50 protein-coding genes and 1 tRNA gene (2 of these 51 running past the window's edge) are annotated in these 56817 nt (G+C 63.1%); 40 read left to right on the top strand and 11 right to left on the bottom strand.

The genetic code is table 11. From position 1 onward, the window contains the following. The 14 genes from M2395_RS28370 to M2395_RS28305 form a co-directional block, all read left to right on the top strand. Positions 1 to 230, top strand: partial view of a MarR family winged helix-turn-helix transcriptional regulator gene (locus tag M2395_RS28370; protein ID WP_011058536.1) — the 3' portion only. The gene continues 199 nt to the left of window position 1, outside the view; the window shows 230 of its 429 coding nt (coding positions 200–429); its start codon lies beyond the left edge, outside the window; its stop codon occupies positions 228 to 230. Beyond that, the gene (locus tag M2395_RS28365; protein ID WP_041751900.1) at positions 227 to 2314 is read left to right on the top strand and encodes an FUSC family protein; all 2088 of its coding nucleotides are present in this window, start codon (positions 227 to 229) and stop codon (positions 2312 to 2314) included. The genes M2395_RS28370 and M2395_RS28365 overlap by 4 nt, the downstream gene beginning before the upstream one ends. After that, on the top strand, positions 2311 to 2520 hold the full coding sequence (locus M2395_RS28360; RefSeq protein ID WP_011058538.1) for a DUF1656 domain-containing protein: 210 nt from the start codon (positions 2311 to 2313) through the stop codon (positions 2518 to 2520). Before M2395_RS28365 ends, M2395_RS28360 begins: the two co-directional genes overlap by 4 nt. Further along, positions 2517 to 3407: an HlyD family secretion protein gene (locus tag M2395_RS28355; protein ID WP_011058539.1), complete on the top strand. Its 891-nt coding sequence runs from the start codon at positions 2517 to 2519 to the stop codon at positions 3405 to 3407. The genes M2395_RS28360 and M2395_RS28355 overlap by 4 nt, the downstream gene beginning before the upstream one ends. Further along, positions 3404 to 4852, top strand: coding sequence for an efflux transporter outer membrane subunit (locus tag M2395_RS28350; RefSeq protein WP_011058540.1), 1449 nt, complete (start codon positions 3404 to 3406; stop codon positions 4850 to 4852). Before M2395_RS28355 ends, M2395_RS28350 begins: the two co-directional genes overlap by 4 nt. Positions 4853 to 4945: 93 nt before the next feature. Then, positions 4946 to 5581: a hypothetical protein gene (locus tag M2395_RS28345; protein ID WP_015633693.1), complete on the top strand. Its 636-nt coding sequence runs from the start codon at positions 4946 to 4948 to the stop codon at positions 5579 to 5581. A 223-nt stretch (positions 5582 to 5804) separates the two neighbouring features. Then, positions 5805 to 7307: a YdgA family protein gene (locus tag M2395_RS28340; protein ID WP_077933172.1), complete on the top strand. Its 1503-nt coding sequence runs from the start codon at positions 5805 to 5807 to the stop codon at positions 7305 to 7307. Positions 7308 to 7582: 275 nt separating this feature from the next. Continuing rightward, positions 7583 to 10069, top strand: a complete 2487-nt coding sequence (gene pgaA / locus M2395_RS28335; protein WP_123431262.1) for a poly-beta-1,6 N-acetyl-D-glucosamine export porin PgaA — start codon at positions 7583 to 7585, stop codon at positions 10067 to 10069. Positions 10070 to 10083: 14 nt separating this feature from the next. Next, entirely contained in the window at positions 10084 to 12081 is a 1998-nt protein-coding gene (pgaB, locus tag M2395_RS28330) for a poly-beta-1,6-N-acetyl-D-glucosamine N-deacetylase PgaB (protein ID WP_053148390.1), read from the top strand. Positions 12082 to 12084: 3 nt separating this feature from the next. Continuing rightward, on the top strand, positions 12085 to 13434 hold the full coding sequence (gene pgaC, locus M2395_RS28325; RefSeq protein ID WP_019093523.1) for a poly-beta-1,6-N-acetyl-D-glucosamine synthase: 1350 nt from the start codon (positions 12085 to 12087) through the stop codon (positions 13432 to 13434). Next, a complete protein-coding gene (gene pgaD, locus M2395_RS28320) occupies positions 13434 to 13958 on the top strand; it encodes a poly-beta-1,6-N-acetyl-D-glucosamine biosynthesis protein PgaD (protein ID WP_011058546.1) in 525 nt (174 codons plus the stop codon). The genes pgaC and pgaD overlap by 1 nt, the downstream gene beginning before the upstream one ends. A 488-nt stretch (positions 13959 to 14446) precedes the next feature. Continuing rightward, positions 14447 to 23533: a hemagglutinin repeat-containing protein gene (locus tag M2395_RS28315; protein WP_233447090.1), complete on the top strand. Its 9087-nt coding sequence runs from the start codon at positions 14447 to 14449 to the stop codon at positions 23531 to 23533. Further along, positions 23506 to 23892: an SCO4402 family protein gene (locus M2395_RS28310; protein ID WP_072443720.1), complete on the top strand. Its 387-nt coding sequence runs from the start codon at positions 23506 to 23508 to the stop codon at positions 23890 to 23892. The genes M2395_RS28315 and M2395_RS28310 overlap by 28 nt, the downstream gene beginning before the upstream one ends. Before the next feature lie 1156 nt (positions 23893 to 25048). Next, positions 25049 to 25687, top strand: coding sequence for a hypothetical protein (locus M2395_RS28305; protein ID WP_148071264.1), 639 nt, complete (start codon positions 25049 to 25051; stop codon positions 25685 to 25687). Between the two features lie 77 nt (positions 25688 to 25764). Here the strand turns inward: M2395_RS28305 and M2395_RS28300 are convergent, their stop codons facing one another. Next, positions 25765 to 26031 (bottom strand): hypothetical protein, encoded by a 267-nt coding sequence (locus M2395_RS28300; protein WP_011058550.1) that lies wholly within the window; start codon positions 26029 to 26031, stop codon positions 25765 to 25767. A gap of 260 nt (positions 26032 to 26291) precedes the next feature. Here M2395_RS28300 and M2395_RS28295 point away from each other — a divergent pair, with 260 nt between their 5' ends. From M2395_RS28295 to M2395_RS28265, 7 genes are all read left to right on the top strand, one after another. After that, positions 26292 to 26570 (top strand): BrnT family toxin, encoded by a 279-nt coding sequence (locus tag M2395_RS28295; RefSeq protein ID WP_011058551.1) that lies wholly within the window; start codon positions 26292 to 26294, stop codon positions 26568 to 26570. After that, positions 26548 to 26796, top strand: coding sequence for a BrnA antitoxin family protein (locus M2395_RS28290; RefSeq protein WP_011058552.1), 249 nt, complete (start codon positions 26548 to 26550; stop codon positions 26794 to 26796). Before M2395_RS28295 ends, M2395_RS28290 begins: the two co-directional genes overlap by 23 nt. Before the next feature lie 223 nt (positions 26797 to 27019). Beyond that, on the top strand, positions 27020 to 27580 hold the full coding sequence (locus tag M2395_RS28285; RefSeq protein WP_011058553.1) for a YbhB/YbcL family Raf kinase inhibitor-like protein: 561 nt from the start codon (positions 27020 to 27022) through the stop codon (positions 27578 to 27580). A gap of 88 nt (positions 27581 to 27668) precedes the next feature. After that, the gene (locus M2395_RS28280; RefSeq protein WP_123431261.1) at positions 27669 to 29402 is read left to right on the top strand and encodes a VWA domain-containing protein; all 1734 of its coding nucleotides are present in this window, start codon (positions 27669 to 27671) and stop codon (positions 29400 to 29402) included. Between the two features lie 37 nt (positions 29403 to 29439). Next, on the top strand, positions 29440 to 30021 hold the full coding sequence (locus M2395_RS28275; RefSeq protein WP_011058554.1) for an RNA polymerase sigma factor: 582 nt from the start codon (positions 29440 to 29442) through the stop codon (positions 30019 to 30021). Continuing rightward, positions 30018 to 30701 (top strand): hypothetical protein, encoded by a 684-nt coding sequence (locus M2395_RS28270; protein ID WP_077933180.1) that lies wholly within the window; start codon positions 30018 to 30020, stop codon positions 30699 to 30701. Before M2395_RS28275 ends, M2395_RS28270 begins: the two co-directional genes overlap by 4 nt. Positions 30702 to 30773: 72 nt before the next feature. After that, positions 30774 to 30959 (top strand): hypothetical protein, encoded by a 186-nt coding sequence (locus tag M2395_RS28265; protein WP_011058556.1) that lies wholly within the window; start codon positions 30774 to 30776, stop codon positions 30957 to 30959. A gap of 17 nt (positions 30960 to 30976) precedes the next feature. Here M2395_RS28265 and M2395_RS28260 read toward each other — a convergent pair whose 3' ends face one another. The 3 genes from M2395_RS28260 to M2395_RS28250 form a co-directional block, all read right to left on the bottom strand. Next, positions 30977 to 31441 (bottom strand): hypothetical protein, encoded by a 465-nt coding sequence (locus M2395_RS28260; RefSeq protein ID WP_011058557.1) that lies wholly within the window; start codon positions 31439 to 31441, stop codon positions 30977 to 30979. After that, entirely contained in the window at positions 31425 to 32276 is an 852-nt protein-coding gene (locus M2395_RS28255) for a hypothetical protein (protein ID WP_015633705.1), read from the bottom strand. Before M2395_RS28255 ends, M2395_RS28260 begins: the two co-directional genes overlap by 17 nt. A 163-nt stretch (positions 32277 to 32439) precedes the next feature. After that, a tRNA-Arg gene (locus M2395_RS28250) sits at positions 32440 to 32516 on the bottom strand. 188 nt (positions 32517 to 32704) lie between these two features. On the opposite strand from M2395_RS28250, the gene M2395_RS28245 reads away from it, so the two are divergent. The 9 genes from M2395_RS28245 (at position 32705) to M2395_RS28205 (ending at position 40414) form a co-directional block, all read left to right on the top strand. Further along, a complete protein-coding gene (locus M2395_RS28245) occupies positions 32705 to 33247 on the top strand; it encodes an RNA polymerase sigma factor (RefSeq protein ID WP_072443737.1) in 543 nt (180 codons plus the stop codon). A gap of 119 nt (positions 33248 to 33366) precedes the next feature. After that, a complete protein-coding gene (locus tag M2395_RS28240; protein WP_011058560.1) occupies positions 33367 to 33594 on the top strand; it encodes a RebB family R body protein in 228 nt (75 codons plus the stop codon). Positions 33595 to 33618: 24 nt separating this feature from the next. Then, positions 33619 to 34287 (top strand): hypothetical protein, encoded by a 669-nt coding sequence (locus M2395_RS28235; RefSeq protein WP_123431260.1) that lies wholly within the window; start codon positions 33619 to 33621, stop codon positions 34285 to 34287. A 141-nt stretch (positions 34288 to 34428) separates the two neighbouring features. Continuing rightward, positions 34429 to 34986 (top strand): hypothetical protein, encoded by a 558-nt coding sequence (locus tag M2395_RS28230; RefSeq protein WP_041115110.1) that lies wholly within the window; start codon positions 34429 to 34431, stop codon positions 34984 to 34986. Positions 34987 to 35099: 113 nt separating this feature from the next. Continuing rightward, on the top strand, positions 35100 to 35414 hold the full coding sequence (locus M2395_RS28225; protein WP_011058563.1) for a RebB family R body protein: 315 nt from the start codon (positions 35100 to 35102) through the stop codon (positions 35412 to 35414). Between the two features lie 54 nt (positions 35415 to 35468). Further along, the gene (locus M2395_RS28220; RefSeq protein ID WP_011058564.1) at positions 35469 to 35783 is read left to right on the top strand and encodes a RebB family R body protein; all 315 of its coding nucleotides are present in this window, start codon (positions 35469 to 35471) and stop codon (positions 35781 to 35783) included. Between the two features lie 380 nt (positions 35784 to 36163). Beyond that, positions 36164 to 37606, top strand: coding sequence for an NADP-dependent succinate-semialdehyde dehydrogenase (gene gabD / locus M2395_RS28215; protein WP_011058565.1), 1443 nt, complete (start codon positions 36164 to 36166; stop codon positions 37604 to 37606). A 177-nt stretch (positions 37607 to 37783) separates the two neighbouring features. After that, on the top strand, positions 37784 to 39061 hold the full coding sequence (gene gabT, locus M2395_RS28210) for a 4-aminobutyrate--2-oxoglutarate transaminase (RefSeq protein ID WP_011058566.1): 1278 nt from the start codon (positions 37784 to 37786) through the stop codon (positions 39059 to 39061). 138 nt (positions 39062 to 39199) lie between these two features. Next, the gene (locus tag M2395_RS28205) at positions 39200 to 40414 is read left to right on the top strand and encodes a response regulator (protein ID WP_123431259.1); all 1215 of its coding nucleotides are present in this window, start codon (positions 39200 to 39202) and stop codon (positions 40412 to 40414) included. Between the two features lie 106 nt (positions 40415 to 40520). On the opposite strand, the gene M2395_RS28200 is transcribed toward M2395_RS28205, so the two are convergent. Continuing rightward, positions 40521 to 41513, bottom strand: a complete 993-nt coding sequence (locus M2395_RS28200; RefSeq protein ID WP_011058568.1) for a sensor domain-containing diguanylate cyclase — start codon at positions 41511 to 41513, stop codon at positions 40521 to 40523. 216 nt (positions 41514 to 41729) lie between these two features. After that, entirely contained in the window at positions 41730 to 42914 is a 1185-nt protein-coding gene (gene desA, locus M2395_RS28195; protein ID WP_011058569.1) for a delta-9 fatty acid desaturase DesA, read from the bottom strand. 146 nt (positions 42915 to 43060) lie between these two features. On the opposite strand from desA, the gene dibA reads away from it, so the two are divergent. From dibA to M2395_RS28165, 6 genes are all read left to right on the top strand, one after another. Continuing rightward, the gene (gene dibA, locus M2395_RS28190; protein WP_041115116.1) at positions 43061 to 44980 is read left to right on the top strand and encodes a phosphodiesterase DibA; all 1920 of its coding nucleotides are present in this window, start codon (positions 43061 to 43063) and stop codon (positions 44978 to 44980) included. A 300-nt stretch (positions 44981 to 45280) separates the two neighbouring features. Then, entirely contained in the window at positions 45281 to 45463 is a 183-nt protein-coding gene (gene oscA / locus M2395_RS28185) for a sulfur starvation response protein OscA (protein WP_011058571.1), read from the top strand. A gap of 171 nt (positions 45464 to 45634) precedes the next feature. After that, the gene (locus M2395_RS28180) at positions 45635 to 46645 is read left to right on the top strand and encodes a sulfate ABC transporter substrate-binding protein (protein WP_011058572.1); all 1011 of its coding nucleotides are present in this window, start codon (positions 45635 to 45637) and stop codon (positions 46643 to 46645) included. 150 nt (positions 46646 to 46795) lie between these two features. Further along, on the top strand, positions 46796 to 47614 hold the full coding sequence (cysT, locus tag M2395_RS28175) for a sulfate ABC transporter permease subunit CysT (protein ID WP_011058573.1): 819 nt from the start codon (positions 46796 to 46798) through the stop codon (positions 47612 to 47614). 12 nt (positions 47615 to 47626) lie between these two features. Then, on the top strand, positions 47627 to 48499 hold the full coding sequence (cysW, locus tag M2395_RS28170; protein WP_011058574.1) for a sulfate ABC transporter permease subunit CysW: 873 nt from the start codon (positions 47627 to 47629) through the stop codon (positions 48497 to 48499). A 3-nt stretch (positions 48500 to 48502) separates the two neighbouring features. After that, positions 48503 to 49492 (top strand): sulfate/molybdate ABC transporter ATP-binding protein, encoded by a 990-nt coding sequence (locus M2395_RS28165; RefSeq protein ID WP_011058575.1) that lies wholly within the window; start codon positions 48503 to 48505, stop codon positions 49490 to 49492. Positions 49493 to 49633: 141 nt separating this feature from the next. On the opposite strand, the gene M2395_RS28160 is transcribed toward M2395_RS28165, so the two are convergent. Beyond that, a complete protein-coding gene (locus M2395_RS28160) occupies positions 49634 to 50158 on the bottom strand; it encodes a DUF962 domain-containing protein (RefSeq protein ID WP_011058576.1) in 525 nt (174 codons plus the stop codon). Positions 50159 to 50260: 102 nt separating this feature from the next. Here M2395_RS28160 and M2395_RS28155 point away from each other — a divergent pair, with 102 nt between their 5' ends. Further along, positions 50261 to 50947, top strand: a complete 687-nt coding sequence (locus M2395_RS28155) for a Crp/Fnr family transcriptional regulator (protein ID WP_123431258.1) — start codon at positions 50261 to 50263, stop codon at positions 50945 to 50947. A gap of 270 nt (positions 50948 to 51217) precedes the next feature. Here the strand turns inward: M2395_RS28155 and uraH are convergent, their stop codons facing one another. Together uraH and M2395_RS28145 are read right to left on the bottom strand one after the other, a co-directional pair. After that, complete coding sequence (gene uraH, locus M2395_RS28150) at positions 51218 to 51628, bottom strand: hydroxyisourate hydrolase (protein WP_011058578.1); 411 nt, start codon at positions 51626 to 51628, stop codon at positions 51218 to 51220. Positions 51629 to 51727: 99 nt separating this feature from the next. Next, complete coding sequence (locus M2395_RS28145; RefSeq protein WP_015633712.1) at positions 51728 to 52216, bottom strand: heme-binding protein; 489 nt, start codon at positions 52214 to 52216, stop codon at positions 51728 to 51730. A 136-nt stretch (positions 52217 to 52352) separates the two neighbouring features. Here M2395_RS28145 and M2395_RS28140 point away from each other — a divergent pair, with 136 nt between their 5' ends. Both M2395_RS28140 and M2395_RS28135 read left to right on the top strand, forming a co-directional pair. Continuing rightward, on the top strand, positions 52353 to 53033 hold the full coding sequence (locus M2395_RS28140; protein ID WP_011058580.1) for a heavy metal response regulator transcription factor: 681 nt from the start codon (positions 52353 to 52355) through the stop codon (positions 53031 to 53033). Continuing rightward, on the top strand, positions 53020 to 54408 hold the full coding sequence (locus M2395_RS28135; RefSeq protein WP_015633713.1) for a heavy metal sensor histidine kinase: 1389 nt from the start codon (positions 53020 to 53022) through the stop codon (positions 54406 to 54408). Before M2395_RS28140 ends, M2395_RS28135 begins: the two co-directional genes overlap by 14 nt. 116 nt (positions 54409 to 54524) lie before the next feature. Here M2395_RS28135 and M2395_RS28130 read toward each other — a convergent pair whose 3' ends face one another. Continuing rightward, positions 54525 to 55529 carry an AraC family transcriptional regulator gene (locus M2395_RS28130; protein ID WP_011058582.1) on the bottom strand — a complete coding sequence of 335 codons (1005 nt, stop codon included), beginning with the start codon at positions 55527 to 55529 and terminating at the stop codon, positions 54525 to 54527. Positions 55530 to 55628: 99 nt separating this feature from the next. Between M2395_RS28130 and M2395_RS28125 the strand changes: the two genes are divergently transcribed. Continuing rightward, positions 55629 to 56702 carry a fatty acid desaturase gene (locus M2395_RS28125; protein WP_123431257.1) on the top strand — a complete coding sequence of 358 codons (1074 nt, stop codon included), beginning with the start codon at positions 55629 to 55631 and terminating at the stop codon, positions 56700 to 56702. 41 nt (positions 56703 to 56743) lie between these two features. On the opposite strand, the gene M2395_RS28120 is transcribed toward M2395_RS28125, so the two are convergent. After that, a protein-coding gene (locus M2395_RS28120) for an arylsulfatase (protein WP_019095373.1) crosses the window boundary here: on the bottom strand, positions 56744 to 56817 show its 3' end. 1537 nt of this gene lie beyond the right edge of the window; 74 of the gene's 1611 nt are visible here — the last part of the coding sequence; its start codon lies beyond the right edge, outside the window — the gene reads right to left on this strand; it ends in the stop codon at positions 56744 to 56746.

Genomic DNA, 56817 nt, shown 5'->3' with positions numbered 1-56817 from the left:
AACTGTGCAGCGCCGGCTACGTGTGCCGCAGTGAAGACCCCCACGACCGCCGGGCCAAATGCCTGAGCCTGACCGACACCGGTCGCGAGCTGGTGCAGGCGGTGGAAAGCGAGTTGGTGCGCCTGCGTCATGAAGTGCTGGAAGGCATTGGCAGCGCCGACCTGGAGGCGGCGTTGCGGGTGATCCGCGCGTTCGAGTCCGCCAGTCATGTACCGGTGCTGCCATCTTGAAAGGCTTCTTTACCGGCATGCCTCCCGCGCGGGACTGGTTCTATGGCGTACGTACCTTCGCCGCGTCGATGATCGCCCTGTACATCGCCATGCTGATGCAGATGCCCCGTCCGTATTGGGCGATGGCCACGGTGTACATCGTCTCCAGCCCCTACGTCGGCCCCACCAGTTCCAAGGCCCTGTACCGGGCGATCGGCACCTTTCTCGGGGCGGCGGCCGCGGTGCTGTTCGTGCCGATGTTCGTACAGAGCCCCTACCTGCTGGTGGTGATCATCGCCCTGTGGACCGGGATCCTGCTGTTCCTGTCCATGCACCTGCGCACTGCCAACAACTACGCCCTGATGCTGGCCGGCTACACCTTGCCGCTGATCGCCCTGCCGGTGGTGGACAACCCCCTGGGGGTCTGGGACGTCGCCGAGGCGCGGACCGAGGAAATCTTCCTCGGCATCGTTTGCGCCGCGGTGATCGGCAGCATGTTCTGGCCCCGGCGGCTGGCCCCGGTGTTCGTCGATTCCGCCGCCAAGTGGTTCGCCGATGCCGCGCTCTACAGCCAGCGCTTCCTGGCCCGCAACGTCCAGCCCGAGGAAGTCAGTGCCCTGCGCGCGTCCATGGTGGGCACCTTCAACACCCTGGAACTGATGATCGGCCAGTTGCCCCACGAGGGCGCCCGGCCGCAGACCGTGCGCAACACCAAGGAGCTGCGCGGGCGGATGATCAACCTGCTGCCGGTGGTGGATGCCCTGGACGATGCCCTGTATGCCCTGGAACGGCGTACCCCGGAGCTGGTGGCGCAGTTCGCCCCCTTGCTGGCCAAGGCCGATGAATGGCTGCAAGGCACCGCCCGGGATGCTTCGGTGGAACGCTGGCAGGCCCTGCGCGATGAACTCGAAGCCTTGCAGCCAAGCCCCGAAGCCCTGGATGACCGGCGCCAGCTGCTGATGTCCAACGCTCTGTATCGCCTCGGCGAGTGGATCGACCTGTGGCAGGACTGCCGCAGCCTGCAGCACGCCATCCAGAGTGAAAGCCAGGCGCCCTGGCGCGCGGTCTACCGGCATTGGCGGCTGGGCCGGCTGACGCCGTTTCTCGATCGCGGGCTGATGCTGTACTCGGCGGGCTCGACGGTCCTGGCGATCATCGTCGCCTCGGTGCTGTGGATTCTCCTGGGCTGGACCGACGGCGGCAGCGCCGTGATCCTGGCGGCGGTGGCCTGCAGTTTCTTTGCTTCCATGGACGACCCGGCGCCGCAGATCTACCGGTTCTTTTTCTGGACCGCGATGTCGGTGCTGTTCGCCAGCCTCTACCTGTTCCTGATCCTGCCCAACCTGCACGACTTCCCGATGCTGGTGCTGGCCTTTGCCGTGCCGTTCATTTGCGTCGGCACCCTGACGGTGCAGCCGCGGTTCTACCTCGGCATGCTGCTGACCATCGTCAACACCTCGTCCTTCATCAGCATCCAGGGCGCCTACGACGCGGACTTCCTGAGTTTTGCCAACTCCAACCTGGCCGGCCCCATGGGCCTGCTGTTCGCCTTTGTCTGGACCCTGATCGCCCGGCCGTTCGGCTCCGAACTGGCGGCCAAGCGCCTGACCCGCTTCAGCTGGCGCGACATCGTCAGCCTCAGCGAACCGGCGACCCTGGCCGAACACCGGCACATGGGCGCACAGATGCTCGACCGCCTGATGCAGCACTTGCCGCGCCTGGCCATGACCGGGCAGGACACCGGCATAGCCCTGCGGGAGTTGCGCGTGGCGCTCAATATGCTGGACCTGCTGGCCTACGCACCGCGGGTGCAGGGCGTGGCCCAGAGCCTGCTGCGCCAGGTGGTGGCCGAGGTGGGCGAGTACTTCAAGGCCTGCCTCAAGGCCGGCGAACGCCTGCCGGCCCCCAGCGGGCTGCTGATGACCCTCGACCGTACCCGCCGCGCCCTCGGCAGCCAGGGCCTGCAAGGCGACCACGAAACCCGCCTGCACCTGCTGCACGCCCTCAGTGGCCTGCGCCTGGCGCTGTTGCCGGGGGTGGAATTCGTCGCCACCGGCGAGCTTGAAGAACCCCTTCCCCATGGCATCGATGGAGCGCCCCTATGATCGGTGATCTGGATATCAGCGGGGTGTTCCTGCCCACGCTGCTGGTGCTGATGGGCATCACTTATGGCTTGTACCTGCTGGTGCACGGGGTGCTGACGCGCTTGCACTTTTATCGTCTGGTCTGGCACCGGGCGCTGTTCAACGTGGGTCTCTACGCTCTGCTACTGGGCGCCGTGGACTCTCTCAGTCGATACCTGATGACATGAAAAAACCTTTATTGACCATTGGCCGTGTGGTCCTGACGTTACTGGTGGTGACCTTCGCGGTCGTGGTGGTCTGGCGCATGGTGATGTACTACATGTTCGCGCCCTGGACCCGGGACGGGCATATCCGCGCCGATATCGTGCAGATCGCTCCGGACGTGTCCGGGCTGATCCAGCAAGTGCAGGTGCGTGACAACCAACTGGTGCAGCGCGGCCAGGTGCTGTTCAGCATCGACCAGGACCGCTTCAAGCTGGCCCTGCGCCAGGCCAAGGCGGCCCTGGCCGACCGCCAGGAAACCCTGGCCCAGGCCCAGCGCGAGGCCAAGCGCAACCGTGGCCTGGGCAACCTGGTGCCGCGCGAGCAACTGGAAGAAAGCCAGTCCCGCGAGGCCCGTGCCCAATCGGCCCTGGCCGAGGCCCAGGTGGCGGTGGACAGCGCCCAGCTCAACCTCGACCGCTCGGTGGTACGCAGCCCGGTGGACGGCTACGTCAACGACCGTGCACCGCGCACCCAGGAATTCGTCACCGCCGGGCGCCCGGTGCTGTCGGTGGTGGACAGCAACTCCTTCCACATCGATGGCTATTTCGAAGAGACCAAGCTCGATGGCATCCATGTCGGCCAGGCCGTGGATATCCGTGTGATCGGCGACCGTGCGCGGCTGCGCGGGCATGTGGAAAGCATCGTCGCCGGGATCGAGGACCGTGATCGCAGCAGCGGCTCCAACCTGTTGCCCAACGTCAACCCGGCCTTCAGCTGGGTGCGCCTGGCGCAACGGATTCCGGTGCGCATCGCCTTCGACGATGTGCCGGCGGACTTTCGCATGATCGCCGGGCGCACCGCCACGGTGTCGATCCTCGACGACCAGGCCAAGCAGGAGCCCGGCCAATGAACAACGGCGCGCGTTTGGCCCTGGCCGGGCTCGGCCTGCTGCTCTCGGCCTGCCAGATGGTCGGGCCGGATTACCAGGTGCCCGGGGATGCTGCGGTGCAGCGCAAGGATTTGCAGGGCCAGTTGAGCGCCAAGGGCGCCAACGTGGTGTCGGCGCCGGTGCCTGCCGACTGGTGGCGGCTGTACCAGGACCCGCGTCTGGACCAGCTGGTGCAGCAGGCCCTGGCTTCCAACACCGACCTGCGGGTGGCGGCGGCCAACCTGGCTCGGGCCCGCGCCCAGGTGGATGAAGCCCAGGCCGCCGGTGGCTGGAGCGGTGGGGTCAAGGCCGGGGTCGAGCGCCTGCAGGAATCCGGCGAAGCCTTCCTGCTGCCGGAAAAGGTGCCAGTGGCCAACGTCGGCAACCTGTCCATCAGCACCTCCTACCAGTTCGACCTGTTCGGCACCTTGCAGCGCGGCATCGAGGCGGCCCAGGCCAATGCCGACGCGACCCAGGCTGCGGCGGATACCGCGCGCATCACCCTGGTGGCGGACGTGGTGCGGGCCTACACCCAGGTTTGCGCGGCCAACGAAGAACGGGAAATCGCCGAGCACTCCCTGAGCCTGCAAGCCCAGAGCACCGAGCTGACCCAGCGCCTGCGCGATGCGGGGCGCGGCGACGAAACCCAGGTCACCCGTTCTCAGACCCAATTCAAATCCCTGCGTGCCGAACTGCCGCGCTATGAGGCGGCGCGCCAATCGGGCCTGTTCCGCCTGTCCATGCTGCTGGCCAAGCCGCTGGATCAATTGCCCGCCGGCACCGACAGTTGTGCCCAGTTGCCGCATATCACCCAGCTGTTGCCGGTGGGCGATGGCGCGGCGCTGCTCAAGCGCCGCCCCGATGTACGGCAGGCCGAGCGCCAGCTGGCCGCCGCCACCGCGCGCATCGGCGTGGCCACCGGGGCCCTGTATCCGGATATCAGCATCGGCGCGACGGTCGGCACCGTGGGCATCCTCGACAACCTCGGCAAGCCTTCCACCAATCGCTGGGGCTTCGGCCCGCTGATCAGCTGGACGGTGCCGGCCAATGGCGCCCGCGAGCGCATTCATGAAGCCGAGGCCGCCAGCCAGGGCGCCCTGGCGCATTTCGATGGGGTGGTGCTCAACGCCATCCGCGAAACCCAGACCGGCCTGGCCCAGTACAGCGCGCAACTGCAGCGCCGCGATGCCCTGGCGGATGCCGAGCAGTCGGCGCAACTGGCGGCGGACCAGACCCACCGCTTCTTCCAGGCCGGGCGCGCGTCCTTCCTCGCCGACCTGCAGGCTACCCGCACCTACACCGATATGCGCGCGCAACTGGCGGCGGCCAACACCCAGGTAGCCATGAGCCAGATCGATCTGTTCCTGGCCCTGGGCGGCGGTTGGGAAAGCGGACGAACGCAAGGCCCGGAACACGCGAAACCCTGAGGCGGTTGCTATGCTTTGATCAGTTGGAAAAGTGCCTTGTGCAACGTGCCTTCCAACCGATCAAAGCATGTGATGGTCATGGGGATTCCAATAATGAAAAACCCTTATGCTCCGGGCTTCTGGTGCGCGCTCTGCGCCCTGGTGCTGCTGTCTGCCACCTACTTCTACGGCATCATGCTGGCCCATCAGATCGACAAGGCCCTGGTGTTCCTCGACAGCGCCAGCGCGTTGATCGCGGTGATGGCCATCGGTGTGGTGGCCTGGGCCTCCTTTCAGGGCCAGAAAATCAAGAAAAAACAGCTCGAACAGAGCAAGACCCTGGTGGTCATCTGGGACACCAAGGTGGCCTTGCGCCGGGTCGAAACCGTATTCGACCGCTACTTCTGGGGCAGTTACTGGCAACCGGGGCGGACCTTCGCCGAAGTCATGGGCGAACTCACCGGCACCCCGCTGGAAAAGAGCCTGGAGGCCCTGAAGAAGCAGTGCATGCTGCTGGATAAGCAGGCCGAGGACGGTCACCACTGGCTGAGCAATGCCCGGGAGCTGTCGGATGTCGCCACCGCCATGGCGCGGGAGCGCTACCAGCTGGATTTCTGCGACCCACGGGGCGAATCCCGGGGCAACAGCGCGGTGATCGACCGGGATTTCGAGGTCCTGGTGTACACCTGGAGCGCTCGGCTCAAGAGCTTCGATCATCAGCTCGATGCCTTGGAAATCGAATACTCCTAAAAGCCCCTTCCCCTGGCCCTGTAACAGCGGCGGCTGCCGGTTTGCGGCAGCCGCTGCCGTGGCCATCTCCCCGCGCTCCACGGTTTTTCACATTCAAAGATTGGGCTCGCCCTAGCCGCCAGTGGTAATCTGCGCCGGTTTTACGCGGAGTCGAGCCGCAACCCGTCATGGGTTCAGGGAAGACGACCACACCTTCAAACAACGGATATTGATCGGGTCAGACATGAATAAATCAGCAGGCGTACTGTTAGGAATCGTCGTCGCAGTAGGTGCCATCAGTGCCGGCGGTGCCTGGTACACCGGCACCAAGCTGGAAGGGGTCCTGCAGCAGCAGGTGATCGAAAGCAACAAGGAACTGCAAGCGGCGCTGATCGGCTATGACGCCACCGCCACTCTGGAGCTGGTGTCCCTGGAGCGTGGCGTGTTCAGCAGCAATGCCCGCTACCGCCTCAAGACCCAGGGCGAGATGTTCAACGGTGGGCTGGAACTGATGATCGCCGACCATATCGAACACGGCCCGCTGCCTTTCTCGCGCTTGATCCGCCTCAAGTGGCTGCCAGTCATGGCGTCCAGTCATTACGAGCTGGAGAACAACGGGCAGACCGACAAGTGGTTTGCCGCCACCAAGGGTGCTGCACCGTTCAAGGGCGTGGTCAATGTCGGCTATGACCTGTCCGCGGAGGGCACCCTGGATTTCGCTCCGATGGAACTGGCCCTGGATGAGCTGAACAACCTCAAGTTCTCCGGCCTGAATGCCACTTTCAGCGTCGGCGACAATCGCCGCAAGGCCAAGGTCGATGGCTATATGGACAGCCTGAGCCTGTTCCTCAGTTCGCCGGACAAGGCCCCGCTCAAACTGGAAATCAACGGCCTGACCCTGGCCAGCAACCTGCAGAAAAGCAGCTTCGACTACTTCCTGGGCCAGAACACCCTGGAGCTCAGCGGCCTGAAGGCCACCTTCGGCGACAAGCAGTCGGTGCTGACCCTGAAGCACTTCGAGCAGAAGACCTTCAGCGAAGAAACCGGCAGCACAGTGGCGGGCCGTGCGGATTACCGAGTGGGTGAAATCGCCTTCGACGGCAAGACCGTGGGTTCGGCCGAGATGCTCTGGAGCATGAAGAGCCTCGACAGCCAGGGCATGCTCGATCTGGTCCAGGTCTACCAGAACGTGCTGCAGCCGTATCAGAAGGCCGCCACCGAGGCCACTGCCGAGGGTGAACCGGCTCCGGAACTGCAAATGTCCGACGCCGAGCAGGTCAAGGTACGGGCTGCCGTGAACAAGGTCCTGGAAGCCAAGCCGCAGATCGCCCTGGAAAGCCTGGCATTCAAGACCGCCGGTGGTGAAAGCCGTTTCAGCCTGAGCCTGGATCTGGCCAAGCCGCAGAGCCTGGAGCTGCCGCCGGCTGAGCTGGGCAAGCAACTGGTCAGCCAGCTGGATGCCAAGCTGTCGCTGTCCAAGCCGATGGTGGCAGACATCGCCGCCCTGCAGGCCCAGGCCGAAGGCCAGACCGATGCCAAGCTGATCGCCGAGCAAAGCGCGGCCACTGCAGAAATGCTCAGTGCCATGGCCCTGTCCACCCAACTGGCCAAGCTGGAAGGCAATGACGTGGTGTCGGCCCTGCACTATGCCAATAACGAAGTGAACTTCAACGGCCAGAAAATGACCGTTGAGCAGTTCATCGGTTTGGTCATGAGCAAGCTGGGGGGCGTAGGCGCCCAGCAGTAAAGGTGCACGGGCCGCTTTGCGCGGCCCTTCTTGTGCAACCCCTGACGCCCGGCCTGTGCAGCCCACAGGTCGGGCGTTGTGCTGTCTGGAGCAAGGCGGTGAGGGCGGCTGCAGGCCCCGCAGAATCTGATTCTGAATAAATATGGCGCTGCAAATTCTGAACTAACCTTCGTGGAAGAATTCTCCCAGACGCTCTGTCGATCTTCTGATCGTCCGGGCTGGGGCGTAAGGGCGGGGCGCATAACTCCGGCTAGCCACGTAAGGATGCTGACGAAATGCAACGCACTGTTCATCCCGCTCGCCGCTACGGCCTTCGTCCGCTGTTTCGCCTGGCATTGTGCAGCCAACTGTTATGGCCGGGCCTGGCGTTCGCCGATGCGGCCTATGACCAGTTGATCATCCAGGCCCGGGCCGGCAGCTACGCCCCGGCGCTGAACCATTTGCGCCAAGTGCCGGCGGACCGGTTGAACAACGGGCTGGTCAGCGACCACCTGCAGATCGCCAGCTGGGCGGGCCTCGATGCCGAGGTGGTGAAGGTCTACGAGACCCAGGGCCGCAACCGGGTGCTGCCGGCGCAGGCGCTGGCCGCCACGGCCCGTGCCTATCGCAACCTCAAGCAGTGGGACAACGCCACCCAGGTCTATCGCCTGGCCCTGCAGCGCGACCCGCAGAACGCCGACCTGCAGCTGGGGCTGGCCCTGACCCAGGCCGATGCCGGCCAGCCGGCCGAAGCCGTGGCCCGGGCCAAGGCCCTGGTGGCGGCCAAGCCCGATGACCCGAACCGGCGCCTGGCCCTGGGCTACGCGCTGACCCGCGCCAACCAGCCTTATGACGCCCTGGCCGCATACGACCAGGCGTTTATCCGCGCTGGCGACAAGCCCGAAGTCATCCGCGAATACATCTACGCCCTGCAGCGGGCGCGCCTGCCGGAACCGGCCCTGCGCCTGGCCCGGCAGCACCCCGGGCTGATCGAGCCGGTGATCCAGCGGCGCATCCAGGCCGACCTCGCCGCCGAACGGGTGCGCCTCTCGGAGCTGGCCAGCCGCAGTGAGAAAGAGCGCTTTGTGGTGGCCGACCGTGCCCTGGCCGACTACGACTCCCTGTTCGCCGCCTGGGGCAAGGACCCTCAAGCCCAGGACGACCTGACCCGCTGGCGCATCGACCGCCTGGGCGCCCTCAAGTCCCGGGCGCGCACCGCAGAGGTGATCAGCGAATACGAGCAGCTCACCGCTGCCGGCGTGGCCATTCCCCCGTATGCCCTGCGCTGGGTGGCGGCTTCCTACCTCGACCAGCGCCAGCCGGAAATCGCCGCGGACCTGTATCGGCGTGTGTTTTCGGCACCGGACGGTGATGCCGACCACCGCCTGGAAGACACCACCGCGCTGTATTACGCGCTGCTGGAAAGTGAACGCCCGGAAGAGGCGCTGAAACTCGCCAATGACCTGGCCGACAGTGTGCCGCAGCGAATTCAGCTCACCGGGCAAACCGTGGGCGACCCCAATGACGACTGGGTCGATGCCCAACTGCTGGCGGCCCAGGCCGGTGCCGACGGCACGGCCGGGGCTGACCTGCCGGGCACCGAGCAGCGCCTGGAGACCCTGGCGGGGCAGGCTCCGGGCAACATCAGCGTACGCCTGGCCCAGGCCGATCTGTACCGGGTGCGCGACTGGCCCCGGCTTTCGGAAAGCCTGCTCAAGGAAACCGAGAGCGTGGCCCCGCGCGATGTCAGCCTGGAAGTGTCCCAGGGCCATACGGCCCAGGACCTGCAGGAATGGCGGCAACTGGATGCGCTGACCGACGACGTGGTGGAGCGCTTTCCGGAGAGCCGCCAGGTGCAGCGCCTGGCCCGCGAGCGCGAAGTGCACGACATGGCCGAACTGCGGGTCATGACCTATGGCGGCAAAAGTTACGGCGGTGGCAGCAATGGCGCCGGCGCGGTATCCGGCAGCCGTGATTTCGGCATCGAAAGCCGGCTTTACACGCCGCCGATCGCCGAGGACTGGCGCCTGTTCGGCGGCATCGGCTATGCCATGGGGGACTTTTCGGAAGGGATCGGCCATCACCGCTGGCAGGTCCTGGGGGTCGAGCGGCGCACCCGCGACATGACCCTGGAAGCGGAAGTCTCCAACCATTCCTATGGCTACGGCGACAAGACCGGTGCCCGGGTGTCGCTGGCGCGGGACATCGACGATCACTGGCAATACGGCGGCAGCCTCGACTACCTCTCTGCCAACACCCCGCTGCGGGCCCTCAACAGTGATATCAGCGCCAACGGCGGCAGCGCCTTCCTGCGTTGGCGGGCCAATGAAAGCCGCGAGTGGAAACTGTCCCTTAGCCCATCGCACTTCAGCGACGGCAACAATAGGTTCGAGGCCCTGCTCACGGGCCGCGAAGGGGTCTACCGCTCGCCGAAAGTGCAGGTCGACCTCGGCCTGGAAGTGGGCGCCAGCCACAACACCCTGGAAGACACCCCCTACTACAACCCCGAGGCGGACCTCAGCGTCCTGCCCACCGTCACCGTCAACCACGTGCTCTATCACCGCTATCAGACCTCCTGGAGCCAACAGTTCCAGGCCGGCGCCGGTACCTACAGCGAACGCGGCTACTCCACTGGAGCGGTGGGGCTGCTCAGCTACGGCCAGCGCTACAGCTGGAACGACGTGTTCGACATCGGCGGAGTCCTGAGCGTGATCAACCGGCCTTACGACGGCGATCGGGAAACCGACCTGCGCCTGGCTGTCGACCTTACCTATCGCTTCTAGAGAAGAGTGTGACGATGCGCCTGATCAACCGTTGCATCCTCCTGCTGGGAGCCCTGGTTCTCAGCGCCTGTTCCCAGCCCGCCGCCGACTTTCTCGCCCCGGCGCAACGGCCGTTGCCCAACACCGAGGCACCCTGGCCGAAGAACCACGTGCTGGGCATTGCCTACCACGACATCGAGGATCGCGACCCGGACCAACGGGTGGTGGCGGTGCGCACCGAGCGGATGATCGAGCAACTGGCCTGGTTGCGGGAAAACGGCTACCGGCCCGTGACCGTGGACCAGATCCTGGCGGCGCGCAACGGCGGCCCCGAACTGCCGGCCAAGGCCATCCTGCTGACCTTCGATGACGGCTATTCGAGCTTCTACACCCGGGTGTTGCCGGTGCTGCGCAGCTATCACTGGCCTGCGGTGCTGGCGCCGGTGGGCACCTGGATCGACACCCCGGCCGACCAGCCGGTGAACTTCGCCGGCGAGCTGCGGCCCCGCTCTCAGTTCCTGACCTGGGCGCAGGTCCGGGAAATCTCCCGTTCCGGGCTGGTGGAAATCGCCGCCCATACCGACCACAGCCACCTGGGCATTCTTGCCAACCCTCAGGGCAACCTGCAGCCGGCGGCGGCGACCCGCCGTTTTGACGCCGCCTCCGGGCGCTATGAAAGCGAGGCGGATTTCCAGGCGCGGATGCGCCAGGACGTGACCGCCATCTCGAACAAGATCCTGGCCGTGGCCGGCTATCGCCCGCGGATCTGGGTCTGGCCCTACGGCACGGCCGACGGCTCCACCCTGCAAGTGGTGGACAGCCAGGGCTTCAAGCTGGCCCTGACCCTGGACGACGGCCTGGACACACTCGACAACCTGATGAGCAGCCCGCGTTTCCTCGTGGTGTCGGACCCGGACGGCATGCACTTCTCCAACAGCATTGTCGGTGCCGAGACCGCCGCGCCCATGCGCGTGGTGCACGTGGACCTGGACAACGTCTACGACCCGGATCCCAAGCAGCAGGAGGTCAACCTCGGCAAGCTGGTGCAGCGCATGGCCGACCTGGGGGCCAACACCGTATTCCTCCAGGCCTTCGCCGACCCCAAGGGCGACGGCCTGGTGCAGTCGCTGTATTTCCCCAACCGGCACCTGCCGATGCGCGCCGACCTGTTCGACCGGGTCGCCTGGCAATTGCGCACCCGGGCCCACGTCAAGGTCTATGCCTGGATGCCGGTGCTCAGCTTCGCCCTGGACGCCCGGCTGCCCCGGGTCACGCGCTGGGATCCGGCCACCGGCCAGAGCACCATCGATCCTAAGCAGTACCAGCGGCTGTCGCCCTTCGACCCCAATGTGCGCCGGCAGATCGGTGACCTTTACGAGGACGTGGCGCGCATGACGTCGGTGGACGGCATTCTGTTCCACGACGACGCCGTGCTCTCGGATTTCGAAGATGCCAGCCCCGGGGCCTTGCGCGCCTATGTGGCCCAGGGCCTGCCGGGTTCCATGGCCGCCCTGCGCGACGATCCGGCCACCCTGCAGCGCTGGACCCGCTTCAAGAGCCGCTACCTGATCGACTTCACCCATGAGCTGGCCGCCAAGGTCCGGGCGATTCGCGGGCCGCAGGTGCAGACCGCGCGCAACCTGTTCGCCGAGCCGATCATCAACCCGCAGAGTGAAACCTGGTTCGCCCAGAACCTCGATGATTTCCTGGTCAGCTACGACTGGACCGCGCCCATGGCCATGCCGCTGATGGAAGGCCAGAGCCAGCGGCATTCCGGGCCCTGGCTCGAAGCCCTGGTGGACCAGGTGCGCGCCCGCCCCGGTGCCTTGCAGCGCACGGTGTTCGAGCTGCAGGCCCGGGACTGGGCCCGCAAGCCCGCCAGCGACCTCTCCGCCCAGCAACTGGCGGACTGGATGGGCCGCCTCAAGCGCCAGGGCGCGACCAATTTCGGCTACTACCCGGACAACTTCCTCGAGAACTCACCGGACCTGAAGACTCTGCGGCCCGCGCTCTCCAACAAATGGAGCCCTTGAATCATGGTGGATCGTATCTTTGCGCTGGTGGTCCTGGCGCTCGTTCTCGGCGTGCCCCTGGGGCTGATCTTCGTGCTGACCGGCGAATTCCTCATGGACTTCGTCTTCTACTACCCCTTGTTCATGTCGGCGCTGTGGATCGCCGGCGGCCTGTATTACTGGATGCACTGGGAGCGCCACTGGCCGTGGAGCGACGACACCCTGCCGCCGCCCCTGGCCGGTGAGCCGCTGATCAGCATCCTCATTCCTTGCTACAACGAAGGCGACAACGTCGCCGACACCATTCATGCGGCCCTGGCCCAGCAGTACCCGAACATCGAAGTGATCGCCATCAACGATGGCTCCAAGGACAACACCGCCGAGGTGCTGGACCGCCTTGCCGCCCAGGACCCGCGCCTGCGGGTGTTGCACCTGGCGCAGAACCAGGGCAAGGCCGTGGCCCTGCGCATGGGCGCGGTGGCGGCACACAGCGAATACCTGGTGTGCATCGACGGCGATGCCCTGCTGGCGCCCAACACGGCGGCCTACCTGGTGGCGCCGATGCTGGACAACCCGCGCCTGGGCGCCGTGACCGGCAACCCGCGGATCCGCACCCGTTCGACCCTGGTGGGTCGGGTCCAGGTGGGCGAGTTCTCCTCGATCATCGGCCTGATCAAGCGCACCCAGCGGGTGTTCGGCAAAGTCTTCACCGTCTCCGGGGTGATCGTCGCCTTCCGTCGCACCGCCCTGCACCGGGTGGGCTACTGGAGCCCGGACATGATCACCGAAGACATCGACATCAGCTGGAAGCTGCAACTGGACCACTGGTACGTGTTCTTCGAGCCGCGGGCGCTGTGCTGGATCCTCATGCCGGAGACCCTGCGCGGCCTGTGGAAGCAACGCCTGCGCTGGGCCCAGGGCGGCGCCGAGGTGCTGTTCAAGAACATCCGCGGGATCTGGGAGTGGCGCCACCGCTACCTCTGGACCCTGCTGTTCGACTACTGCCTGTCCACCGGCTGGGCCTTCACCTTCCTGCTGTCGGTGATCTTCTGGGCCCTGGGCAAGTTCATCGTCATGCCCGAGGCCATCGCGGTGCACACCATCGTCCCGCCGGCCTTCACCGGGCTGGTGCTGGCGATGGTCTGCCTGACCCAGTTCGCGGTGAGTATCCTGATCGACCGCCGTTATGAAAAAGACCTGTGGAAAACCATGTTCTGGGTGGTCTGGTACCCGCTGGTGTTCTGGTTCATCAGCCTGTTCACCACCCTGGTGAGCTTTCCCCGGGTGCTGTTTGGCGAACACCAGAAACGCGCGCGCTGGGTCAGCCCGGACCGCGGCATCAAACCCATCGATGACGAAGAGGAGGTGCGCTGATGAAAATCATCCGAACCCGCCAGCGTCCGTTCATGGTGATCGTCGACGTTGTCCTCACCGTACTGGCCTGGGTAGGCCTGCTGTACTTGCTGGTTCGTGGGCTCATTCCGCTGCTGGACAGCCATGAAGGGCCGCGGATCGAAGCGGGCATGCTCGATGCCCTGACCACCCTGCAGTTCTATGCCTGGGTGGCGGTACTCAATGCGGTGCTGCTGATTTCCTGGGCCCGCTACCGCCAGCGTCGCAACAAGAGCTACCCGCCCCGGCTGCCGGCACCCGTGGTGGACGACAAGCGCCTGAGCGAAACCTTCAAGCTCAACGACGCGACCTTCGCCCAGATGCGCCAGCCCGGCACCATGATCGTGCACAACGACGAGGAGGGCGGTATCAGCCACGTCACCACGCAGTTCTATCGCATTCTTCCCGAAGACCAGCAGCACCCGCCGCTGAGGGTGGAACCGCCGCCGCGGGTGATCCATCTGCGTTCGGAAGGGGATGAAGGCAAGAAGACAGGAGAAGATTGATTGCCCAGGGGGGATGAGCCCTGGGGGGGGGTACGGCTCTTCTGAATTTGCAGAGGGAATTGTCTGATTCTATTTTCAGTAAATAAATCAATGCGTTATTGGTTTATTTGGGGTTCTGCATGGGTTTGTCGCTACGGATGTGGTTGTGGGTGAGTTGTTCTTTAATCGTAGCGAGAGAGTGAGAAGCAGGGTTCTTGCGTACGGGCGTTGGCTCTTCTAAGTGTGCAATCTCAAACTTTTTCTAAAACTTTTTAAAACTCTATAGCATTGATTTAAAAGGCTTTCATATGATTTTTCCTTTAAATATTTCAAAATTTAAAATGGGCGGCTCCATGATGGAGCTGCATGTTTTTTATCTCGTAAAGTTGTTTGAAAGTTTGATTTGATTGTTATTGGCGATTCTGCGGCAGTCATTTGACGATGCAGTAATAGCTTATTAGCGTCACGCCCTTCGTAGCTCTTGTCGTCACGCTTTCGAAGGATCGGATATGTCTCTCTCCACGCTCGGGATGAGGTTGTGCTGTGCCTTGGCCCGCAAACCTTCCGCCACCCTGCAAGCGCGGGATTCGTTCTGGGGGCTGTCCAAACGCAGCCTGGCGTTCGTCATGGCCAACATGATGTTCTGGCAGCCCGTTGTGGCGATGGCCGATGGCATCGTGGTCAACGGCAGCGGCACCAGCCTCGGCCAGGCGGGCAATGGCGTGCCCATCGTCAACATTGCCACGCCCAATGGCGGCGGCCTGTCGCACAACAAGTTCAGCGACTACAACGTCGGCCAGCAGGGGGTGATCCTCAACAACGCCATCAACCGCACCCAGGAAACCCAGCTCGGCGGAATCATCCTCGGCAACCCCAACCTGGGCGGCCGCGCGGCCAATGTGATCCTCAACGAGGTCAACGGCGGCAGCCCCAGCCAGCTCAAGGGCTACACCGAAGTGGCCGGGCAGTCGGCCCATGTCATCGTCGCCAACCCCTATGGCGTGAGCTGCAACGGCTGCGGCTTTATCAACACCCCGAAAGCCACCCTGACCACCGGCAAACCGGTGGTTGAGAACGGTCAGATCCAGCGTTACCAGGTGGACCAGGGCAGCGTCGCCATCGAGGGTGCGGGCCTCAACGCGAGCAATATCGACCAGTTCGAAATCATCACCCGCAGCGCCAAGATCAACGCCGAGATCCAGGCCAGGCACCTGGCGGTGATCGCCGGGGCCAACGACGTCGACGCCAAGACCTTGAACGCCACGGCCCGCACCGCCAACCCGGCGGATGCACCGCAACTGGCCATCGACTCATCAGCCCTGGGCGGCATGTACGCCGGGGCCATCAAACTGGTGGGCACCGAGGCCGGGGTGGGGGTGAAGCTCGACGGCAAGCTGATCGCCAGTGGCGGTGATATCCAACTGGATGCCAACGGCCAGTTGCGCATGGCGGAGGCAAGCGCGGAGAAGGGCGCGGTGGCGATCAAGGCGCAAAGCCTGGAGGCCCAGGGCGCGGTCTACGCCGGCACCGAGCTCAAGGTGCAAACCCAAGACGACCTGAACAACCACAGCACCCTGGCGGCGGCCAACAGCATCAACCTGGGCAGCGGCGGGCAACTGAACAATCAGGGCATCATCGAAGCCGGGGTCAACCTCGACAACAGCAGCAACCCGAACGGCGATGTCACCCTGACGGCGCAAAACCTGAACAACACTGGCAAGAGCGTGGTGGCCAGCCGTGATCTGACGGTCACGACCACCCAGACCCTGGACAACCAGGGCGGCACCCTGAGCGGGCAGCGCCAGGTGAAGGTCAGTGCCGGGGCTCTGGATAATAGCCATCAGGGCAAGCTGCTGAGCGCCGAGCGCCTGCAACTCGATGCCGAGCAAGTGCGCAACAGCCAGGGCGGCCTGATCAAGAGCCAGCAGTCCCTCAATGCCACCCTCGGCCACCTGGGCAACAGCGGCGGCGAGCTGTCGAGCCAGGGCAGCAGCAACCTGGTGCTGGCCGGGATGGACAACCTCACCGGCGTGGTACTGGCGCAACAGACCCTGACCATCACCGGCAGCGCTGAGCTGGACAACCAGGGCGGGCTGCTGTCGGGCTGGCAGGGCCTGACCCTCAACGGCACAGGCTTGAACAACAGCAACAAAGGCACCGTCTCCAGCCTCAAGGGCGGTGTCGAGGTCATCCTCAGCGACGCCTTGAACAACAGCCAGGGCGGTGGCCTGGTCAGCCAGCAGGCCCTGGACGTCAAGGCCGCCAGCCTCGACAACAGCCTCAAGGGCATGATCTCCAGCGCGGGTGCACAGAGCCTCAAAATCAGCGACCTGCTGGACAACAGCCAGGGCGGCTCCATCGACAGCGCCGCCACCCTGACCCTGCAGGCCATGACCCTGGGCAACAACGGCGGCACCCTTGACGCCGCGGGTGACCTGACCTTTACCGGCACCGACCTGGACAATGGCACCGGCACTTTCACCGGCAAAACCGCCGTCACCCTTAATCTGTTGGGCGCGTTGAACAATACCCACGGCAAGCTGGCCAGCGGCGGCCCGCTGCGCATCGAACGCGCTGGGCAGATCGACAATCGGGGTGGCCAGATGGCCAGCCAGGGCCTGCTGAGCCTGTTCGCTGCCAGCCTGGACAATCGTAACCGTGGGACCTTGATGGCCAACGACCCACTGACCCTGACCCTGGACGGCGCACTGCAGAACAGCGGTGATGGCTTGATCTACAGCCAGACCGGCGGCCTGCACGTTCAGGCCGGGAGCCTCACCAATGGCAAGGGCACCCTGCAGAGCCAAGGCGCTCTGAACCTGAGCACCGGCGACATCGACAACCAGAGTGGTCGCATCCTGGCCAGGAACGGTAACCTGAACATCGGCGCCGGCCACTTGGATAACCGTGGGGGCGTGCTTTCTAGCGTGCAAGGCTCGATGATCGCCGATCTTCGCGGCGTGCTGAAAAACGGCTACGACCCGAGCAACAACCGCCAGGGCGGCGTGACCCAGGCCCAGCGCCTGACCCTCAAGGCCCTGGCTGGCATAGACAACGACGGCGGGCGGATTTCCGCGCAAAGCGGCGATGCGCTGATCACCACCGGCGATTTCGATAACCGCAACGGTGGCCTCTACGCCAAGGGCCTTGTCAAAGTTAGCGGCGGCCATTTCGACAACAGTGGCAACAACGGGCAAATCGCCGGCCAGCAGATTAATTTCGACCTCAGCGGCGCTCTGAATAACCACAAGGGCATCATCGAAAGCGACAGCAGCCTGACGATCAAGGCCGCCAGCCTCGACAATCAGACCGGCCAATTGCGCGCCCTGGGAGACGGTGGCGATACACGGCTGGAGCTCGACGGATTGTTCGACAACCGCGATGGCTCTCTGGAAACCGCCAACCAAAACCTGGCCTTCGACGCTGGCAGCTTCAACAACCGTGGCGGCAGCGTGCTGCACAGCGGCAACGGCCTGTTCGGCCTGTCCATGGCCAACCTCGAGGATGTGGGCGGGCGCCTGAAAACCGCCGGCCAGCTGATCCTGGAAGGCGAACGCTGGACCAACAGCAGCTCGATCCAGGCCGGGAAACTGACAGTCAACGTCAACCACCTGACCCAGGCCCGTACGGGCCAGCTCCTAGCCGGCAATGGCCTGATAGGCAGCGGCGTGAACTGGATCAATGACGGCCTGATCGGCAGTGATGCAGGCGTCAATATCGACCTCAGTGGTCATTACAGCAGCAAGGGCCGACTCAGCAGCTTTGGGCAACTGGACCTAAAAACTGCCCAAGTGGATCTGGCAGACAGTGCCAGTATTGCTGGCGGCGGCAACACCACAGTCTCGGTGGTCGGCCAGTTGAACAACGCAGGGCGCCTGAGCGCTGCGGCCGGGCTCACGCTCAACGCGAGTGGCATCAACAATCAGGGCACCCTTGGGGCTGCCCAGAACCTGACCTTGACCACCGGCGGCCTGCTCAACGATCACGGGCTGGTGTTCAGTGGCGACGACATGGGGCTGCGGGTCGACACCCTGACCAACAGCTACGGCAACGTTTACAGCCTCGGTCATCTGACGATCGATCGCGATGGTCAGGGGGCTCTGGCCAGCCGCATCGCCAACCGTTCCGGCACCCTGCAAAGCGATGGTTCCATGACGCTTGCAGCCAGCACCCTTGAGAACATGCGCGATGTGCTGGCCACCAACAACGGCGGCATCTACACCGCCAGAATCGCTGAAGTCGCCTGCATCGAGGGCTACAACGCCGGTGACTGTGGCGGCAAACGCAATCACGTGTGGGAGATCGTTCAGCGCGACAAATTTGAAGTCACCGAAGCGAGTGCGGCGTCGAGCATTGCCGCTGGCGTCAACCTGAATATCAACGCCGGCGACCTGCTGAACCAGAGCAGCAGTATCAGCGCGGCCGGCAACCTGATGGCCACGGTCAACAACTTGACCCACAGCGGCGTGGAAACCGGCGAGGCCGAAACCACCCGGGTGTTCATGTCGGCGCGGACCAAAAATGCCAGTGCCTGGTACAACGTCGCTAACGCTGTCACCAACCGATACTGGTTCCAGAGTGCGGGTTATACGCCTGATGACCTGGGTGGTCTGGAAGGCGCGCTGGCCGGTTTTATCGGCATGACCGAACGTGAGTGGGTCGGCCTGGGGACGACGAAAAAACTCGCCGGTGGTGATCAAAGCTATGCCGCAGTGATCCAGGCCGGGGGAGCGGTGAGCATCAAGGCCGGCAATGGCTTCGACAGCAGCGTGGTCCGTCCGGGTTACACCTATGTCGGCAGCGGTGCGCGTACCGATACCCAAGTACCGGGTACCGCCTTCGCCACTCGCATCAGCCTCAGCCCGCAACTGCCCCCAGACCTGACCCAGCAACAGGTCAACCCCCTGGCCCTGCCTGGCTTTAGTCTGCCCGCTGGGCAGAACGGTCTGTTCCGCCTCAGTGGTCAGAGCAGCAGCGCCGCACCAGCTCCGGCGCAGATCGCCGGCCTGCCGGATGCCGCGAACCTTACCCGGCCGCACAAGTACCTGATAGAAACCAACCCGGTACTCACCGACCTCAAGCAGTTCATGAGCTCGGACTACCTGCTGTCCAGCCTCGGTTACAACCCGGACGACAGCGCCAAACGCCTGGGGGATGGCTTCTACGAGCAGAAGCTGATTCAACAAGCGGTACAAGCCCGTACCGGCCAGCGTTTTATCGACGGCCAGAACAGCGACGAACAGCTGTTCAAGTACCTGATGGACAACGCCATTCAAAGCCGGCAACAGCTCAACCTGTCGGTGGGCGTGACCCTGACCTCCGAGCAGGTGGCGGCCCTGACCCACGACATCGTCTGGCTGGAAAGCCATGAAGTGAACGGCGAACAAGTGCTGGTGCCCGTGCTGTACCTGGCCCAGGCCAAGAACCGACTGGCCCCGAACGGCGCCCTGATCGCGGGTAACGACGTCAACCTGATCGCCGGCCAGGACCTTAACAACGTCGGCACCCTGCGCGCGACCAACAACCTGTCGGCCCAGGCCGGGCAGAACCTGATCAACAGCGGCCTGGTGGAATCCGGTAATCGCCTTGACCTGCTGGCCGGCAACGACCTGGTGAACAAGGCCGGCGGCATCGTCGCCGGGCGTGACGTGAGCCTCGCCGCAACCTGGGGCGACGTCATCAACGAGCGCACCCTGACCTCGCACCAGAGCAGCAACGGCAGCTACGCCCAGCAGCGCGACTTCGTCGACAACGCCGCCCGGGTAGAAGCGGCGAACAGCCTGGTGATCAGTGCCGGGCGCGACATCAACAACAACGGCAGCGTACTCAAGAGCGGAGCCGACACCAGCCTCAAGGCCGGTCGCGACGTCAACCTGAGCGCTGTGGAACAGGTGGTCAGCAACGACCGCGGCGTGCGCTACAACGACCTCAGCGTGACCCAGAACGGCTCCAGCCTGCAGGCCGGTCGCGATCTGGCCATCAGCGCCGGCCGCGACATCACCGCCATCGCCAGCCAGATCGAAGCCAAGCGCGATGTGGCGATGACCGCCACGGAAAACCTGAGCCTGGTTTCAGCGGCCAATGAGCAGCATGCGTATAGCAAGACCAAGAAGGTCACCAGCCAGGAGGATCATGTTCAGCAGGTGGGCACCACCTTGGTTGCCGGCGGCAATGTGGCGCTCAAGGCCGGTGAGGATCTTGCGCTGACGGCCAGTCGGGTGACGGCGGGGGATGAGGCGTATCTCTATGCGGGCGGTGATGTGAACCTCAGCGCTGGGCAGAACAGCGACTACAGCTATTACCGCAAGACCAAGACCAGCAGTTCCGGGTTGTCCAGCAGCCAAAAAACACGGATTGATAGCAGCAACTCCATCACTCAACAGGGCTCTTCCGTCAGTGGTGATACTGTGGTCATCCGCGCCGGCCAGGATATTGGCGCGACCGCCAGCGATATTGTCTCCACCCACTCCACCAGCCTGGTTGCAGGACGCAATGTCGAGATCGATAGCGCCACCGAAACCTACGAGCAAAGCCATTCGACATCGAAGAAAAAGTCCGGCTTGTTGAGCAGTGGCGGGATTGGTTTCACCCTGGGTTCAACTAGCGCTCAGAACACCTCGTCCAGCACCACCGAAAACGCCAAGGCCAGCACCATTGGCAGTGTGCTGGGCAACGTCGATATCCAGGCCGGCAAGGACCTGACTCTTAAAGGTTCCGACGTCATCGCGGGCAAGGACATCAGTCTCGTCGGGCAGAACGTCAGCATCCTCGCGGCGGAAAATCACAACAAGAGCGAGCAAACCTCCAAGACCAAGACCAGCGGCCTGACCCTGGCGCTGTCCGGAACCGTCGGCAGTGCTGTCGACGCCGCGTACCAGACCACCAAGCAAGCCAGGGAGGAGGACGATAGCCGCCTTTCTGCCCTGCAAGGCATCAAGGCTGGCCTGACTGGTGTTCAGGCCTGGCAAGCGGCCCAACAGGGCGGCGGGATGAACGGCGATAACATTGGCCAGTTCGTCGGTATCAGCATTTCCCTGGGCTCGCAGCAGTCCAGTTCCAAGCAGACTCAGGAGCAGGTGGTCAGTCAGGGCAGTAGCCTGACCAGTGGCAACAACCTCTCCATTGTGGCTGCCGGTAGCGGTACCGCTGGGGCAGATGGCGACATTCGCGTGCAAGGCAGCCAACTCAAGGCGGGCAATAACGTGCTGCTGGCCGCTGAGCGTGACATCCAGCTTGAGGCCGCGGCCAACCGGCAAAAGCTTGATGGCAAGAACAGCAGCAGCGGCGGTGCCATTGGCGTCAGCTTGGGCGTTGGCCCCAACGGCGCAGGCCTGAGTATCTTCGCCAACGGCAACAAGGGTGTGGGCAAGGAAAAGGGCACCGGCACCACCTGGACCGAGACCACCCTGGACGCCGGTAACCAGGCGAGCCTGATCAGTGGGCGGGACGCCGTTCTCAAGGGTGCGCAAGTCAATGCGGACAAGATCACGGCCAAGGTCGGGCGCGACCTCACGCTGCAAAGCCTGCACGACACCGACGACTACAAGTCCAAGCAGAGCAATGTCAGCGGCGGTGCCAGCTTCACGTTCGGCACGATGACCGGCAGCGCTTCGGTCAGCGTCAGCCAGAGCAAGATCGACTCCAAGTACCAGAGCGTGCAGGAACAGACCGGGTTGTTCGCCGGCAAGGGCGGCTATCAGGTTGAAGTGGGCAAGCACACCCAGCTCGATGGCAGCGTCATCGCCAGCACCGCAGAAACCGACAAAAACCGCCTGAGCACGGGCACCCTGGGCTGGAGCGATCTCAAGAACGAGGCCGAATACAAAAGCCAGATGCAGAGCGCCAGCGTCAGCAGCGGTAACGGCGGTGCTGATGGCTTCACCAGCAACATGCCCAGCGGCATGTTGATCGCCTACAACCACGGCGGCAGTGCCAGCGGCACCACCTCATCGGCAATCTCCAACGGCACTTTGGACATTCGTGATCCAGGCCAGCAGAAGCAGGACGTTGCCACCCTCAGCCGCGACGTCGAACACGCCAATGGCAGCATCAGCCCGATCTTCGACAAGGAGAAGGAGCAGAAGCGCCTGCGAGAGGTGCAGCTGATTGGCGAGATTGGCACTCAGGTGACGGACATTGTTCGGACCGAGGGGCAGTTGAAGGCCGATCAAGAGGCGAGCAAGGAACTTGAAGAGAAAGGTATTTATCGACCAGGAAGCAATGCCAGCAAAGAGGAGGTTGAGAAGTACCAGACGAAGCTGATTGCTACTGATGCCTATCAGCAGATCATGGGCAAATACGGTACGGGTGGTGATTACCAGCGAGTAGCCCAAGCCGTCACCGCCGCCCTGCAAGGATTGGCCGGTGGGGATATCGGCTCTGCCCTGGCTGGCGCCTCGGCACCGTATCTGGCGCAGTTGATCAAGAAATCCACAGGTGACAATCCAGCCCTCAACACAATGGCTCACGCTGTGCTGGGAGCTGCCGTTGCCCAGGCCCAAGGTAACTCGGCAATAGCGGGCGCTGCAGGTGCTGCAGGTGGAGAGCTGGCTGCTCGATTGATCACCCAGCAGCTGTATGGCACCAGCGATACCAGCTCCCTCAGTGAAGAACAAAAGCAGACAGTGGCTGCGCTATCGACGTTAGCCGCTGGGCTTGCGGGGGGAATTGCGAAAGGCGATAGCGCGGGTGCAATTGCGGGTGCCGGGGCTGGCAAGAATGCTGTGGAAAATAATCATTTAGGAACAGGGGTCAATATTTTTGGCCATCAATTGGGTAAGGACCAAGTAGCGGAATTTGGCAACGAACTCAAAGCATCCTGTGGTGATTCCGGAGGGCTGCAAGCTTGTCTGAAAACTTACGACACATGGAAAGAAACTTCCTACCGGCAGGGCGGGTTGGAGACAAAAGAGGCTCAGGCAGGGTGGGAAGAGTTCGTAGAGGCAGTTTACACAGAGAAAGTGCTGCCTCTATGTAAAGGGAACGCTGCTTGTGAGCGCAATGTTGCTACCCATATGGCCGTCACGACGGTGACGTATGCGGGCGACAGCGTAGGTATAGGTCAGGCAATCGGCGAGGCTACCCGGGCAGTCAATTTGGCTAATGGAAACTGGGTTCGCGTTGGGTTGCAAGTCGTAGAGGATGCGAGCTTACTGGCTACGCTTGGCAGCATGGTGGGAGTGTTCTCAAAAGTAGGGAGTGCTGGTGGTGCAGGGCAAGCCGCCAGGAATCCTAATCCGACAAGTGCTTTGACAGATGCTGAAACTGGGATTAGTAAACTACCAAAAGTTTGGGATGTACCAGATACTACAATTAATAAATTTCCAGCAAGTTGGGCTGTTTCTCCAAATAAAAAAGGCACTGGGTTTAGATGGCAAGACCCCCAAAACAAAGGAAATGGTGTTCGGGTAGATAAGGGGGAGCCTCATATAAGTCAGCCAACTCAGCAAGTGGATCACGTTATTGTTAGGTCAAATGGTCAGGTTATAGGTAGAGATGGTAAACCTGTTATAGGGTCTATTAAAGATCATGCAGAGCAAGTTCATATCCCATTGAGCGAGTATAAAAAATGGAAAACTTGGAACTCTCCGAACTAGAATATCCTACGATGAGAGACGAACTGATTTCCTACTTGGAGGGGTTGTCCAGTGCTGATTATCAATACAGAGCATGGGTGTCTAGATCTGACTCGGATATAGCTTATGATGAGTTTAATTACGCTGTTCATTTTTTATACGATGATACCGATTTAGCAACCGACCCTCGTTCTTGGATCGGAATTGTGCTTAGAGGGGAAAACGAAGCAAGAGCAATTTCCGATGTTGTTAAGAGTATTGATAAGGTTTTCGATAAATATGGGACTTGTCTTGCGGATGAGGACTATCTGACGAAGCCTGAATGGGCTGATGTTATTGAGTCATCAAAAAACGCTTTAGTAGAGTTTTCTCAGGTATAGACGTCTTGATTTTATCTAATGCTTAAAGTTAAAGAACCCCGGTTCACGCGGGGCTCTTCATTATGTTGTAAAGCAAATTACTCCCACAGGTTGTGGAGTTGCCTGCGGTAAGATGATGCTGAGAGATCGTAGGATTTTTGCTACTCAAGTTGAGTTGGGGACAGAGCTTACCTCTATGAGTACGTTGGCAAACAAGCTGAATAAATTTGACTCTGGTTGGGCAGGTAATACTGTTGTATACGTCTAGTTTTAATGCATTGAATAAAACAGGCTTGTGAAGTGCAATAATGTGGGGTTCGGAAAATAAAATAGGGCGTTGGGTTGTTGTTAGTGGGGGTGATGATGCGGGCCGAGTGTTGATTAAAGACTCGTAAGATGGATCTTTATAGCTTTAAGGACGTATGGAATGGGCAGTCCGTATATAAGCAGTAGCGTTGTAATTCGGTCGCTTTGTTATTCTGAGGGCTCTCAGGAAATTCTTTATGTTTTTATAGTTGACGGCGTTGAGCGAAAACTAACCGGGAAGATGCATGATGACTCAGATATAAGAGGTGTTGAGTATAGTTGCGAACTGGATGAGTTTGTGATGTTACTCATGCCATTTGATGAAAAAACATCAAAAAAGCTGTTTTCAATATCCTGGATGTATGTTGACGGCGAGGACGTTCAGTTTCCAATCACTTTAATTCGATTGTGATTTTGTAGCTGCAAAAGGAACTGCTGGAGAAAAGGCGTGATAAGAAATAATGCTATTATTTTAGTGCTGTTTTTGCTTGTGGGTTGTGCCCCTTCATACTCTCACTGGACTGACGGGATGAATGCTCTGGTTGGTACTAAGTTTGAGTCCCATATTTATTCGGACTGTAGTCGAGGGTGTGGAGATTCGTATTGGTCGCCGGTAAATAGAAATGAAGTGTTTGATCGTGTGCTCGAAGAAGGGGAAGGCAGGCGCTTTTACATAACGTGGATAAGAGATTGTCGATATTCTGTTTTGGTTTCTAGGGATGGAATTATAAAGTCTTGGAGATATGAGGCCGCAAACACGAAAAGCTGTTATGTTTTTTAGTCTAATGGCTATAGATAGGGACGAACAGCTTTGAAAGAGGTGACTATTTAAAGAAGCGGGAGGTCGTGAAATACAGGAGTTTGTATTCAAGTGAGTCAGATGCTGAGACTGTCTTTTTTTAGTGTTTTTCTAATTTTTTCCGGATGTAGTGTTGGTCCCTATATTCATCCTGAATCTACGAATATAAATAAGGGTCACTCTAATTCGACTTGTCATGGCAGGCGAAGTGCCTTTTGGTATGGGATTGTAAATCCTGGCGATTTTTCTGGAGCGGTGATTGCGACTGTTTATACCACGCTGCCAGGTACGCCAGAATTTGACCCTGTTACTCGATCTATTACCGGTACAACAGACACTCAATTGAGAATTGAGTTTGAGGTTCATCCATATAAGCCTGAACAACAATGGGCTTTCGGCAAAGAGGCCAAGGCCATTGTTCGACAAGCACATGTCATGCAGAAAATGCATGCGCAAAACCCTACGTTCATCAGTACATTCTCGTCTTATATAGTGTTGCGATTGAATAATGGAGACCAGAGAGAAATTTTTGCTCCGCAAATGCAGACGACTTTTGAAGCGAAGAAAAATCGACCCAGTGTTATATCCATCCAATTGTCGTCGGGGCAGTTGGACGATTTTTCGATAACCCTTCCTGATATATTTGTGAACACTAAAAAAATCGATATTCCGACCATGCATTTCAAAAGTAATGAATGCCGAAGGAGATGAATGTGTTGCTGAACAATATAAGTGAGCAACTTCCGCTAAAGGCAGCGGGCGACTTTAAAGTCGCCCTTATTTATTGACTAGGTCATTTGCGGTTGCAAACGCCGTGATGTCACATCCAGCAGATCACAGCCATCGCGCAGCAGGATGCTGCACACCAGGGTCAGTTCCTGCAGTAGCACCGGTTCGCTGCGCAGGGTCTCGGCGGCGAAGTTCTCCAGCAGTTGGGTCGCGGCGCGGATGCGAAAGGCTGCGGCGTCGTGCAGCACATCGATGGGCGCCTGGGTGTCGATCAGCAGGGAAGGAATCAGGCAGTCGTGGCCGGTTAGGGATATATAACGGTTCATTAGTACACCTCGCTTAATGGATCGATGTACTCGTTACCCCGGTCGCCAAACCAGGTCGCCATATGGGCGACGGCCGGACTATAAGCCGCCGGCTTGCGAGGGTGCAAGGCAAGTGTGGTGGCGTCTTTTCCGAGAGCGTTGTAGGGCTTTTTCCGTACACATCCATCCCGCTTGCGACTGTATTTCCAGGTGTTTAGCCAGGGCGCTTTTGGCGAACGGTCGGCTAGCCTGTATGTACATTTGTAAATACGGAATTGCTTATGTACGTTGCATGGGACGAGGCCAAGAACCACGCCAACATGCTCAAGCACGGCATCGATTTCAACGATGCGGTGCTGATGTTCCAGCGCCCGGTGCTGTCCTTGCGCGATGAGCGCCTGGACTACGGCGAGGAGCGCTGGGCCAGCCTCGGTTGGATCAGGACCCTGGTGGGCGTGGTGGTCCATACCGAGCGGCGGGGTCATGCGGTGCGCATCATCTCGGCGCGAAAAGCCACTAAGCGGGAGGCTAAATATTATGTCCAACGGATCGAAAACTGATTGGGATCGCCTGGCGAAAACCGATGACCAGGGCATCGATACTTCTGATATCCCCGAGCTGGATGACGATTTCTTTCGCCGCGCCGAGGTGCACCTGCCGGGCAAGAAGGCCGTGACCATTCGCCTGGATGCCGATGTGCTGGAGTGGTTCAAGGGCCAGGGCGCGGGTTACCAGACGCGGATCAACCAATTGCTGCGCCAGTACATGCAGGCCCACCGGGACTGAGGCCTGTGCATCATTTCAGGAGGCGGGCGGATGGCCCGCCGCTCTTTCCGGCCGGCCGTGGAGGGTGGTCGCCATTGCGATTCCTGTCTGAAATATTCATTTACAACTACCCCCGTCCTCAAGCTCAATCTGCTCCCTTGCCTGGTGCGAAGGAGTGCGCTCTTTCGTGCAGGCTATAGTCTTGTGCTCACCCTGACCTCATCCGCAAATAAGGTGCTTTCGTATGTCTCGCTTTGCCTCCCGCAATACTTGGCTGGCCGTTGGTGCCGCGTTGCTGTGCCTGCACTTGCCCGTGCAGGCCCAGGAGCGTTTTACCCTGAACATTCCCGGGGTTTCGGATGACCGGCTGTTCACCACGGGCAATGCCAGCGATGCTAAGGGCTGTGGCGGGCACAATAATTCCCCGGCCTTGAACTGGACTGCCGGCCCGACCGGGACCTTGAGCTACGCCATCGTCATGCACGACCCGGACGGGGCCAAGGGCCAGGGCGTGGATCACTGGGTGCACTACGGCATCAAGCCCACCACCCGGCAGATTCCCGCCGGTGCCGGCAACAAGCCGAACCTGGAAGGGCTGGCCGGCCTCAACAGCCGCAACGGTACTTCCTATATGGGCCCGTGCCCGCCGGTGGGTGACAGCGCGCACCACTACATCATCCAGATCTACGCCCTGGACCTGCCGCCGGAAGCCCTGCCCGCCGGGCTGACCCGCGCCCAACTGCTGGAAAAGATCAACGGTCACGTACTGCGCAACAGCAGTGTGGTGCGCCGCTATTCCCGCTGAGTGAAATTTTTTCCGAAGGCTTAACCCGAATCGCCCAGGGGCTTCGTCTGAAGGGAGGAATGGATCATTTCTTTCCGAGGTCAGCCCCATGTCCCTTCCCGTGCATTTCCTTCGTCCGGCCGCCCAGGGTTTTGCCGCCGGCCTGTTGCTGGCAGTTGCCGGCTGTGGTGTGTCGTCCAAGCCCGAATCCGCTGCCGGCTCGTCAACCCAGGGAGCATTGCCGCAGTACGAGGTGCAGCATGCCGATGCCACCATGGCCAAGCGCGCAGTGCATCCCATGAGGTTGTCAGCGCCGATGCCGGCGCCCGTTAGCTCACGGGATTCGCTGGTGGCCGGTTACCGCGACGAGCCCCGGGAGCAGTACCAGAAACTGCCGGACAACCCGATCCACAGCGTCGCCGAAGCACCGGTCTCGACCTTCAGCGCCGACGTCGATACGGGTGCCTATGCCAACGTCCGCCGCTTGCTCAACCAGGGCAGCCTGCCGCCGGAGGGCGCGGTGCGCCTGGAGGAACTGGTCAACTACTTCCCCTACGATTACGCCCTGCCCACGGACGGCTCGCCCTTTGGCGTGACCACCGAGCTGGCGCCGTCGCCGTGGAATCCCCATACCCGCCTGCTGCGCATCGGCATCAAGGCATCGGATCGCGCGGTGGCGGAGCTGGCCCCGGCCAACCTGGTGTTCCTGGTGGATGTCTCCGGCTCCATGGATCGCCGTGAAGGCCTGCCCCTGGTGAAAAGCACCCTCAAGCTGCTGGTGGATCAACTGCGGGACCAGGATCGGGTGTCGCTGGTGGTCTACGCCGGTGAATCACGGGCGGTGCTGGAGCCCACGTCCGGTCGTGACAAGGCGAAGATCCGCACTGCCATCGACCAGCTCACCGCGGGTGGTTCCACGGCGGGCGCCTCGGGTATCCAGCTGGCCTACCAGATGGCCCAGCAGGGTTTTATCGACAAGGGCATCAACCGCATCCTGCTGGCCACCGACGGCGACTTCAACGTCGGCGTCAGCGACTTCGACAGCCTCAAGGCCATGGCCGCCGAGAAGCGCAAGAGTGGTGTCTCCCTGACCACCCTGGGGTTCGGTGTGGACAACTACAACGAGCACCTGATGGAGCAACTGGCCGATGCCGGTGACGGCAACTACGCCTACATCGACAATCTGCGCGAAGCGCGCAAGGTGCTGGTGGACCAGCTCAGCTCGACCCTGGCGGTGGTGGCCAAGGACGTGAAGCTGCAAGTGGAGTTCAACCCGGCCCAGGTCAGCGAATACCGCCTGCTGGGTTATGAGAACCGTGCACTCAAGCGAGAAGACTTCAGCAACGACAAGGTCGACGCCGGGGAAATCGGTGCAGGGCATACGGTTACCGCGTTGTATGAAATTGTCCCGGCTGGCGAGAAGGGTTGGCTGGAGCCGCTGCGTTATGCCCAGGCCAAGGCGCCGCAACAGAGTGGCAAGCAGGGCGAGCTGGCCATGCTGCGGCTGCGCTACAAGGCGCCGGAAGGCGGCAGCAGCCGCCTGATCGAACGGCCCATCAGTGCCCAGCAGCCCGGCAGCCTGGCGGCGGCCAGCCCCGACCTGCGCTTCGCCGCAGCCGTGGCGGCGTTCTCCCAGCAGCTCAAGGACGGCCGCTACACCGGCAACTTCAGCCTGGCCGACACGGTCAAGCTGGCCCAGGGCGCCAAGGGTGCCGACCCTTACGGCCTGCGAGGCGAGTTCGTACAGCTGGTGGAGCTGGCGCAAAGTCTGCAAACTCAGGCGCCGAAAGCCCAGGCGGCGCAGCCCGTGGACTTGAGCCAAGTGCAGAGCCGCCTTGAGTAGACCTCAGACCCGCAGTGAACAGGAGTTCAACCGCCCTATGTCTGCTGCCCAATCCACCAGCGACGCCAGCAGCGATGAAACGCTGCTGGCGCGTTACCGTGCCGGAGACCCCGCGGCCTTCGAGGTGCTTTACCAGCGCCATCGCCAGGGCTTGTATCGCTTTGTGCTGAGCCTGTGTGGCAAGGCCGAGCTGGCGGATGAGGTCTACCAGGAAACCTGGCTCAGTCTGATCCGCAGCACCAGCCAGCCCCAGGGCCGGGCCAGCTTCCGGACCTGGTTGTACCAGATTGCCCGCAACCGCTTGATCGACCACTGGCGCAAGCACGGCCAGCGCAACCCGTTGCACGACAGCTATGACGAACAACTGCACGGTGAAGCCGACCAAGCCCCCGGCCCCGAACAGCAACTGAGCCTGTGCCGCGACCAGCAGCGTATCGAAGCCGCCCTGCAGGACCTGCCCGAAGACCAGCGCGAGGTGTTCCTGCTGCGGGCCCACGGCGACCTGGAACTGCCGGAAATCGCCAGCCTGACCCAGGCTCCCCTGGAAACGGTGAAAAGCCGTTTCCGCTATGCGTTGAAAAAATTGCGTCGGCTCCTGGCCGAGGAGGTACTCACATGACTGACGCCCGACAGACCCCAACCCCCGAAGAGCAGATGCTGGCGCATATCCGCCAACACAGTACCCAGGAACCACCGGCCCATCTGGATGCCCTGATCCTGGCCACTGCCCGCCGCGAAGCCCCGGCGCCCAAGCCCGGCTTCTGGCAACGCTGGATGCAGGCCTGCCTGCGGCCGCGTTATCAACTGGCTTTTGCCAGTCTGTTTGGCGTGGCGCTGGTCATCGGTTTGCTGCGCCCTTCCCCGGAGCACTATCCACAAGAGCAGGCCTTTGTCCCTGCGCCCGCTCCAGCCCCAGCTGCGCCCATGGCACGCCAGGCGGCGCCACGTTCCGCCGAGTTGGCCGGGGCCTTGAGCGTCCCTGAGCCGGCTGCCCCTTCGCCCATCGCTCCGGCGGCCCCTGTCGGCAGTTTTGCCGCGGCGCCGGAGATGGAAGCGTCCGCTGATGCAGCGCCACCTGCGATGGCCAAGCCCAGGGCCGAGTCGAGCAAGCTGGCCAAGCGCATGTCGGCGCCGGCCGCGCCCCGGGCGATCAAGCGATTGAATGAGCAACTGCAGACAGTGCTGCGTCTATGGGACGAGGGTCAGAACCGCGCGGCGGCCGAGTTGCTGCTCCAGCTGCAGGAAACTTATCCACAGGAGGATCTGGACGCGCGCCTGCAAGCCTTGCGTCGTCAATAAGGTGCGGGGGTTGGCTGTCGCAGCGGAAAACGCGCACTATCTGCCCAGTTTCCAGAAAGTGAGAGGCCGGTCATGGCACCCCGCATCGACCGTATTGCTGCAATGTTGAACTGCCCGATCAAGGGCGCGGAGCTGCGCCAGGCCATCAAGGAAAGCCGCAAGGACTTTGGCCTTGAAGAGGGCGAGGACCTCGATCAGCAGGCCGACGACGAAGACGATCAGGCGGCCCCGCACTCCGACGCCGTCGAGGAGGAGTGATCCGGCAGCCCCAGCGCTCAGGCGTAGGGGGTGGCGGGCAACTCGATGAACTCGGCGCAGGCACCGTCCGCGGTCATGCGCCGGGCCCGTTCCGGCAGCAGCCGGGCGTGGTTTTCCACTTGCCAGCGATACCAGCTCAGGCGCTGCACGATCCGCCGCCGGCAGGGCTCCGGCAATTGCCCCAGCAGGTCGACACTCTCGGGCGCCCAGCGGGCTCGGGTCGAGTAGTAGCAGAACAGGTTTTCCCGCAGGCCGAAACAGTCCTCAATGCTTTCCTCGACGCTGTACGCGTAGCGCTCGAAGCTGGCACTCAGTTGCTGTGCGCCGTCGGCGTTGTCCCGCAGGTAGGCGAAGATCCCCGGCCAATTGATGCAGTACAGGTGCTCGTCCCAATCGCCGTCCCGGGTCAGGTACTGGCCCTGGCCGCGAAAGAACTGCAGCACTTCCTCGCGCTCCAGAGCCACTTCAAAGTTGCTTTTCATCGGGTGTTCCCTTGACGTCGGCGATGCTCACAGATAACGCCACGCATTCGATCACGCAATCGAAGCCGATTTCCAGGCGCAGGTGATAACCGGGGCCCAGGCGAGTGAGCTGGGTGCGCATGCGCCCGTCGAAGCGCGTGCCGCTGACCGCCAGTTCGCTGATGCCCTGGACCTTGAGCACGAAACTGCAGTGGGTCGCCGCCTCGATCACCGGCCAGCTGGCAGGCACAGACAAGCGCGGCAGTTCACCGCTCAGGTGCAGGCTCAGTTGCTCGCCCTGGAACTGCGGGCCCTGGGTCTCCAGGTCATAGGGCGTGGCGGTCACATCGAACTCGGCCCGCCAGGCTTCAGGGTTGTCGATGCCGAACAGCCAATCCCCGCCGAAACGCTCACGGTGCGGGATTGCCCGGCACTCTGCCAGCGAAGGCAATTGCGCGCGGACCAGGTCTTCCTGCCAGCGCTCCCGTGCCGCGTTCAGCAGGCGCTGGAAAAGGTCCCGGCTGTTGTCGATCACCCCTGGCCAGTTGCTGGGCCACTGATCGTATTCGTAGTCGTCCTCGATGGGCTCCCAGATCTGTTCGAAGTCATAGTCCGGGTCATCCAGGGCCGCTTGCAGCACCTCCACCAGCCGCTGTCGATGCCGGAAATTCTCCCGGGAACCGTGGCGCATCAGGCCGTAGTGGCGGACCAGGTATTCGCGGTCGTCCGGGTCATTGGGGTTGTAGCGGTTCAGTTCGGCATCCAGGGCCGGGGGCATGTCATAGCCCATGAACCAGGTGACCCAGTCGCGTATCTGGGGCTCGAAGGGTTGATTGTGCAGGGGATGGCGCAGCATCGGGACCTCCTGTCCGGGGGCGGCGAATGTAGCAAGTTGCGCCTCGCCAGGACAGCCCGGGGCCGTCATGTGTGCGGGGTGCCGTCCGGGCATTGCGCCGTTTTGCATCGCGGATCAACAAAAAAGCCCCAGGCCGTAAGACCTGGGGCTTTTTCGCTGAAGATGGCGCACTCGGCGGGATTCGAACCCACGACCCCTGCCTTCGGAGGGCAGTACTCTATCCAGCTGAGCTACGAGTGCAGTGCGGGCGACATCATACCTATGTCGACTCGGGGCGTCCACGCCGGTTTTCATCGGCTGGTGCTTGTCCGTCGCAACCCCCGGAAACCCGGGCCGTAGTGGCAGTTTTTCCTGCTGAAGCTTCCTCGTACCTGCGCGCAACCTGCAGCCAGAACCGTGCAATCACGGGGCACAGGGAGGTGCAGGAGATGAACTGTTCCATGCCGGGCGGCCTGCAAGCGGGCCTGCCGGACCAACTGTTCGAAGCCAGCTGGAGGGCGGTATTGCCCGGTTTGCAGCGCCGCGCCCGGCAGTTGGCGCGGGGCAACGCCGATGGTGCCCAAGAGTGGCTGGCGGCCACGGCGATCAAGGCGCTGCTGTTCTTTCGCCGCTCGCCGGAGCGGATTCGCGACCCCCAGGGCTTTCTGTTCCTGGTGCTCGATCATGTGTTTGTCGACAGCTGCCGCCGGCAGGCCCGGGAGCAGCGCCTGTTTGTGGATTTCGCCGGGCTCGAGGATGACCCGCTGCAGCAGCTGGAGGCCCCGCAGATGTCGGTGCTCGACCAGGTGGAATTGCTGGAGACCCTGGCCCTGCTCAGTCGACGGGTGGCGCAACTGCCGCCGAAGAAGCGCCGCCTGTTTGAACTAAAGTTTGTCGACGACCTGCCCTATCCCCACATCGCCGCCGAGCTGGGCATGAACCAGCCCTTGGCGCGCAAGTATGTGCAGCTGTTGCGGGCGCAGTTGCGTTGATGCGGCCTGAGGTTTCACAGCCGGCTCGCTCGGGCGTTCCTGTTCAGTGAGCCTGTTTTCGATGCTGTAGCCGGTGCCGCCGCCTTCTGCGGTGGGCCATTCCATCTAAGGAGAGATGTATGCCCGATCCAATGGTCAACTCGCAGATCACCGATGCCGTCACCCAGACCAACGTCAAGGTCGTGGCCGAGGCTCCGGCCCAGGCCATCGCCTCGCTGTACCAGGTGGCCAGCCACTCGGCCGGCCTGTCGCTGCAGAACGCGGTCAACAGCCAGCAGGCGCTCAACCAGATCTCCAATGCGGTGGTGTCCAAGGCCGTGGCGCTGATCATGGCGATTGGCGAGTAGGGCTGACCGCCCGGGAGAATCGTCATGGCCTGGTTCAAGAAGAAAACCCCACCCGCAGCCGCGGCCGATGAAAGCGCCGGCGCGGCGGCCGACCCTGGCGCCGCTGCTGTAGCCGCCGAGCCTGAGGCACCCTCGGCGATGGCCGGTGACGCCGCCTCGACGGCCAGCGCGCCGGCGCCCGAACCTGCTCCATCGCCTGCAGGCCCGGCGCAGCCCTCGATGATGCAGACGATGAACGCGCACCTGCTCAAGCAGGCCGGCACGCCCAGCAGCGACAGCACCGATGCCCTGAACAGCCAGATTGTCCAGGCGGTGCAGTTCAGCAATGCCCAGACCTTCAGCTATGCCCCGGCGCAGATCGCAGCAGCGCCGGACATGATGATCAGCCAGGCCGCCGGCCTGGTGGCGCAGTCGGCGGCGGGGTATTTCGACGGGGTCAGCAAGCTGGCTCTGGCGGCCCAGGCGGTGCTGCTCAAGCAGATGACCGAGAACATCGTCAAAGAGAACGTCAAGGGGGCTGCCGAGGATGCCCTGGGCGCGTTGGTCACCGATCTGCTGGTGGGCGCGGCGGCTGCGGTGGCGGCGGCTGCCGGAGCCATGGAGGCCGACGCGGCCGGCGTGGCCATCGACAAGATCGACCAGAGCATCACCAAGTACAGCAGCACCCTGGCCAATCGCACACCGTCCTCCTGAGCAAGCGCCCCGGGCGCGCCAGGTGCCCGGGGCCTGCACGGCCAGGAGCATGACCGCGACACAGGCTTTCCCCCTGGCGTTGAAGTTCGACGGACCCGGTGCCCAGCCCTTCAACGTCATTCATTGAGTAAGGAGCATGCAATGGCGAATGAAGAGCAGACCCCGATGGCGACGATATTCGGCTTTGCCGAGAAGTATCTGAAACGCCCGTTGACCCAGGTCGAGCGCCAGGTACTGGAGGCATTTGCCCAGGACAAGCCGCTGGACATGTCCAGGGCCGCGCAACAGAGCGTCGATCAGGCGCGGCAGCGGGCCACGGAGCTGATGCAGTCCGATGGGCTGCGCACCCGACAGATCATCGATCAACTGGCCGGTTCCGCCGCCGCGGGCAAGGCCGATCCCCAGGCGCGGGAGCTGGTGCTGCGCCAATTGCTGGCGGCCGCCGAGTCCGAGGAGCCGCTGTCGGTATCGCCCCCCGGGGCCGGCCTGGTGACGACCGCCGCCGCTGCAGCCGCCGCGGCGGCGCTGGCGCCGGCACTGTCCCCGGCCAGCTTCCCGGCGGACGACCCGCAGCTCAAGGCAATGATCAGCGCCCTGGTCCAGCAGGAGGTGAAAGCCGCGGTCGAGGCGCGGATGGCCGGGCTGTCGCAGAAAGTCGAAGACACCCTCAAGCAACTGACCGCCGGCAGTGGGCAATAAGGGCCCCCTGAAATAACCGCAAGGCCGTTCAAGCCCCGCTTCACAGCATCAGGGCTGCCACGTTCACTCAATGACACGGAATGCTCCGTGTGCCTAACAAAGGAAGTTGAGCCATGCCACTTGTAAACGAACAAATCACCGATGCCGTCACCCAGACCAACGTCAAGGTCGTCGCTGAAGCGCCGGCCATGGCGATGGGCACCATCTACCAATCCATGGCCCAGGCCACCGCGATCCTGTTCCAGAACTCGGTCTCGGCGCAGCAGCAGCAAAACACCCTGGCCCAGGCGGCCACCAACCAGGGCGTGATGCAGATCTACAGCGTCGACACTACCGCCGGGGCGGCGGCCACCGAAAAAGTCGCCCAGGGCGGGGTCTCCGACAACCTCACCAGCCTGTTGACGGTTCTCAAGTCCTTTCAGAGCTGATGGCTGAAAGCCTGATTTTCCGTTGAACCTACCTGCTGAAAAAATGGAGTTTTTATGAGCACAGTCAGTCCGCAAATCACCGATGCCGTCACCCAGACCAACGTCAAGGTCGTCGCCGAAGCGCCAGCCATGTCGATGGGCACCATCTACCAGTCCATGGGCCAGTCCGTGGCCATCCTGTTCCAGAACTCGGTTTCGGCGCAGCAGCAGCAAAACACCCTGGCCCAGGCGGCCACCAACCAGGGCGTGATGCAGATCTACAGCGTCGACACCACCGCCGGTGCGTCGGCCACCGAGAAAGTCGCCCAGGGCGGTGTGGCCGACAACCTCACCAGCCTGTTGACGGTGCTCAAGTCGTTCAGTAGCTGACCGTTCCACAGGCGCCATGCCAGCGCCCCCGCCGCCTGCCATAGGCTGCGGGGGCGTTGTCTTTTGCCCGGCGGCATGGGAGGTTGAAGCGGATTTTTTACCGCTAGGCGCCTTTACGTTCTTTTTTTCGAACAGCCTATTGTCCTTTACCCCCGTTGACCCTAGGATTCGTTTGAGATTTCAAACGCTCTTGCCTGGGTGCCCAAACGCACGTCTATTCTTGTGTGCGACTTTTTCGTGCTTTTACCCAGTGAACGATTTTCCTGACGGCAGCCTGGCCACGGGCTGGTGACAGCGCCCCGGCGCTCTCCTCCTGACCTGGCGCCTTTCTACAATCACAATTCGCCCCGCGTATGCGCGGTGCTGTTAAGGAAGCCGACATGCAGCTCAAAGACGCCCAGTTGTTCCGCCAACAAGCCTTCATCGATGGAGCTTGGGTCGACGCGGACAACGGCCAGACGATCAAGGTCAACAACCCCGCTACCGGTGAAATCCTCGGTACCGTGCCAAAGATGGGCGCTGCCGAAACCCGCCGCGCCATCGAGGCCGCCGACAAGGCCCTGCCGGCCTGGCGTGCCCTGACTGCCAAGGAGCGCGCCACCAAGCTGCGCCGCTGGTATGAATTGCTGATCGAGAACCAGGACGACCTGGGTCGCCTGATGACCCTGGAGCAGGGTAAGCCGCTGGCCGAAGCCAAGGGCGAAATCGCCTACGCCGCCTCCTTCATCGAATGGTTCGCCGAAGAAGCCAAGCGCATCTACGGTGACGTGATTCCCGGCCACCAGCCCGACAAGCGCCTGATCGTGATCAAGCAGCCGATCGGCGTGACCGCGGCCATCACCCCGTGGAACTTCCCGGCGGCGATGATCACCCGTAAAGCCGGCCCGGCCCTGGCCGCCGGTTGCACCATGGTCATCAAGCCCGCTTCGCAAACCCCGTTCTCGGCCCTGGCCCTGGTGGAACTGGCGCACCGTGCCGGCATCCCGAAAGGCGTGCTGAGTGTGGTCACCGGCAGCGCCGGCGACATCGGCGGCGAGCTCACCAGCAACCCGATCGTGCGCAAGCTGTCGTTCACTGGCTCCACCGAGATCGGTCGCCAGCTGATGGCCGAATGCGCCAAGGACATCAAGAAAGTCTCCCTGGAGCTGGGCGGCAACGCGCCGTTCATCGTGTTCGACGACGCGGACCTGGATAAGGCCGTCGAAGGCGCGATCATCTCCAAGTACCGCAACAACGGCCAGACCTGCGTCTGCGCCAACCGCCTGTACATCCAGGATTCGGTCTACGACGCCTTCGCCGAGAAATTGAAGGCAGCAGTGGCCAAGCTGAAGATCGGCAACGGCCTGGAAGAAGGCACCACCACTGGCCCGCTGATCGACGAAAAAGCCGTGGCCAAGGTCCAGGAACACATCGCCGACGCCCTGAAAAAAGGCGCGACCCTGCTGGCCGGCGGCAAGTCCATGGAAGGCAACTTCTTCGAGCCGACCATCCTGGTCAACGTGCCCAAGGATGCAGCCGTGGCCAAGGAAGAAACCTTTGGCCCACTGGCGCCGCTGTTCCGCTTCAAAGACGAAGCCGAAGTCATCGCCATGTCCAACGACACCGAGTTCGGCCTGGCCTCGTACTTCTATGCCCGTGACCTGGGCCGTGTGTTCCGTGTGGCCGAGGCCTTGGAATACGGCATGGTCGGGGTCAACACCGGCCTGATCTCCAACGAAGTGGCGCCGTTCGGCGGCATCAAGGCCTCGGGCCTGGGCCGTGAAGGTTCCAAGTACGGGATCGAGGATTACCTGGAAATCAAATACCTCTGCCTGGGTATCTGATCCGGTTTCAAGCGCCGGGGGCACGAGAGCGCTGTCCCCCTGCGCAGCTTTAAAAAACGCACTTTTCAAGGTGGCCCGGGACCGCTCCGACAGTCGATCATCGCATGCTGTCGCAGGCGCTTCCCCGCCCCGCAACCCTTGAATCACACCGCTGCCGCAGCGGTGAATGAGGACACTATGAGCAAGACCAACGCATCTTTGATGAAACGCCGTGAAGCCGCTGTACCGCGCGGTGTTGGCCAGATTCACCCGATCTTCGCCGACAGCGCGAAGAACGCCACCGTCACCGACGTTGAAGGCCGCGAGTTCATCGACTTCGCCGGCGGTATCGCGGTACTGAACACCGGTCACGTGCACCCGAAGATCATCGCCGCGGTGACCGAGCAACTGAACAAGCTGACCCACACCTGCTTCCAGGTCCTGGCCTACGAGCCTTACGTGGAGCTGTGCGAGAAAATCAACGCCAAGGTGCCAGGTGATTTCGCCAAGAAAACCCTGCTGGTGACCACCGGCTCCGAAGCCGTAGAGAACGCCGTGAAGATCGCCCGTGCCGCCACTGGCCGCGCCGGCGTGATCGCCTTCACCGGCGCCTACCACGGCCGCACCATGATGACCCTGGGCCTGACCGGCAAGGTCGTGCCTTACTCGGCCGGCATGGGCCTGATGCCAGGCGGCATCTTCCGCGCGCTGTACCCGAATGAACTGCACGGCGTGAGCATCGACGACTCCATCGCCAGCATCGAACGCATCTTCAAGAACGACGCCGAGCCTCGTGATATCGCCGCGATCATCATCGAGCCGGTGCAGGGCGAAGGCGGCTTCTACGTCGCGCCCAAAGAGTTCATGAAGCGCCTGCGCGCCCTGTGCGACCAGCACGGCATCCTGCTGATCGCTGACGAAGTGCAGACCGGCGCTGGCCGTACCGGCACCTTCTTCGCCATGGAACAGATGGGCGTTACCGCCGACCTGACCACCTTCGCCAAGTCCATCGCCGGCGGCTTCCCGCTGGCCGGTGTCTGCGGCAAGGCCGAGTACATGGACGCCATCGCTCCAGGCGGCCTGGGCGGCACCTACGCCGGTAGCCCGATCGCCTGTGCGGCGGCCCTGGCGGTGATGGAAGTGTTCGAGGAAGAGCACCTGCTGGATCGCTGCAAGGCTGTTGGCGAGCGCCTGGTGACCGGCCTCAAGGCCATCCAGGCCAAGTACCCGGTGATCGGTGAAGTGCGTGCCCTGGGCGCGATGATCGCGGTGGAACTGTTCGAGAATGGCGACAGCCACAAGCCGAACGCCGCTGCCGTGGCCCAGGTCGTGGCCAAGGCTCGCGACAAGGGGCTGATCCTGCTGTCCTGCGGCACCTACGGCAACGTTCTGCGGGTTCTGGTACCGCTGACCTCGCCGGATGCCCAGCTGGACAAAGGCCTGGCCATCATCGAAGAGTGCTTCGCTGAACTCTGATGACGCTGTGACCTGATCGACAGAAAAACCCGCTTCGGCGGGTTTTTTTTCGCCCTCAAGCGGCTCCAGGGGGATTTGCGTTGTATGGAAGCCCGCGCATTGACTAAGGTGCAAGGGATTGCCTAGGGAGCGTGCTGCATGACCGCTGTTGATTTACCCGCTGTACCTCGCGTGCTGATTGCCGAGGCTGATCCCTGGTCTCGTGATTTGCTCAAGCAAGTGCTGTTGAACGTGCGCTGTGATGCGCGTCTGGACTTGTGTGCCGACGGTCAGGAGGCCATGGACCTGCTGAGCGCCAAACCCTATGACCTGATCATTGCCGATTGGGAGCTGCCGGGCATCGATGGCCTGTCGCTGCTGCGCGCGGTGCGCCAGCGCAAGCGCAATCCGGTGCAGCCGTTCATCCTGCTGAGCGTGCGCAGCGACAGCGCCAGCGTGCGCGAGGCCTTGCCCCTGGCGCCCACTGCCTACCTGACCAAGCCCCTGAACATGGAGGGGCTGACCCAGCGCCTGCAGGGCCTGCTGCTGGACGCCGGCCAGGAAGTCTCCTGCGAGGTGCCGGCCCTAGCGCCGGGCATGACCCTGTGGCCCTTTCTCGAACGCCGGCGCGATGTGGCCGACGGCGCGCCGCTGCTCACCGATGTGCAATTGGCGGTCAAGCGCAGCCTCAACCCCGAAGGCCTGGACCTCAAGGTGCTGGAGGAAGAGATCCGCACCGATCCCCAGGTCACCGCGGTGCTGATCGCTGCAGCCAACAGCGCCGCGCAGCACCATGGTGACGGCGTGCAGACCCTGTCCCAGGCCCTGCATCGGCTGGGCACCGGGCAGAGCATGAACCTGATCCTCGGCCTGACCCTCAAGCGCAGCGCGCGCCTGAGCGATCCGGCCCTGGCCGACTATGCCGAGCGCTATTGGGAGCTGTCCCTGCATACCGCGGAATACGGCCGGACCCTGGCGCGCCTGCTGGACCTGGACCAGGAGCGCTGCTACTGCGCCGGGCTACTGCATCGCCTGGGCGACCTGGCGCTGCTGCGTTGCCTGCAGGAGTGGAAACAGGCCGGCGGCGAGCTGGACGACCAGGAAGAAATCGGCGATGCCCTGGAGCGCTTTGGCGCGGCCTACGGCTCGGCGCTGCGGACCCGCTGGCGCATGCCCCTTGAACTGCGGGAACTGATTGCCTCGATCTACCAGTTGGGCGGTGGGGTGTATTCCCGCGAGGCACTGGTGATGAACCTGGCGGCGCAGCTGGCGCGGCTGACCGAGCACGAAGGGGTGGAAGAGATCGCGCGCTGCAAGACCGCGCGGCTGCTGAAGGTCGGGCTGCCGGAACTGACCCGCCTGCGCACGGGCTGAACCACTGTAGGAGCCGGCTGGCCGGCGAAGAGGCCTTGGAGTCTTGTGCAAGCCTTGCGGGCGCCTTCGCGGGCCAGCCAGCTCCTACGGGCGAGTGATCGCGGGTTTATCCGGTGATGATGCGGTTCTTGCCCTGGCGCTTGGCTTCGTACATGGCGCTGTCGGCGCGGGCGAACAGGTTGTCCAGGCTTTCGTCTTCCGCCAGCAGGCCGGTCAGGCCCTGGCTCACGGTGATGGTGAACGTCTGGCCCTGGTGGCTGAAATTCTGGCGCTGGATCTCCCGTTGCAGGCGCTCGGCCACCTGGCGGGCCATGTCCGCGGTGCAGCCGGGAAAAACCGCGGCGAACTCCTCGCCACCGATCCGCCCGAACAGGTCGCCGCGACGCAGGGCCGCGCGCCCGCTTTCGGCGATGCGCTGCAGGACGATGTCGCCTTCGGGGTGGCCGTAGGTGTCGTTGATCACTTTGAAGTCATCGATATCCAGCAGCAAGAAGGCCAGGGACGAGCCTTGCAGGCGCGCCTGCTCGAACTCGCGGTTGGCGCATTCGAAGAAGTGCCGACGGTTGCTGCTCTGGGTCAGCACGTCGGTGGTGGCCAGGCGTTGCAACTCGGTTTCCAGCTGCTTCTTTTCGGTGATGTCTTCGGCGATGCCGACCACGATCAGGCGTTGCCCGGGCTCGGCATTGCGGTTGATGAAGCATTTGTCGCTGAGCCAGCGCACCTGGCCCTGGGCATCGATGATGCGGTATTCGCGATCTTCCACCGCGCCCTTTTCCAGGACCTGGGCCAGGCTGCGCTCGGCGTACTCCAGGTCATCGGGGTAGATGCTGTCGCGCCATTGATTGCAGTCCGCCAGAAGCAGGCCTGCGGGGCGACCGAAGATCCGTTCATAGGCCGGGCTGACGTACAGCACCTGGCGGCTGTCCCAGTCGAAGGCCCAGAGCACCGCGTTGACACTGACCAGCAGCGAGCTGAACAGCTGCTCTCGTTCGGTCAGGCGGGCCACTTCGCCCTGTGCATGCATCAGGGCCATCAGGGTTTGCGCGGCTTCGGGCCACTGTGGAAGCGCAGAGGGAGTGTGTGGGTTCTTGTTGACCATCGGCACAGATCTCAAAGGGCGTGCCGCGCGCCGTTAGGCAGCGGCTACAACCAAGCCCGCCTGGGTGGCGAAGTGTTGTTTGAGATAGGGGATCGGGCGCTAAGTTCCCGGCCGCTACAGCGATAGCGCGAGCGCCCGCCAGACGGTCGAGAGGTGCCTGTAAGGCTTGATTTCAGAAGGGCAGCCCCTCGCCACGGGAGTGGCGAGGGGCTGGGGTCAGGCGGTGGTGGGACGCAGGGAATAGGTCTTGAGCTGATGGGCGAAATCACGCAGGGACTGAATGCCGCTGGCCTCGGCCTCATGCACCCAATCCTTGATGGCCGCGAGCATGTCGTGGCCGTTGGAGCTGGTCTTGACCCAGATCTGCTGCAGGGCCAGACGCTTCTCGTAGATCACCTTCAAGGCCTGGCTGTGCTCCAGCATGCTCTGGATGCGCAGGTGGTGGCGGTCTTCCAGCAGGCTGGTTTCCCGGGACAGCAGGCGCTTGGCGCGGTGGAACTGGTGGCGCACCGAATGATCGACCTTGGCCAGTTCCTGTTTCACCAGCGGGCCGATCACCAGCTTGCGGTACTGGGCCATGATCTGGAACCGGTTGTTGAGGATGGCCATGGCGGTATCCATGTCCAGGTGGCCCTTGCCTTCGACCCGGTGGGCGATGGGCGCCACGCGCTGGACCCTGGCCAGACGCAGGAAGCTGAAGACCTTGATCCAGGCCCAGCCCAGGTCGAACTCCCACTTCTTCACCGAGAGCTTGGCCGAGTTGGGGTAGGTGTGGTGGTTGTTGTGCAGCTCTTCGCCGCCGACGATGATGCCCCAGGGCACCAGGTTGGTGGCGGCGTCGCGGCATTCGAAGTTACGGTAGCCCACCGCATGCCCCAGGCCATTGATGACCCCGGCGGCCCAGAACGGAATCCACATCATCTGGATGGCCCAGATGGTGATGCCGATGGTGCCGAACAGCAGCAGGTCGATGGCTGCCATCAGCGCCACGCCGCCCAGCTTGTAGCGGCTGTAGAGGTTGCGTTCGATCCAGTCTTCCGGGCAGTTCTTGCCGTAGATGCGCAGGGTCTCCGGGTTCTTCGCCTCTTCGCGATACAGCTCTGCGCCCTTGCGCAGCACGGTGGACAGGCCCTTGACCACCGGGCTGTGGGGGTCGTCGGCGGTTTCGCACTTGGCGTGGTGCTTGCGGTGGATGGCGGTCCACTCGCGGGTGTTCTGCGCCGTGGTCAGCCACAGCCAGAAGCGGAAGAAATGTTTCAGGCCGGCGTTGAGTTCCAGGGAACGGTGCGCGGAATAGCGATGCAGATAGACCGTGACCGCGACAATGGTCACGTGGGTCATCAACAGGGTGACTGCCACCAGTTGCCAGGCGGACAAGCCAAGTAAACCTTCGTACCACATAGGCGATAAGGCCCTCGATAAAGAAAAAAACAGCCCAGGCATTATCACTAAGCCCACTGAGAAAACCAGTCGCCCTTTCAGATAAGAGTGGCGGAATGTTTCTTCCTCTATAATCCCAAACTTTTCGTGTGGAAATAGACGGACTTATGTCGGTTTCTTATCGCAATGGTTTGCGTGCCGCGCTGCTCTATCTGCTGTTGTCGCTGGTCTGGTTGCAGTTCAGTGGTTACTTATTGAGCAGTTTCTTCGATGAGTCTTCCGATCGGGCCCATTGGCAACTGGTTGGCGGCTATGCCTGGGCGGTGGTCAGCGCGGTGCTGATCTTCTTCGCCCGGGCCCGTCTGCTGCGGGTGTTGGGGGCCGATCGCTGGCTGCGCCACCAGCAGAAGGACCGCGAGCGCCTGCGCCAGGCTGCGGCGGTATTCGACTGCACCCGCGAAGGGGTGCTGGTGAGCGATACCCAGGGGCAGATCGTCCACGTCAACCGCGCCTTCATCGAAATCACCGGCTACCAGCGCGAAGAGGTGCTGGGCCGTCAGCCGAGCCTGTTCAAGTCCGGGCATCATTCGGCGCAGTTCTATCAATCGATGTTCGACTCGTTGCAGAAGACCGATGAGTGGAGCGGCGAAATCTGGAATCGGCGCAAGAGCGGCGAGATCTACCCGCAATGGCAGACCATCCGCGCGATCCGCGATGAGCAGGGCGAGCTGACTCATTACGTTGCGGTATTTTCCGACATCAGCGCGATCAAGGATTCCGAGCACGAGCTGGCTCACCTGGCCCATCACGATCCGCTGACCGACCTGCCCAACCGCCTGCTGTTCACCGACCGTGCCGAACAGGCCCTGGCTTCAGCGCAGATCCACAAGCGCGGCTGCGCCATGCTGATGATCGATCTGGACCACTTCAAGATGATCAACGACAGCCTGGGGCACAACGTCGGCGACCAGCTGCTCAAGGCGGTGGCCGAGCGCCTGGGCGGGATGTTCGGCCCGGGCATCACCCTGGCGCGCCTGGGCGGCGACGAGTTCGCGGTGCTGGCCGAAAGCTGCCCGCAGCTGGTGCAGGCGGCGGCCCTGGCCCAGCGCATCATCGACGGCCTCAAGGAGCCCTTCCAGCTCGGCGAGCAGCAGGTGGTGATCAACGCCAGTATCGGTATCAGCCTGTTTCCCAGCGACGCGTTGAGTGCCAGCCAACTGCTGCGCAACGCCGATGCGGCGCTGTTCAAGGCCAAAAGCGCCGGGCGCAACGGTTACGCCCTGTACACCGAGGAGCTCACCGCCCATGCCCAGCAGCGGGTGGAAATCGCCTTCGAGCTGCGCCGCGCCCTGGACCAGCAGGAACTGCGGGTCTATTACCAGCCGGTGCACGACCTCAAGACCAGCCGCCTGGTAGGCGTCGAGGCCCTGGTGCGCTGGGAGCATCCCGAGCGCGGGCTGGTGTCGCCGGCGGAGTTCATACCGATTGCCGAGCGCACCGGGATGATCGCCGAGATCGATGCCTGGGTCATGCAGCAGGCTTGCCGGCAGATGTGCCAGTGGCAGGCCGATGGCGTGGTGCTGTCGTTTATCGCGGTGAATGTCTCGACCCGCCTGTTCGCCCGCAGCGAGCTGTACCAGCAGGTGGCCCAGGTGCTGCACGAGACCGGGCTGGACCCGGCCTACCTGGAGCTGGAAGTCACCGAAAGCGCGGTGATGGACGATCCCGAAGTGGCCCTGGAGCAGATGCACCGTTTGCGCGAGCTGGGTATTCGCCTGGCCATCGACGACTTCGGCACGGGCTACTCCTCCCTGCTGCGGCTCAAGCGCCTGCCGGTGCAGAAGCTTAAGATCGACCAGGGTTTTGTCGCCGGCCTGCCGTTCGACGAGGACGATGCAGCGATATCCCGGGTCATCATTGCCCTGGCCCAGAGCATGGGCATGCAGGTGCATGCCGAGGGTATCGAGCAGGTGGAACAGGCGCGTTTCCTTCTGGAGCACGCCTGCGACCTGGGCCAGGGCTACTGGTTCGGCCGGCCGATGCCGGCGGCGCAACTGGTCTGGAGCAACGCCCCGCAGATCCGTTGATCCCTGTAGCCGCTGGCGCAGGCTGCGAACGGTTTGGGCGGCATACCGACGTGGCAGGCGCGGTGTTGAGGTTTGGCGCAAGGGCGCCAGGCAAGGCCCTGGGGGCCTTTGCGCAACCTCGCTGAAGCTCGGCAGCGGCTACAGGGTTGGGGCTAAGCTGCTGTCAGCTCGAATAATTTCTTCTGGTTATATAAACATTCTTAAATAGTATTTTTAAGAATATCCGGCCCTATCTAGTATTGCTCCCACGCCGCAAGCAGTGCCGCCACTGCCAGGCACATCCCACTCAGGAGCAACACCATGAGCGCATCTCTACGTAGCGTTGACGGCCAGGACGAAGCAACCATCTTGCGGGAAATTCAAAGCGCACTGCGCGACCTGCGCTTCGGTGCGGTGGAAATCACCGTGCACAACGCCCAGGTCGTGCAGATCGAACGCAAGGAAAAATTCCGTCTGCAGCAGCCCGGCCACAAACCGAGTTGAAAGTACCTCGCTGAACACCGCGTCACCCTCTCGCGAACGAGAGGCCCGACTGGTCAACCGGAGGGCGTCATCCATGACCCCCTGCACGAATCCCAGCGTTCCTTTTCGAATGCGGGCTGAAATCGCCATAAGAAAAATGCCAGCACCTTAAAAAATTTCAGGAGCTTCACCATGTCGTCGATTCGCCGTTATGCCCTGGCCGCCCTCGCCAGCGCCGTTTTCGCCGGTTCCGCCGTTGCCAAGGACTATGAGCTGCTCAATGTGTCCTATGACCCGACCCGTGAGCTGTACCAGGATTACAACGCCGAGTTCGTGAACTTCTGGAAGAAGGACCACCCGGGCGACAACGTGAAGATCCAGCAATCCCACGGTGGCTCCGGCAAACAGGGCCGGGCGGTGATCGACGGCCTGCGCGCCGACGTGGTGACCCTGGCCCTGGCCGGTGACATCGACGAAATCGCCAAGCTCGGCAAGACGCTGCCGGCGGACTGGCAGAAGCGCCTGCCCGACGCCAGCACGCCATACACCTCGACCATCGTGTTCCTGGTGCGCAAGGGCAACCCCAAGGGCATCAAGGATTGGGGCGACCTGATCAAGAAAGACGTCTCGGTGATCACCCCGAACCCGAAAACCTCCGGTGGTGCACGCTGGAACTTCCTCGCCGCCTGGGCCTACGGCCTGAAGGCCGGTGGCAGTGAGGCCAAAGCTCAGGAATACGTGAAAGAACTGTTCAAGCACGTACCGGTGCTGGACACCGGGGCCCGCGGCTCGACCATCACCTTCGTCAACAACGGCCAGGGCGACGTGCTGCTGGCCTGGGAAAACGAAGCTTTCCTGGCCCTCAAGGAAGACGGCGGCGCCGACAAGTTCGATATCGTCGTGCCTTCGCTGTCGATCCTCGCCGAGCCGCCAGTGGCGGTGGTGGACAAGAACGCCGAGAAGAAAGGCAACACTCAGATCGCCGAGGCCTACCTCAAGCACCTGTACAGCCCGGCCGGCCAGGAAATTGCCGCGAAGAACTTCTACCGCCCACGGGACAAGGACATCGCCGCCAAATATGCCCAGCAGTTCCCGAAACTGGACCTGGTAACTATCGACAAGGACTTCGGCGGCTGGAAAACTGCCCAACCGAAATTCTTCAATGACGGTGGCGTGTTCGACCAGATCTACACGGCGCAATAACCCTGTTGTAGGGGCTGGCTTGCCAGCGAAGGCGCCCCTGAGGGCAACGCACGACTTGCGGGCCCTTTGGCCGGCAAGCCGGCTCCTACCAGGCAGAGCCCGCATTGAGTTGCGGGTTTTGCGTATCCGTTCCGTTAACCAAGGACTCTTATGTCGCGTCGTATCTCCCCCGTCATACCCGGCTTCGGGCTGACGCTGGGCTACACCTTGGTGTACCTCAGCCTGATTGTGCTCATCCCCCTGGCGGCGATGTTCGTGCATGCCGCGCAACTCACCTGGGAACAGTTCTGGGCGATCATTTCGGCGCCACGGGTGCTCGCCGCGCTCAAGCTGAGCTTCGGTACCGCGTTGTATGCGGCCATCATCAACGGCGTCATCGGCACCCTGCTGGCCTGGGTCCTGGTGCGCTACAGCTTCCCCGGGCGCAAGATCATCGATGCCATGATCGACCTGCCATTCGCCCTGCCCACCGCCGTGGCGGGCATTGCCCTGACCGCGCTCTACGCGCCCACCGGCCTGGTGGGGCAGTTCGCCACCGACCTGGGTTTCAAGATCGCCTACACCCCCCTGGGCATCACCCTGGCACTGACCTTCGTCACCCTGCCATTCGTGGTGCGCACGGTGCAGCCGGTGCTGGCGGACATCCCCCGTGAAGTGGAAGAAGCCGCCGCCTGCCTGGGTGCCAAGCCGTGGCAGGTGTTCCGCCATATCCTGGTACCGGCCCTGCTGCCGGCCTGGCTCACCGGTTTTGCCCTGGCCTTTGCCCGGGGCGTGGGCGAGTACGGCTCGGTGATCTTCATCGCCGGCAACATGCCGATGAAGACCGAGATCCTGCCCCTGCTGATCATGGTCAAGCTCGACCAGTACGATTACACCGGCGCCACTTCCATCGGCGTGCTGATGCTGGTGGTTTCCTTCATTCTGCTGCTGCTGATCAACCTGCTGCAGCGACGCATCGAACGACCTTAAGGAGGCGCGACCATGTCCCAATCGTCCATTTCCGCCGCGTCCTCCGCCAACGCCGCCCGCCGTGGCAGCGCCACCTCGCGGCGCCTGCTGATCGGCCTCGGCTGGCTGATCTTCGCCCTGTTCCTGCTGCTGCCGCTGTTCATCGTGGTGTCCCAGGGCCTGAAGCTCGGCCTGGGGGCGTTCTTCGATGCGATCTTCGAGCCCGACGCCCTGTCGGCGCTGAAACTCACGGTGATCGCGGTGCTGATCTCGGTGCCCCTGAACCTGGTGTTCGGGGTCAGCGCGGCCTGGTGCGTGAGCAAGTACTCGTTCCGCGGCAAGAGCATCCTGGTGACCCTGATCGACCTGCCGTTCTCGGTGTCGCCGGTGATCGCCGGCCTGGTCTATGTGCTGATGTTCGGCGCCCAGGGCCTGTTCGGCCCGTGGCTTTCGGACCACGACATCCAGATCGTCTTCGCCTTGCCGGGCATTGTCCTGGCCACCATCTTCGTCACCGTGCCCTTCGTTGCCCGGGAACTGATCCCGCTGATGCAGGAGCAGGGCACGCAGGAAGAGGAGGCCGCCAGGTTGCTGGGGGCCAATGGCTGGCAGATGTTCTGGCACGTCACCGTGCCCAACATCAAATGGGGCCTGATCTACGGCGTGGTGCTGTGTACCGCCCGGGCCATGGGTGAGTTCGGCGCGGTGTCGGTGGTTTCCGGGCATATTCGCGGGGTCACCAACACCCTGCCGCTGCACGTGGAAATCCTCTACAACGAGTACAACCACGTCGCCGCCTTTGCCGTCGCCAGCCTGTTGCTGATCCTTGCGTTGTTCATCCTGCTGCTCAAGCAGTGGAGCGAATCCCGAATCAACCGCCTGCGCGCCAGCGCCGCGGAGGAATAAGTCATGTCGATCGAAGTCCGTAACGTCAGCAAGAACTTCAACGCCTTCAAGGCCCTGAACAGCATCAACCTGGACATCCAGAGCGGCGAGCTGGTGGCCCTGCTGGGCCCGTCCGGTTGCGGCAAGACCACGCTGCTGCGGATCATCGCCGGGCTGGAAACCCCGGACCAAGGCAGCATCGTGTTCCACGGCGAGGATGTCTCGGGCCACGACGTGCGTGATCGCAACGTCGGTTTCGTGTTCCAGCACTACGCCCTGTTCCGCCACATGAGCGTGTTCGACAACGTTGCCTTCGGCCTGCGCATGAAGCCGAAGAACCAGCGCCCCAGCGAGAGCAAGATCGCCGAGAAGGTCCACGAGCTGCTGAACATGGTGCAGCTGGACTGGCTCTCCGACCGTTACCCGGAACAGCTCTCCGGCGGCCAGCGCCAGCGTATCGCCCTGGCCCGCGCCCTGGCGGTGGAGCCCAAGGTGCTGCTGCTGGACGAACCCTTCGGCGCCCTCGACGCCAAGGTGCGCAAGGAGCTGCGGCGCTGGCTGGCGCGGCTGCACGAAGACATCAACCTGACTTCGGTATTCGTTACCCACGACCAGGAAGAAGCCATGGAAGTGGCCGACCGCATCGTGGTGATGAACAAGGGCGTGATCGAGCAGATCGGTTCCCCGGGCGAGGTCTACGAGAACCCGGCCAGCGACTTCGTCTACCACTTCCTCGGCGACTCCAACCGCCTGCACCTGGGGGAGGACAACCACGTGTTGTTCCGGCCTCACGAAGTGTCGCTGTCGCGTTCCGAACTGGAAGACCACCACGCCGCCGAAGTGCGGGATATCCGTCCGCTGGGGGCCACCACCCGGGTGACCCTGAAGGTGGAAGGGCAGAGCGAACTGATCGAAGCCGAAGTGGTGAAGGACCACGACAGCCTGATCGGCCTGGCTCGTGGCGAAACCCTGTTCTTCAAGCCCAAGGTCTGGCAGAAACACGCCAGCCTCTGACCCCGCCGACATCACGCCCGCTGTAGGAGCTGGCTTGCCAGCGAAAGCGTCCTTCAGGTTTGCACCTGGCTCGAAGGCCTCTTCGCCGGCAAGCCGGCTCCTGCGGGGGCCGGCCCAATATTCCCGAAGCGTTCCCGGGCTTCAGATCATGGCTTTCTTGTGCCGCAGGGCCACCGGGCCCGAGCGCTGCTCGATGGCCTGTTTCAAGTCGTGGCGCAGCCCCAGCAGGAACGCCAGTTCGGCCACCACGAACAGCGGACCGACGATCAAACCCGACAGATCATCGACAAAGGCCGGTTTGCGGCCTTCGTAGTAATGGCCGATGAACTGGATCACCCACCCGATCACGAACAGGCCCAGGCCGCTGCTCAGCCAGAGCCCGGTACTTTGCGCCGCCAGCACCTGGCCGGCCCACACCGATAGCGCCATCAGCACCGTCATCAGCACCCCCAGGCGCACTTCCAGGCGCAGGTAGAACACTGATGCGGCCAGGGCCAGCAGCAACGCCGGCGACCACGACAGCCCGGCCATGCTCCAGGCGGGACGCGACAACAGCACGGCCACCGCCACCACGATCATCGGAATGCCGATAAAGTGGCTGGCGATATTGCGCGGGTCGCGGTGGTAGGCGGCGTATTGACTGAGATGATCAACGAGGCTTTTCATTGTTGTTCCTCCGTTAGGGTGGCTCGATCATGCCCGGCGGCGGTGCTCGGCTCTGTCAGCTAGGCGACAATCATTGCGATGCCCTGAGGGAAAGACCTGTTCATGGACCTGCACCAGTGGCGTGAATGCCTGATGACCGGCCAGTGGTTCAGCCACCTGCCGGCTTCCTTACAGAATAGTTTGCTCGACAGTGCGCGCCTGCGCCGGCTGACGGCGGGGCAGTGCCTGTTCCGGCGCGGCGATCCGCCCTGCGGGCTGTACGCGGTGCTGGAGGGCACGGTGCGGGTGGGCGCGGTCAGCGAGCAGGGCAAGGAGGCCTTGCTGAGCCTGATGGAAGCGCCCCACTGGTTCGGCGAGATCTGCCTGTTCGACGGCCAGCCCCGTACCCACGATGCCTACGCCGAGGGCGCCTGCACCCTGCTCCAGGTGCCGCAGGCGAATCTGCTGCAACTACTGGAGCAGCAGCCGCAATACTGGCGCCAGTTCGCCCTGCTGATGAGCCACAAACTGCGCCTGGCCTTTATCAACCTGGAGCAGTTGAGCCTGATGCCGGCCCCGGCGCGGGTGGCCAGCCGCCTGCTGGCGATGGCCGCCGGCTACGGTGAAGTGGCCCAGGCCCGCCGCGTGTTGCAACTGCCCCAGGAACAACTGGCGCTGATGCTCTCGCTGTCGCGCCAGACCACCAACCAGATCCTCAAGGACCTGCAGCACCAGGGCATCCTGCGCTTGAGCTACGGCGAGATCGAAATCCTCGACACCGAGCGCCTGCACGCCCTGACCTCGCCATAGAAGCCCCCGCGATATTCCTGCCTCCCGTAGGAGCTGGCTTGCCAGCGAAGAGGCCCGCAAGATCGCCTTCGCCGGCAAGCCGGCTCCTACAGAAGCCCCCCGCGTTGTCCCTGCCTCCCGTAGGAGCTGGCTTGCCAGCGAAGAGGCCCGCGAGATAGCCTTCGCCGGCAAGCCGGCTCCTACAGAAACCCCCGCGATGTTCCTGCCTCCCGTAGGAGCTGGCTTGCCAGCGAAGAGGCCCGCGAGATCGCCTTCGCCGGCAGCCGGTTCCTACGAGCCACGATAGGTCGAGAACCCATAAGGGCTGAGCAACAACGGAATGTGGTAATGCTGCTCGGTCTGCCTGACCTCGAAGATCACCGGGATCTCCGGAAAGAAGGTCTCGCGCTTGGCTTGCCTGAAGTACTCGCCGGTCTTGAACACCACCCGATATTCGCCGGCCGTCAGCGCCCGGCCCGCCGGAAACAGCTCGGCAATCCGCCCCTGCTCATTGGTCACCCCTTCGGACAAGGGCTTCCAGTCCTGGCCCACCTGCTGCTCCAGGGTCACCTTGACCCCCGGCGATGGCAGGCCGTTCTCCAGGTTTAGCACGTGCACGCTCAACGGATTGCCTGCCGCCAGGGCCAGGCTCGACAAACCACACAGGCCGATGGCCGCCAGACTATTACGCAAAACATTCATGCCCCACTCCTTCCTCGATTGAACAAACAACACAACCTGTAGCCGCTGCCGAGCCCGCGAGGCTGCGAACGACCGCAACGCGGGCGCAGGCTTTCACGATCACTCACGCCCGGCCTCGGTAGCCAACCCCACCCGCTGCGCGGCCTGGAGCGCACACGCCTCGTCCTGCGCTGCGCCACCGGCCCCGGCAATCCCGATGGCCCCCACCAACTGCTTGCCGGCAAACAACGCAAGGCCGCCACCGAGCAACAACAGCTCCGGCAAGGTATTGAGATTGGCCGCCTCGGGGTTGTTGCGCGCCCGTTCGGCGAACAGCCGGCTCGAAGTCTTGGTCGACAGCGCGGTGTAGGCCTTGCGCTGGCTGGCCGGGCCGTTGTGCGGGCCCACCCCATCGCCGCGCATCGCCACCAGCAGGTTGCCGCCACGGTCCAGCACCGATACCGCCGCGGTGCACTGGGCCAGGCTGGCATCGGCCAACTGGCGGGCGGCGGCCAGGTCCAGTTCGGCATGGCGCGGCAGTTCGAGCGCCGCCAGGGCCGTGCCGGCGAGGCTCAGGCCGAGGCCCAGGACAAGAGGTTTGCAGATCATCGAACGAGCTCCATAAAGACCGGTGGCCACCTTAGCCAGCGCACTCCGTCAGAACTCCGTCGTCTTGATTACAAGTTTGTAATGGGCAAGCGCGCGTCGGGCGCCTAGCCTGTGCCGATCATTTCCGAGGTGCGCCATGCGTTTGCTGGTAGTTGAAGACGAAGCCAAGACCGCCCATTTCCTTGCCAAGGGCCTGGGAGAATCCGGCTTTGCCGTGGACGTGGCCCTGAACGGCCTGGACGGGCGCTATTTCATCGAGCAGCAGGAGTACGACCTGATCATCCTCGACGTCATGCTCCCCGGCCTCAACGGCTGGCAGTTGCTGCAACTGGTGCGCCAGCGCGGTGCCACCCCGGTGCTGTTCCTCACCGCCCGCGACGCTATCGAGGATCGGGTCCGCGGCCTGGAACTGGGCGCCGACGACTACCTGCTCAAGCCCTTCGCCTTTGCCGAGCTACTGGCCCGGGTGCGCACCCTGCTGCGCCGCGGACCGCTGCGCGAGGCCGAGTCCTTCAGCATCGCCGACCTGGAGATCGACGTGCTGCGCCGTCGCGTCAGCCGTGGCGGCCAGCGCATCGCCCTGACCAACAAGGAGTTCGCCCTACTGCACCTGTTGGCCAGCCGCCAGGGCGAAGTGCTGTCGCGGACCCTCATCGCCTCCCAGGTGTGGAACCTGAACTTCGACAGCGACACCAACATGGTGGAAGTGGCGGTACGAAGGTTGCGGGCCAAGGTCGACGACCCCTACATGCCCAAGCTGATCCACACCGTGCGTGGCGTCGGCTACCAGCTGGAAGCCCCGGATGAAGCGCTCTAGTTCCATCGCCTGGCGGCTGGCCCTGGCCTTTGCCGCGGTCTGCGCCCTGGTGCTCAGCGTGATCGGGGTGTTCCTCTACCGTTCCCTGGCCGGGGAAATCGCCTACCGCGACGACCTGGCCCTGCTCGGCCGCCTGGAACAGGTGCGGGCCCTGCTGCAGGACAGCGACAGCCTGGATGCCCTGCAAGCCCGGCCCCGGCTGTACCAGAACATGCTGGGCAACCAGGAAAGCCTGCTGCTGGTGCTGCGGGCCGATGGCTCGACGGTGATCGACATCAACCCGCGCCGGCAGCCCCTGCCCGCGCTCGACCCCATTGCGCTGCAACAGGCGCCGCAACGCACCGATGTCCGCCTCTGGCCGGGGCCGGACGATGTGCCGGTGGCGCTGCTGGCGGGCCAGGCCCGGGGGCCCAAGGGCGAAGCCCTGACTGTGGTCGCCGGCAAGGTTCTCAGCGAGCGCGAGCAGATGCTCGCCAGTTACCGCCTGCGCCTGTACCTGGCGGTGGGGCTGGGGGCCTTGCTGGCCTTCGCCCTGGGCCTGCTGCTGTTGCGCCGGGGCTTGCAGCCCTTGCGCCAGCTCAGCGAAGCGGCCCGCCAGATCGACCTGCGCAGCCTCGACCGGCGCCTGCACACCAACGGCATCCCGGCGGAATTCCACGAGCCGGTGCAGGCCCTGAACGCCATGCTGGCGCGGCTGGAAGAGAGCTTTGAGCGTCTGTCGCAATTTTCCGCCGACCTGGCCCACGAGATCCGCACGCCGTTGCACAACCTCCTGGGCAGCAATGGCCTGGCCTTGAACCAGCCGCGCAGTGCGGCGGAGTACCAGGAAGTGCTGGCCTCCAACATGGAAGAGTTCGAGCGCCTGGGGCGCATGGCCGAGAACCTGCTGTTCCTGGCCCGGGCCGAGCAGGCCGATGCGGTGCTGGACCTGCAGGTACTGTCACTGGCCGGTGTCGGGGCGCAACTGTGCGACTACTTCGAAGCCCTGGCCGACGACCGCCAGTTGCGCCTGGAGAACGGTTTTTCCGGCGAGCTGCGGGCTGACCAGCAATTGCTGCAACGGGCCCTGGGCAACCTTCTGGCCAATGCCGTGCGTCATGCCGATGCAGGGTCGCTGATCCGCCTGCGGCGCCACGACGAAGCGGGCTGGTGCTGGTTGCAGGTGCACAACCAGGGCCCGGCGATCGCCCCCGAGCACCTGCCCCGGCTGTTCGACCGTTTCTACCGGGTCGACCCGTCCCGAGCCGAGCCGGGGGACTCCGGGGGCCTGGGGCTGGCCATCGTGCACTCGATCATGCTGCTGCATGGCGGCCAGGTGCGGGTCACGAGCGATGAGCAGGCCACGGTATTCGAACTGGGCTTCCCCCTCCTGTAGCCGCTGCCGAGGCTGCGACAAGGCCGCCAGGCCTTCAGCGGCCTGCAGTATTTGCGCCCGCGTTGCGGTCGTTCGCAGCTTCGCAGGCTCAGCAGCGGCTACAAGGTTGCAGGGGCTTAGCGCAGGCCGTCGCGAAACTGCCCCGGGGTCATCCCGGTCCAGCGCTTGAATGCCCGGCTGAAGCTGCTGGCATCGGCAAAGCCCAGCAGGTAGCTGATCTCGCTCAGGGAGCATTCCAGGTCCCGCAGGTGCAGCAGGGCGAGGTTTTCCCGGCATTCGTTGAGCAGGGTGTCAAAGCGCGTGCCTTCATCCGCCAGGTGCCGTTGCAGGCTGCGCAGGCTCAGGTGCAGGGCCTGGGCCACTCGCTCGGCCGAAGGTTCGCCTTCGGGCAATTGGGCTTCGATCACCCCGCGTACCTTGCGCTCCCAGGTCAGGGGCCGCAGTTGCAGGAGGGTGCGCTTGAGCACCGCTTCGTTGTGCTCGGCCAGCTCCGGGTTGGCGTCGTCCAGGTGGCTGTCGAAATCGTGCAGGCCGAACTCCAGGCAGTCGTCCACGGCGGCGAACTGCACCGGGCAGCGGAATACCTTGTGCCACTGGCTCGGGTCCGCCGGGGCCGGGCGCCGCAATTGCACGGCCAACGGCGCGTAGTCACGGCCCAGGCGGTTGCGGCAGGTGCGCACGTAGATCGCGGCAAAGGCGTCGATGGCTTCGAAGGCCGGTTGCGGCGCGCCTTCGGGCACCTTGAGGAAAAACCGGTAGCGGTCCGCTTCCCGGGTCAGGGCCAGTTCCAGGGCGTCGCTGACCACCTGGTGATAACGCACGATGCGCTCGAACACTTCCCGCAGGCTGCCGCTGGCCACCAGGGCGTAGCCCAGGGCGTGGAAGGTGGTGGGGCTGACAAAGCGCGACACCCTAAGGCCGATGGCCGGGTCGCCGCTGGCCTGCACGGCGAGATGCCACAGGCGGGTGGTGGCCGACAGCGGGTAGCGGGCGTTGGGGTCGTCCATCAATTGCGGGTCGAGCCCGGCTTCGCGGCACAGTGCGGCGCTGTCGAGGTCCAGAGCGTCCAGTTGCTTGCGCAAGGCGCGGGTCCAGCTGGCAAGGGAGGTGGCTTCGGTCATGCGATTGGCGCGTCCGGTCAACAGGTTGGCGTTTACGGCTAGCGCCCGGAGCCGGGGCTCGGGGCAGGATGCACACATCACTGACCAAAGGATGGAATCATGCAGGGTATTTCTGCAAGCCCCGAGCGGATGAACGTACAGCAGCGGGCGGCGCATATACGCCAGGTGGTCCTGGCCCGGGGTGATGAACTGCGCCAGCGTTTTCCTTTGCTGCGGCACCAGGACGCGCTGGGCGCGGGGATCCTTGCGTTCGCTCTGTCGGGGATGCTGGGGTCAGCGCTGCTCTATGTCACGGGTCACCTGGCCTGGTGGGCGTGCCTGCTGCTCAACGCGTTCTTCGCCTCCCTGACCCACGAGCTGGAACACGACCTGATCCACAGTATGTACTTTCGCAAGCAGCGCCTGCCCCACAACCTGATGCTGGGGCTGGTGTGGCTGGCGCGGCCGAGTACCATCAACCCCTGGGTGCGCCGCCACCTGCACCTGAATCATCACAAGGTGTCCGGCAGCGAGAGCGACATCGAGGAGCGCGCCATCACCAACGGCGAGCCCTGGGGCATCGCCCGCCTGCTGATGGTGGGGGACAACATGATGGCGGCCTTCATCCGCCTGCTGCGGGCGCCGGGGGCCAGGCGCAAGCTGGGCATCCTCGTTCGTACCCTGGCGGTGTACGCGCCGCTGGCATTGCTGCATTGGGGCGCCTGGTATGTGTTCCTGGGCTTTCATGGGGCCAACGGCGTGGCCGCCCTGCTGGGCAGCCCGATCCAGTGGTCGCAAGACACCGTGTCGCTGATGCACTACGTCGATATCGCCGTGGTGGTGATCATCGGCCCCAACGTGCTGCGCACCTTCTGCCTGCACTTCGTCAGCTCCAACATGCACTACTACGGCGATATCGAACCGGGCAACGTGATCCAGCAGACCCAGGTGCTCAACCCCTGGTGGATGTGGCCGCTACAGGCCTTCTGCTGCAACTTCGGCAGCACCCACGGCATCCACCATTTCGTGGTCAGGGAGCCGTTCTACATCCGCCAGATGACGGCATCGGTGGCGCATAAAGTGATGGCCGAGATGGGCGTGCGCTTCAACGATTTCGGCACTTTTGCCCGGGCCAACCGTTTTCATCCTGTGGAACAGGCGCAGGGGGATGCGGGGGAGGCTGTGCGAGCGTAGGAGCCGGCTTTTACACGGTCCGATAGCCAGCTCCTACAAGCTCAATCCGGCTGGAACGGTGATTCGCTGAGGATCACTCCGGTTTCATCCACGTAGCGCTGCCATTCTTCCAGCA

The organism is Pseudomonas sp. BIGb0176 (genome assembly GCF_024810175.1).
Taxonomy (GTDB): domain Bacteria; phylum Pseudomonadota; class Gammaproteobacteria; order Pseudomonadales; family Pseudomonadaceae; genus Aquipseudomonas; species Aquipseudomonas protegens.
Note: the sequence above shows the minus strand (reverse complement) of the source record. Positions and strands in the feature narration are given on the sequence as shown.

Excerpts from the sequence above, each read along its gene's own strand:
- M2395_RS28360 (WP_011058538.1), top strand. The coding sequence starts at position 2,311 with ATGATCGGTGATCTGGATATCAGCGGGGTGTTCCTGCCCACGCTGCTG.
- M2395_RS28355 (WP_011058539.1), top strand. The coding sequence starts at position 2,517 with ATGAAAAAACCTTTATTGACCATTGGCCGTGTGGTCCTGACGTTACTG.
- M2395_RS28350 (WP_011058540.1), top strand. The coding sequence starts at position 3,404 with ATGAACAACGGCGCGCGTTTGGCCCTGGCCGGGCTCGGCCTGCTGCTC.
- M2395_RS28345 (WP_015633693.1), top strand. The coding sequence starts at position 4,946 with ATGAAAAACCCTTATGCTCCGGGCTTCTGGTGCGCGCTCTGCGCCCTG.
- M2395_RS28340 (WP_077933172.1), top strand. The coding sequence starts at position 5,805 with ATGAATAAATCAGCAGGCGTACTGTTAGGAATCGTCGTCGCAGTAGGT.
- pgaA (WP_123431262.1), top strand. The coding sequence starts at position 7,583 with ATGCAACGCACTGTTCATCCCGCTCGCCGCTACGGCCTTCGTCCGCTG.
- pgaB (WP_053148390.1), top strand. The coding sequence starts at position 10,084 with ATGCGCCTGATCAACCGTTGCATCCTCCTGCTGGGAGCCCTGGTTCTC.
- pgaC (WP_019093523.1), top strand. The coding sequence starts at position 12,085 with ATGGTGGATCGTATCTTTGCGCTGGTGGTCCTGGCGCTCGTTCTCGGC.
- pgaD (WP_011058546.1), top strand. The coding sequence starts at position 13,434 with ATGAAAATCATCCGAACCCGCCAGCGTCCGTTCATGGTGATCGTCGAC.
- M2395_RS28315 (WP_233447090.1), top strand. The coding sequence starts at position 14,447 with ATGTCTCTCTCCACGCTCGGGATGAGGTTGTGCTGTGCCTTGGCCCGC.
- M2395_RS28310 (WP_072443720.1), top strand. The coding sequence starts at position 23,506 with ATGGAAAACTTGGAACTCTCCGAACTAGAATATCCTACGATGAGAGAC.
- M2395_RS28300 (WP_011058550.1), bottom strand. The coding sequence starts at position 26,031 with ATGAACCGTTATATATCCCTAACCGGCCACGACTGCCTGATTCCTTCC.
- M2395_RS28295 (WP_011058551.1), top strand. The coding sequence starts at position 26,292 with ATGTACGTTGCATGGGACGAGGCCAAGAACCACGCCAACATGCTCAAG.
- M2395_RS28290 (WP_011058552.1), top strand. The coding sequence starts at position 26,548 with ATGTCCAACGGATCGAAAACTGATTGGGATCGCCTGGCGAAAACCGAT.
- M2395_RS28285 (WP_011058553.1), top strand. The coding sequence starts at position 27,020 with ATGTCTCGCTTTGCCTCCCGCAATACTTGGCTGGCCGTTGGTGCCGCG.
- M2395_RS28280 (WP_123431261.1), top strand. The coding sequence starts at position 27,669 with ATGTCCCTTCCCGTGCATTTCCTTCGTCCGGCCGCCCAGGGTTTTGCC.
- M2395_RS28275 (WP_011058554.1), top strand. The coding sequence starts at position 29,440 with ATGTCTGCTGCCCAATCCACCAGCGACGCCAGCAGCGATGAAACGCTG.
- M2395_RS28270 (WP_077933180.1), top strand. The coding sequence starts at position 30,018 with ATGACTGACGCCCGACAGACCCCAACCCCCGAAGAGCAGATGCTGGCG.
- M2395_RS28265 (WP_011058556.1), top strand. The coding sequence starts at position 30,774 with ATGGCACCCCGCATCGACCGTATTGCTGCAATGTTGAACTGCCCGATC.
- M2395_RS28260 (WP_011058557.1), bottom strand. The coding sequence starts at position 31,441 with ATGAAAAGCAACTTTGAAGTGGCTCTGGAGCGCGAGGAAGTGCTGCAG.
- M2395_RS28255 (WP_015633705.1), bottom strand. The coding sequence starts at position 32,276 with ATGCTGCGCCATCCCCTGCACAATCAACCCTTCGAGCCCCAGATACGC.
- M2395_RS28245 (WP_072443737.1), top strand. The coding sequence starts at position 32,705 with ATGAACTGTTCCATGCCGGGCGGCCTGCAAGCGGGCCTGCCGGACCAA.
- M2395_RS28240 (WP_011058560.1), top strand. The coding sequence starts at position 33,367 with ATGCCCGATCCAATGGTCAACTCGCAGATCACCGATGCCGTCACCCAG.
- M2395_RS28235 (WP_123431260.1), top strand. The coding sequence starts at position 33,619 with ATGGCCTGGTTCAAGAAGAAAACCCCACCCGCAGCCGCGGCCGATGAA.
- M2395_RS28230 (WP_041115110.1), top strand. The coding sequence starts at position 34,429 with ATGGCGAATGAAGAGCAGACCCCGATGGCGACGATATTCGGCTTTGCC.
- M2395_RS28225 (WP_011058563.1), top strand. The coding sequence starts at position 35,100 with ATGCCACTTGTAAACGAACAAATCACCGATGCCGTCACCCAGACCAAC.
- M2395_RS28220 (WP_011058564.1), top strand. The coding sequence starts at position 35,469 with ATGAGCACAGTCAGTCCGCAAATCACCGATGCCGTCACCCAGACCAAC.
- gabD (WP_011058565.1), top strand. The coding sequence starts at position 36,164 with ATGCAGCTCAAAGACGCCCAGTTGTTCCGCCAACAAGCCTTCATCGAT.
- gabT (WP_011058566.1), top strand. The coding sequence starts at position 37,784 with ATGAGCAAGACCAACGCATCTTTGATGAAACGCCGTGAAGCCGCTGTA.
- M2395_RS28205 (WP_123431259.1), top strand. The coding sequence starts at position 39,200 with ATGACCGCTGTTGATTTACCCGCTGTACCTCGCGTGCTGATTGCCGAG.
- M2395_RS28200 (WP_011058568.1), bottom strand. The coding sequence starts at position 41,513 with ATGGTCAACAAGAACCCACACACTCCCTCTGCGCTTCCACAGTGGCCC.
- desA (WP_011058569.1), bottom strand. The coding sequence starts at position 42,914 with ATGTGGTACGAAGGTTTACTTGGCTTGTCCGCCTGGCAACTGGTGGCA.
- dibA (WP_041115116.1), top strand. The coding sequence starts at position 43,061 with ATGTCGGTTTCTTATCGCAATGGTTTGCGTGCCGCGCTGCTCTATCTG.
- oscA (WP_011058571.1), top strand. The coding sequence starts at position 45,281 with ATGAGCGCATCTCTACGTAGCGTTGACGGCCAGGACGAAGCAACCATC.
- M2395_RS28180 (WP_011058572.1), top strand. The coding sequence starts at position 45,635 with ATGTCGTCGATTCGCCGTTATGCCCTGGCCGCCCTCGCCAGCGCCGTT.
- cysT (WP_011058573.1), top strand. The coding sequence starts at position 46,796 with ATGTCGCGTCGTATCTCCCCCGTCATACCCGGCTTCGGGCTGACGCTG.
- cysW (WP_011058574.1), top strand. The coding sequence starts at position 47,627 with ATGTCCCAATCGTCCATTTCCGCCGCGTCCTCCGCCAACGCCGCCCGC.
- M2395_RS28165 (WP_011058575.1), top strand. The coding sequence starts at position 48,503 with ATGTCGATCGAAGTCCGTAACGTCAGCAAGAACTTCAACGCCTTCAAG.
- M2395_RS28160 (WP_011058576.1), bottom strand. The coding sequence starts at position 50,158 with ATGAAAAGCCTCGTTGATCATCTCAGTCAATACGCCGCCTACCACCGC.
- M2395_RS28155 (WP_123431258.1), top strand. The coding sequence starts at position 50,261 with ATGGACCTGCACCAGTGGCGTGAATGCCTGATGACCGGCCAGTGGTTC.
- uraH (WP_011058578.1), bottom strand. The coding sequence starts at position 51,628 with ATGAATGTTTTGCGTAATAGTCTGGCGGCCATCGGCCTGTGTGGTTTG.
- M2395_RS28145 (WP_015633712.1), bottom strand. The coding sequence starts at position 52,216 with ATGATCTGCAAACCTCTTGTCCTGGGCCTCGGCCTGAGCCTCGCCGGC.
- M2395_RS28140 (WP_011058580.1), top strand. The coding sequence starts at position 52,353 with ATGCGTTTGCTGGTAGTTGAAGACGAAGCCAAGACCGCCCATTTCCTT.
- M2395_RS28135 (WP_015633713.1), top strand. The coding sequence starts at position 53,020 with ATGAAGCGCTCTAGTTCCATCGCCTGGCGGCTGGCCCTGGCCTTTGCC.
- M2395_RS28130 (WP_011058582.1), bottom strand. The coding sequence starts at position 55,529 with ATGACCGAAGCCACCTCCCTTGCCAGCTGGACCCGCGCCTTGCGCAAG.
- M2395_RS28125 (WP_123431257.1), top strand. The coding sequence starts at position 55,629 with ATGCAGGGTATTTCTGCAAGCCCCGAGCGGATGAACGTACAGCAGCGG.